Source organism: Mesorhizobium sp. LEGMi-168a (assembly GCF_058312955.1).
In genome coordinates this window covers 1-55,098 of record NZ_JBZEGV010000031.1, presented here as the reverse complement: position 1 = coordinate 55,098, position 55,098 = coordinate 1, and the positions used below count along the sequence as shown (strand labels likewise).

Annotated in this window: 54 protein-coding genes and 1 tRNA gene (1 of these 55 only partly in view); 20 read left to right on the top strand and 35 right to left on the bottom strand. The window is 64.6% G+C overall.

Annotated elements, in window-relative coordinates; translation table 11 throughout:
• Window positions 1–413: the 5' portion of a DUF4153 domain-containing protein gene (locus AC4FWB_RS28565; RefSeq protein ID WP_491029582.1), read on the bottom strand. Its footprint begins 1,123 nt before the window's first position; the window shows 413 of its 1,536 coding nt (coding positions 1–413); its start codon is at window positions 411–413; the stop codon falls past the left edge of the window.
• A 502-nt stretch (window positions 414–915) separates the two neighbouring features.
• Between AC4FWB_RS28565 and AC4FWB_RS28560 the strand changes: the two genes are divergently transcribed.
• Together AC4FWB_RS28560 and AC4FWB_RS28555 are read left to right on the top strand one after the other, a co-directional pair.
• Entirely contained in the window at window positions 916–1,797 is an 882-nt protein-coding gene (locus tag AC4FWB_RS28560) for an HpcH/HpaI aldolase/citrate lyase family protein (RefSeq protein ID WP_491029581.1), read from the top strand.
• Between the two features lie 214 nt (window positions 1,798–2,011).
• Window positions 2,012–2,218, top strand: coding sequence for a DUF1737 domain-containing protein (locus AC4FWB_RS28555; RefSeq protein WP_071101140.1), 207 nt, complete (start codon window positions 2,012–2,014; stop codon window positions 2,216–2,218).
• Between the two features lie 102 nt (window positions 2,219–2,320).
• Here the strand turns inward: AC4FWB_RS28555 and AC4FWB_RS28550 are convergent, their stop codons facing one another.
• Entirely contained in the window at window positions 2,321–3,424 is a 1,104-nt protein-coding gene (locus tag AC4FWB_RS28550; RefSeq protein WP_491029580.1) for a saccharopine dehydrogenase family protein, read from the bottom strand.
• A 122-nt stretch (window positions 3,425–3,546) separates the two neighbouring features.
• Here AC4FWB_RS28550 and AC4FWB_RS28545 point away from each other — a divergent pair, with 122 nt between their 5' ends.
• On the top strand, window positions 3,547–3,975 hold the full coding sequence (locus tag AC4FWB_RS28545; RefSeq protein ID WP_491029579.1) for an Lrp/AsnC family transcriptional regulator: 429 nt from the start codon (window positions 3,547–3,549) through the stop codon (window positions 3,973–3,975).
• A gap of 60 nt (window positions 3,976–4,035) precedes the next feature.
• Here AC4FWB_RS28545 and AC4FWB_RS28540 read toward each other — a convergent pair whose 3' ends face one another.
• The 6 genes from AC4FWB_RS28540 to AC4FWB_RS28515 all read right to left on the bottom strand — a co-directional run bounded on the left by AC4FWB_RS28540 (window position 4,036) and on the right by AC4FWB_RS28515 (window position 11,355).
• A complete protein-coding gene (locus AC4FWB_RS28540; RefSeq protein ID WP_491029578.1) occupies window positions 4,036–4,851 on the bottom strand; it encodes a class I SAM-dependent methyltransferase in 816 nt (271 codons plus the stop codon).
• Between the two features lie 89 nt (window positions 4,852–4,940).
• Entirely contained in the window at window positions 4,941–6,971 is a 2,031-nt protein-coding gene (locus AC4FWB_RS28535; protein ID WP_491029577.1) for an aldo/keto reductase, read from the bottom strand.
• 57 nt (window positions 6,972–7,028) lie between these two features.
• Window positions 7,029–8,114, bottom strand: coding sequence for an ABC transporter ATP-binding protein (locus AC4FWB_RS28530; protein ID WP_491029576.1), 1,086 nt, complete (start codon window positions 8,112–8,114; stop codon window positions 7,029–7,031).
• A gap of 12 nt (window positions 8,115–8,126) precedes the next feature.
• Window positions 8,127–8,963, bottom strand: coding sequence for a carbohydrate ABC transporter permease (locus tag AC4FWB_RS28525; RefSeq protein ID WP_491029575.1), 837 nt, complete (start codon window positions 8,961–8,963; stop codon window positions 8,127–8,129).
• A gap of 13 nt (window positions 8,964–8,976) precedes the next feature.
• Window positions 8,977–9,837, bottom strand: a complete 861-nt coding sequence (locus AC4FWB_RS28520; protein WP_292369453.1) for a carbohydrate ABC transporter permease — start codon at window positions 9,835–9,837, stop codon at window positions 8,977–8,979.
• A 249-nt stretch (window positions 9,838–10,086) separates the two neighbouring features.
• A complete protein-coding gene (locus tag AC4FWB_RS28515) occupies window positions 10,087–11,355 on the bottom strand; it encodes an ABC transporter substrate-binding protein (protein WP_491029574.1) in 1,269 nt (422 codons plus the stop codon).
• A 106-nt stretch (window positions 11,356–11,461) separates the two neighbouring features.
• On the opposite strand from AC4FWB_RS28515, the gene AC4FWB_RS28510 reads away from it, so the two are divergent.
• Entirely contained in the window at window positions 11,462–12,328 is an 867-nt protein-coding gene (locus AC4FWB_RS28510) for a helix-turn-helix domain-containing protein (protein ID WP_491029573.1), read from the top strand.
• A 122-nt stretch (window positions 12,329–12,450) separates the two neighbouring features.
• Here AC4FWB_RS28510 and AC4FWB_RS28505 read toward each other — a convergent pair whose 3' ends face one another.
• From AC4FWB_RS28505 to AC4FWB_RS28485, 5 genes are all read right to left on the bottom strand, one after another.
• Entirely contained in the window at window positions 12,451–13,830 is a 1,380-nt protein-coding gene (locus AC4FWB_RS28505; protein WP_491029572.1) for a sensor histidine kinase, read from the bottom strand.
• On the bottom strand, window positions 13,827–14,222 hold the full coding sequence (locus tag AC4FWB_RS28500; RefSeq protein ID WP_491029596.1) for a YkvA family protein: 396 nt from the start codon (window positions 14,220–14,222) through the stop codon (window positions 13,827–13,829). The genes AC4FWB_RS28505 and AC4FWB_RS28500 overlap by 4 nt, the downstream gene beginning before the upstream one ends.
• Window positions 14,223–14,267: 45 nt before the next feature.
• Window positions 14,268–14,945, bottom strand: a complete 678-nt coding sequence (locus AC4FWB_RS28495) for a winged helix-turn-helix domain-containing protein (protein ID WP_491029571.1) — start codon at window positions 14,943–14,945, stop codon at window positions 14,268–14,270.
• A gap of 156 nt (window positions 14,946–15,101) precedes the next feature.
• Window positions 15,102–15,896: a COG4705 family protein gene (locus tag AC4FWB_RS28490; protein ID WP_491029570.1), complete on the bottom strand. Its 795-nt coding sequence runs from the start codon at window positions 15,894–15,896 to the stop codon at window positions 15,102–15,104.
• 32 nt (window positions 15,897–15,928) lie between these two features.
• On the bottom strand, window positions 15,929–16,186 hold the full coding sequence (locus AC4FWB_RS28485; RefSeq protein ID WP_491029569.1) for a hypothetical protein: 258 nt from the start codon (window positions 16,184–16,186) through the stop codon (window positions 15,929–15,931).
• Window positions 16,187–16,410: 224 nt separating this feature from the next.
• Here AC4FWB_RS28485 and AC4FWB_RS28480 point away from each other — a divergent pair, with 224 nt between their 5' ends.
• Both AC4FWB_RS28480 and AC4FWB_RS28475 read left to right on the top strand, forming a co-directional pair.
• A complete protein-coding gene (locus AC4FWB_RS28480; protein WP_491029568.1) occupies window positions 16,411–17,043 on the top strand; it encodes a methyltransferase family protein in 633 nt (210 codons plus the stop codon).
• A gap of 133 nt (window positions 17,044–17,176) precedes the next feature.
• Window positions 17,177–17,362, top strand: coding sequence for a hypothetical protein (locus tag AC4FWB_RS28475; protein WP_491029567.1), 186 nt, complete (start codon window positions 17,177–17,179; stop codon window positions 17,360–17,362).
• Between the two features lie 18 nt (window positions 17,363–17,380).
• Here the strand turns inward: AC4FWB_RS28475 and AC4FWB_RS28470 are convergent, their stop codons facing one another.
• Window positions 17,381–17,599 carry a hypothetical protein gene (locus AC4FWB_RS28470; RefSeq protein WP_491029566.1) on the bottom strand — a complete coding sequence of 73 codons (219 nt, stop codon included), beginning with the start codon at window positions 17,597–17,599 and terminating at the stop codon, window positions 17,381–17,383.
• A complete protein-coding gene (locus tag AC4FWB_RS28465; RefSeq protein ID WP_491029565.1) occupies window positions 17,596–18,348 on the bottom strand; it encodes a COG4280 domain-containing protein in 753 nt (250 codons plus the stop codon). Before AC4FWB_RS28465 ends, AC4FWB_RS28470 begins: the two co-directional genes overlap by 4 nt.
• Before the next feature lie 215 nt (window positions 18,349–18,563).
• Between AC4FWB_RS28465 and AC4FWB_RS28460 the strand changes: the two genes are divergently transcribed.
• Together AC4FWB_RS28460 and AC4FWB_RS28455 are read left to right on the top strand one after the other, a co-directional pair.
• Window positions 18,564–20,057: an aldehyde dehydrogenase family protein gene (locus AC4FWB_RS28460; protein WP_491029564.1), complete on the top strand. Its 1,494-nt coding sequence runs from the start codon at window positions 18,564–18,566 to the stop codon at window positions 20,055–20,057.
• A gap of 154 nt (window positions 20,058–20,211) precedes the next feature.
• Window positions 20,212–21,231, top strand: coding sequence for an LLM class flavin-dependent oxidoreductase (locus AC4FWB_RS28455; protein ID WP_491029563.1), 1,020 nt, complete (start codon window positions 20,212–20,214; stop codon window positions 21,229–21,231).
• Between the two features lie 3 nt (window positions 21,232–21,234).
• Here the strand turns inward: AC4FWB_RS28455 and AC4FWB_RS28450 are convergent, their stop codons facing one another.
• The gene (locus tag AC4FWB_RS28450; protein ID WP_491029562.1) at window positions 21,235–21,561 is read right to left on the bottom strand and encodes a DMT family transporter; all 327 of its coding nucleotides are present in this window, start codon (window positions 21,559–21,561) and stop codon (window positions 21,235–21,237) included.
• Window positions 21,558–22,202, bottom strand: coding sequence for an FMN-dependent NADH-azoreductase (locus AC4FWB_RS28445; protein ID WP_491029561.1), 645 nt, complete (start codon window positions 22,200–22,202; stop codon window positions 21,558–21,560). The genes AC4FWB_RS28450 and AC4FWB_RS28445 overlap by 4 nt, the downstream gene beginning before the upstream one ends.
• 104 nt (window positions 22,203–22,306) lie before the next feature.
• Here AC4FWB_RS28445 and AC4FWB_RS28440 point away from each other — a divergent pair, with 104 nt between their 5' ends.
• From AC4FWB_RS28440 to AC4FWB_RS28420, 5 genes are all read left to right on the top strand, one after another.
• Window positions 22,307–23,173 (top strand): LysR family transcriptional regulator, encoded by an 867-nt coding sequence (locus AC4FWB_RS28440; RefSeq protein ID WP_491029560.1) that lies wholly within the window; start codon window positions 22,307–22,309, stop codon window positions 23,171–23,173.
• Window positions 23,174–23,300: 127 nt separating this feature from the next.
• Window positions 23,301–24,266 (top strand): sugar ABC transporter substrate-binding protein, encoded by a 966-nt coding sequence (locus AC4FWB_RS28435; protein WP_491029559.1) that lies wholly within the window; start codon window positions 23,301–23,303, stop codon window positions 24,264–24,266.
• A gap of 142 nt (window positions 24,267–24,408) precedes the next feature.
• Window positions 24,409–25,911, top strand: coding sequence for a sugar ABC transporter ATP-binding protein (locus AC4FWB_RS28430; protein WP_491029558.1), 1,503 nt, complete (start codon window positions 24,409–24,411; stop codon window positions 25,909–25,911).
• Complete coding sequence (locus AC4FWB_RS28425; protein WP_491029557.1) at window positions 25,908–26,924, top strand: ABC transporter permease; 1,017 nt, start codon at window positions 25,908–25,910, stop codon at window positions 26,922–26,924. The genes AC4FWB_RS28430 and AC4FWB_RS28425 overlap by 4 nt, the downstream gene beginning before the upstream one ends.
• A 22-nt stretch (window positions 26,925–26,946) precedes the next feature.
• The gene (locus AC4FWB_RS28420) at window positions 26,947–27,948 is read left to right on the top strand and encodes a LacI family DNA-binding transcriptional regulator (RefSeq protein WP_491029556.1); all 1,002 of its coding nucleotides are present in this window, start codon (window positions 26,947–26,949) and stop codon (window positions 27,946–27,948) included.
• Between the two features lie 85 nt (window positions 27,949–28,033).
• On the opposite strand, the gene ocd is transcribed toward AC4FWB_RS28420, so the two are convergent.
• Together ocd and rocF are read right to left on the bottom strand one after the other, a co-directional pair.
• A complete protein-coding gene (gene ocd / locus AC4FWB_RS28415; protein WP_491029555.1) occupies window positions 28,034–29,092 on the bottom strand; it encodes an ornithine cyclodeaminase in 1,059 nt (352 codons plus the stop codon).
• Between the two features lie 2 nt (window positions 29,093–29,094).
• Window positions 29,095–30,027, bottom strand: coding sequence for an arginase (gene rocF / locus AC4FWB_RS28410; protein ID WP_491029554.1), 933 nt, complete (start codon window positions 30,025–30,027; stop codon window positions 29,095–29,097).
• Between the two features lie 144 nt (window positions 30,028–30,171).
• Here rocF and AC4FWB_RS28405 point away from each other — a divergent pair, with 144 nt between their 5' ends.
• Window positions 30,172–30,612, top strand: a complete 441-nt coding sequence (locus AC4FWB_RS28405; protein ID WP_491029553.1) for an Lrp/AsnC family transcriptional regulator — start codon at window positions 30,172–30,174, stop codon at window positions 30,610–30,612.
• 70 nt (window positions 30,613–30,682) lie between these two features.
• Here the strand turns inward: AC4FWB_RS28405 and dcd are convergent, their stop codons facing one another.
• The 4 genes from dcd to AC4FWB_RS28385 all read right to left on the bottom strand — a co-directional run bounded on the left by dcd (window position 30,683) and on the right by AC4FWB_RS28385 (window position 32,888).
• Window positions 30,683–31,294 carry a dCTP deaminase gene (dcd, locus tag AC4FWB_RS28400; protein ID WP_491029552.1) on the bottom strand — a complete coding sequence of 204 codons (612 nt, stop codon included), beginning with the start codon at window positions 31,292–31,294 and terminating at the stop codon, window positions 30,683–30,685.
• Window positions 31,275–32,318: a M48 family metalloprotease gene (locus AC4FWB_RS28395; RefSeq protein ID WP_491029551.1), complete on the bottom strand. Its 1,044-nt coding sequence runs from the start codon at window positions 32,316–32,318 to the stop codon at window positions 31,275–31,277. Before AC4FWB_RS28395 ends, dcd begins: the two co-directional genes overlap by 20 nt.
• The gene (locus tag AC4FWB_RS28390) at window positions 32,302–32,619 is read right to left on the bottom strand and encodes a hypothetical protein (protein ID WP_491029550.1); all 318 of its coding nucleotides are present in this window, start codon (window positions 32,617–32,619) and stop codon (window positions 32,302–32,304) included. Before AC4FWB_RS28390 ends, AC4FWB_RS28395 begins: the two co-directional genes overlap by 17 nt.
• 194 nt (window positions 32,620–32,813) lie before the next feature.
• Window positions 32,814–32,888, bottom strand: a tRNA-Gly gene (locus AC4FWB_RS28385).
• A gap of 264 nt (window positions 32,889–33,152) precedes the next feature.
• Here AC4FWB_RS28385 and AC4FWB_RS28380 point away from each other — a divergent pair.
• The 4 genes from AC4FWB_RS28380 (at window position 33,153) to AC4FWB_RS28365 (ending at window position 35,923) form a co-directional block, all read left to right on the top strand.
• Window positions 33,153–33,650 (top strand): prolyl-tRNA synthetase associated domain-containing protein, encoded by a 498-nt coding sequence (locus AC4FWB_RS28380; protein WP_491029549.1) that lies wholly within the window; start codon window positions 33,153–33,155, stop codon window positions 33,648–33,650.
• An 85-nt stretch (window positions 33,651–33,735) separates the two neighbouring features.
• Entirely contained in the window at window positions 33,736–34,731 is a 996-nt protein-coding gene (trxA, locus tag AC4FWB_RS28375; protein WP_491029548.1) for a thioredoxin, read from the top strand.
• Window positions 34,732–34,937: 206 nt separating this feature from the next.
• A complete protein-coding gene (locus tag AC4FWB_RS28370) occupies window positions 34,938–35,609 on the top strand; it encodes an LON peptidase substrate-binding domain-containing protein (RefSeq protein WP_491029547.1) in 672 nt (223 codons plus the stop codon).
• 71 nt (window positions 35,610–35,680) lie between these two features.
• Entirely contained in the window at window positions 35,681–35,923 is a 243-nt protein-coding gene (locus tag AC4FWB_RS28365) for a Trm112 family protein (RefSeq protein ID WP_491029546.1), read from the top strand.
• 275 nt (window positions 35,924–36,198) lie between these two features.
• Here the strand turns inward: AC4FWB_RS28365 and AC4FWB_RS28360 are convergent, their stop codons facing one another.
• The 4 genes from AC4FWB_RS28360 to AC4FWB_RS28345 form a co-directional block, all read right to left on the bottom strand.
• Window positions 36,199–39,516 carry an error-prone DNA polymerase gene (locus AC4FWB_RS28360; protein ID WP_491029545.1) on the bottom strand — a complete coding sequence of 1,106 codons (3,318 nt, stop codon included), beginning with the start codon at window positions 39,514–39,516 and terminating at the stop codon, window positions 36,199–36,201.
• A complete protein-coding gene (locus AC4FWB_RS28355) occupies window positions 39,513–40,991 on the bottom strand; it encodes a DUF6504 family protein (protein ID WP_491029544.1) in 1,479 nt (492 codons plus the stop codon). Before AC4FWB_RS28355 ends, AC4FWB_RS28360 begins: the two co-directional genes overlap by 4 nt.
• Window positions 40,933–41,952 (bottom strand): ImuA family protein, encoded by a 1,020-nt coding sequence (locus AC4FWB_RS28350; RefSeq protein WP_491029543.1) that lies wholly within the window; start codon window positions 41,950–41,952, stop codon window positions 40,933–40,935. Before AC4FWB_RS28350 ends, AC4FWB_RS28355 begins: the two co-directional genes overlap by 59 nt.
• A 156-nt stretch (window positions 41,953–42,108) precedes the next feature.
• Window positions 42,109–42,906 carry a hypothetical protein gene (locus AC4FWB_RS28345; protein WP_491029542.1) on the bottom strand — a complete coding sequence of 266 codons (798 nt, stop codon included), beginning with the start codon at window positions 42,904–42,906 and terminating at the stop codon, window positions 42,109–42,111.
• On the opposite strand from AC4FWB_RS28345, the gene AC4FWB_RS28340 reads away from it, so the two are divergent.
• Window positions 42,905–43,342, top strand: a complete 438-nt coding sequence (locus AC4FWB_RS28340; RefSeq protein ID WP_320223674.1) for a metallopeptidase family protein — start codon at window positions 42,905–42,907, stop codon at window positions 43,340–43,342. The genes AC4FWB_RS28345 and AC4FWB_RS28340 overlap by 2 nt on opposite strands.
• A 119-nt stretch (window positions 43,343–43,461) precedes the next feature.
• Here the strand turns inward: AC4FWB_RS28340 and lpdA are convergent, their stop codons facing one another.
• The 4 genes from lpdA to AC4FWB_RS28320 form a co-directional block, all read right to left on the bottom strand.
• Window positions 43,462–44,874, bottom strand: coding sequence for a dihydrolipoyl dehydrogenase (gene lpdA, locus AC4FWB_RS28335; protein ID WP_491029541.1), 1,413 nt, complete (start codon window positions 44,872–44,874; stop codon window positions 43,462–43,464).
• A 234-nt stretch (window positions 44,875–45,108) separates the two neighbouring features.
• Window positions 45,109–46,425, bottom strand: a complete 1,317-nt coding sequence (locus tag AC4FWB_RS28330; RefSeq protein WP_491029540.1) for a dihydrolipoamide acetyltransferase family protein — start codon at window positions 46,423–46,425, stop codon at window positions 45,109–45,111.
• A gap of 13 nt (window positions 46,426–46,438) precedes the next feature.
• The gene (locus AC4FWB_RS28325; protein WP_491029539.1) at window positions 46,439–47,452 is read right to left on the bottom strand and encodes an alpha-ketoacid dehydrogenase subunit beta; all 1,014 of its coding nucleotides are present in this window, start codon (window positions 47,450–47,452) and stop codon (window positions 46,439–46,441) included.
• Window positions 47,453–47,454: 2 nt separating this feature from the next.
• Entirely contained in the window at window positions 47,455–48,687 is a 1,233-nt protein-coding gene (locus AC4FWB_RS28320) for a 3-methyl-2-oxobutanoate dehydrogenase (2-methylpropanoyl-transferring) subunit alpha (protein ID WP_491029538.1), read from the bottom strand.
• Between the two features lie 440 nt (window positions 48,688–49,127).
• Between AC4FWB_RS28320 and holA the strand changes: the two genes are divergently transcribed.
• Window positions 49,128–50,171 (top strand): DNA polymerase III subunit delta, encoded by a 1,044-nt coding sequence (gene holA / locus AC4FWB_RS28315; protein WP_491029537.1) that lies wholly within the window; start codon window positions 49,128–49,130, stop codon window positions 50,169–50,171.
• Between the two features lie 342 nt (window positions 50,172–50,513).
• Here holA and AC4FWB_RS28310 read toward each other — a convergent pair whose 3' ends face one another.
• From AC4FWB_RS28310 to mnmG, 4 genes are all read right to left on the bottom strand, one after another.
• Complete coding sequence (locus tag AC4FWB_RS28310; RefSeq protein ID WP_491029536.1) at window positions 50,514–51,404, bottom strand: ParB/RepB/Spo0J family partition protein; 891 nt, start codon at window positions 51,402–51,404, stop codon at window positions 50,514–50,516.
• 68 nt (window positions 51,405–51,472) lie between these two features.
• Window positions 51,473–52,270 (bottom strand): ParA family protein, encoded by a 798-nt coding sequence (locus AC4FWB_RS28305; RefSeq protein WP_491029535.1) that lies wholly within the window; start codon window positions 52,268–52,270, stop codon window positions 51,473–51,475.
• A 17-nt stretch (window positions 52,271–52,287) separates the two neighbouring features.
• Entirely contained in the window at window positions 52,288–52,923 is a 636-nt protein-coding gene (gene rsmG / locus AC4FWB_RS28300; RefSeq protein ID WP_491029534.1) for a 16S rRNA (guanine(527)-N(7))-methyltransferase RsmG, read from the bottom strand.
• Entirely contained in the window at window positions 52,920–54,794 is a 1,875-nt protein-coding gene (gene mnmG / locus AC4FWB_RS28295; RefSeq protein WP_491029533.1) for a tRNA uridine-5-carboxymethylaminomethyl(34) synthesis enzyme MnmG, read from the bottom strand. The genes rsmG and mnmG overlap by 4 nt, the downstream gene beginning before the upstream one ends.
• Window positions 54,795–55,098 lie beyond the last annotated feature (304 nt).

Sequence of the window (55,098 nt, the reverse complement as noted above, 5' to 3'; positions counted from 1 at the left end):
AGCCGGCGCGCCACCTTGCGCCAGCGCAAGAAGTCGCGCGCAAACCGGAAGGGTGCGGCGAGCAGGAACAGGCAAAGCTGGCCGGCGATGCGGGCAAGGCCCGCACGCAGCCGGCCGGCCAGCGAGAGTGCGAACATCGCCAGCGCCACGACCGCGACCAGGACCGACAGCGGGCTGACATTTTCGATGAGCGGCAGAAGCCCGGCGAAAAGGGCGAGAGGCCGGAGCCAGACGCGACTGTCGCTCAGGGCGGCGGGATGCATGGCGACGACCGCGCCGGCAAGCACCATGCCGTATATGAACACCGAGATGCCGGCCGGCTGGCCGTAGAAAAGGAAATCCGCCAGCACCACCAGCAGGATGCCGGCGCCGACGCGGCGGCAATAACTCGGTGTAACCGATATCGCTGTCATGCCCGGACCCTCCTCAAGCCAGCCTGTACGGCATGCCGCGATCTCGGGATAAAGGGCAGGATGCTCGCCGTGGGGCGCGGCCTATGCGGCTCGACGAGCCACCAGCCGTCGTTGCGGAGGCGCGGGGGCAGGGACCAGCGGGATTCGTGATGTGTTCTCATGCCGCCTGTCTCGCCGGCGGGCGCGAAAAGCTCGGGGCGGATTGGAGGAGGTTTTCCGCATTGATTTGCAGATTTCGTGCAGCGGCAAATGCTTGAGGCTGGCGCCGGCGTCTTCTCCCCCCTTGAGGGGGAGATGGCCGCGAAGCGGTCAGAGGGGGTCGTCTCGCGTAGATCTCCAGCGCCGTCTGGCGTCGCGGAAGACGCTGGCGCTCCACGCGCGGCGACCCCCTCTGTCGCCTTCGGCGACATCTCCCCCTCAAGGGGGGAGATTACGCGCAGCACCCCGCTCCGACGATCACCGCCGCCTTGCCTCACTCACCTCCAACCGGCATAGATCGCTCATGACCGTCGACACCTACCGCCCGCGCCGCTCGGTGCTTTACATGCCCGCCTCCAACGAGCGGGCGCTCGCCAAGATCGCCTCGCTCGCCTGCGACGCCGTCGTCATCGACCTCGAGGATGGCGTCGCGCCCGCCGACAAGGTTTCCGCGCGCGACAGGGTAGTGGATGTCCTGGCTGCGCGCCCCGAACAGCGCTGCGAGATGGTGGTGCGCATCAATCCGCTCGCCAGCGAATGGGGTATCGACGACCTGTTGGCCGTCGCCAAGGCCGAGCCTGACGGCATTCTTCTCCCCAAGATCGGTACGCCACGCGACATTCTCGAGGCCGGCGACCTGCTCGACGACAATTTCGCGCCGGACACGGTGAAGCTATGGGCGATGATCGAGACGCCCAAGGCCCTGCTCAACATCGGCGCCATCGCCGAGCTTGGCCGCGATCCGGCTTCCAGGCTCGCTTGTTTCGTTGCCGGAACGAACGATCTGGTGAAGGCAACGGGAATCCTGGCTACCCCTGACCGGCGCTATCTCATGCCATGGCTGCTGCAGCTGGTGCTTGCCGCCCGCGCCGGCGGCCTCGACGTGATCGACGGTGTCGCCAATGATTTCCGCGACATCGACGGCTTCGCCCGCGAATGCGCCGAGGCGGCCGCCATGGGCTTTGACGGCAAGTCGCTGATCCACCCCAACCAGATCGCGCCGGCGAACCGCGCCTTTGCGCCGTCGCCGGAGGCGCTGGCCCAAGCGCGGGCGATCCGGGAGGCGTTCGCGCGACCCGAAAATGCCGGCAAGAGCGTCATTGCGCTGGACGGCCGCATGGTCGAGCGGCTGCATCTGGCGGAAGCCGAGAAACTTCTGGCGAAGGCCGCAATCATCGGCGCATGATGCGCCAGAGCAATTCCAGGAAAAGTGCGCAGCGGTCGGGCTCGGCGACTTCGCCGTAGCCTTCCGTCCGGAATTGCGTCAAAACAAAGGGATAGAGCGGTTCGGCGTTTCCGTGAAGCGGTGAACCGCTCTATTGCATGTCGCCCAAAAGTGTGCAGCGGTTTTGGGAAAACGACATGCATAGACAGACATTGGTCACGACAAGGTCGAAAAAATGAAACTTTACCGCTTTCTGTCCGGTCCGGACGACGCCACCTTCTGCCACAAGGTGACGGCGGCCCTGAACAAGGGCTGGCACCTGTTCGGCTCGCCGACCTATGCCTATGACAAGACGACCAAGTCGATGCGCTGCGGCCAGGCCGTGGTGAAGGATATCGAGGGCCAGGAATACGGACCCGACACCAAGCTCAGCGATTGGTAGGAAAGAACTGGCGCGGACCGCCGGCCGTTCCGGCCCAATCCGCGCCGGCCCTCAAGCGCTTCAGCATGCGCGTCGCACTGAAGGCGCTTCTCGCCTCTGATCTCAGCTCGCCAGCCGGCTTGCCATCTCGTGCTGCGCGTAGGCGCGGCCGAAACGGTTGGCGAGGAAGGCGTCGAGCGCGATGTCTTCCTGGCGGACAAAGCCCTTCGCCGGCAGGCTGCCGTCGGCCAGCATGTCGAGCACGGCGCAGATGCCGGAGGCTGTGGTGATCTGGATGGCGCTGCGCACGACAGATCCGACGCGGTGCGAGTAAATCTTGTTGGCGTAGGTCTCCTGCAGCAGGCGGCCGTTCTTGCGCCCCGAAACGGTGACGAAGACGATGACCACGTCCTGCAGCGTCGCCGGCAGCGCGCTTTCAAAGATGTCCTTCAGCACGTCGCGGCGGTGGCGCAGTCCCAGATCGTTGAGCAGCGCCTTCATGATCGCGGCGTGGCCGGGATAGCGGATGGTTCGGTAATTCAGCGTGCGCACCTTGCCTTTCAGCGTCTCGGCCAAGGTGCCGAGCCCGCCGGAAGTGTTGAACGCCTCGTAGGTGACGCCGTCCAGCGAGAACTCCTCGCGCTCCTCCAGCGGCGGCACTTCGATCAGCTCGCCCTCGACGATCGCCTCGCAGGGTTCGCAATATTCGTTGATGACGCCGTCGGTGCTCCAGGTCAGGTTGTAGTTCAGCGCGTTGGACGGATATTGCGGCAGCGCGCCGACGCGCATGCGCACGCTCTCCAGCGTGTCGAAACGGCTGGCGAGATCATTGGCGACGATCGAGATGAAGCCCGGCGCCAGGCCGCATTGCGGAATGAAGGCGCTCTTGGCCTCGCGCGCCAGCTCCTTCACCCGGCGGGTCGAGACGACATCCTCGGTAAGGTCGAGATAATGCACGCCGGTGGCGGCCGCGGCCTCGGCGATGCGCGTGGTGAGATGGAAGGGCGCGGCGCTCAACACCGCGAACTTGCCGGCAAGGGTTTTCTCCAGCGCGCCGGGCGCGGCGATGTCCAGCTCCTGCGTCTCGACGCGGGCCGGCAATTCGGCCGCGGCGAGCTGCGCGGCCGAGCGGTCGACGAGGGTGACGCGATAGTCGCCCGTGGCGCTAAGCATTTCGGCGATGGTCGAGCCGATCTTGCCGGCGCCGACGACAACGATGTTTTTCATGATCAATACCCCTGCCAAATTCGAGTTGGTCGGAATCATCGCAGCTTGCCTGTCGAAAGGAAGCGTGGAACTGTACGAAGCGAAACCATATTCTGAACGATATGCCGAAAGGTTTCGTCGAAATGATCACTCAAGCCGAACAGGCCTTGCTTTCCTTGCTGCGCGCCAACGCGCGCGCCTCGACCGCGGAGCTGGCCAGGCAGCTCGGCGTGTCGCGCACGACGGTGCAGAGCCGGATCGAACGCTTGGAGCAGCGCGGCATAATCGCCGGCTATGGTGTGCGGCTGTCACCCGACTATGAGCAGGGGCTGGTCAAGGCGCATGTGCTGCTTACCGTTACGCCGAAACTCGCCGACAAGGTGGTGCGCAGCCTCGAGGCACTGCCGCCGGTCCGGACGCTGCATTCGGTGAGCGGCAATTTCGACATGATCGTCATCGTCGACGCGCCGTCGATCAGGGATCTGGATGCATTGCTTGATCAGATCGGGGCGATGGACGGGGTCGAGCGGACCTCGTCGTCGATCATCCTGTCGACGCGGATTGATCGCTGAACAGAACGGCTCAACTGTTTTCATGCAAACGGGAACTGTTGCCGTCTCTCTGCTGCCCTTCTATCGCTTGGCGGCCGAATAGACGATCGCTTGCAGTGGCATGCGTCCGGGATTGCTGCCGAATTCCCGGCAAAGCTCCTCCGCGACGGCCTGGACCACCTGCTCGGGTTCGCCGCCGCGCGCCCGGACCTGATCGGCCAACGGATTGCCATGGACGGCGCCGCGGGCGAACTGCTCGATGTCCGGTATCTCCCTTTCCTGCCTGATCACGGAAACGTCGATATCGGCAAAGCCTGCATCGATGATGCCCTCCTTCACCGGATCGATCTGGTGAAAGGAGAACGGCACCTTGTAGAACTGCGGCGGATCGACGGGAAAGAAACGCTCCACAACCTTGTCCGCGATCCGGGCGTAGGGATTATGGCGAGGCGAATCCCAGACGTTGAAAAGATAGCGGCCTCCGGGCGCCAGAACGCGATGGACCTCGCGGTAGGACTTGCCCTTGTCCGGGTAAAACATCACGCCGAACTGACAGACGACGGCATCGAAGCTGGCATCCTCGAAGGGCAGCTGCATGGCATCGGCGGGCTGAAATTCGATCTGCTCGCCAGGCCTGAATTTCTGGCGCGCGACCTCGAGCATGGGCGGGTTCAGATCGGTCGCAATCAGCGCCGCGCCGGCAGGCAAGGCATCGCGCAGCCGGCGGGTGACGATACCGGTTCCCGCCGCTGTCTCCAGCACCCGCGCCGGAGCGAAAGCCGACACCCGCCGCGCGATGTCCTCGGCATAGCCGGCGAAGATGACTGGTCCCAGGATCCGATCATAGTGTTCGGGGATGGAGCCGGTGAAACGCGCGGAGTCGCTGTCGCTGCTCATGATATCCTCCCTTTCGGCGGCAGGATATCATGATGCGCTGACCCGCGTTGTTCACACTTGTCGATAGGGTGGGCCCCGAGGGGGCCCGGCTACGCTCTCCGCCGCTCCGGCCTGTTGTCCAGCCACTCCAAATCCTCAGCCGACAGCGCGATATCCAGCGCCTTCAAGCTGTCCTCCAGCTCGTCCAGGGTGCGCGGGCCGATCAGCGGCACCGACGGGAAGGGCTGCGCCAGCACATAGGCGAGCGCGACATGGATCGGGCTCTTGCCCAGCCGGTTGGCAAGTTCGATCGCCCGGTCGCGGCGGCCGAAATTCTTCTCCGAATACCAGACCCTGACCAGCTCTTCATTGTCCGTCCGGTCGCGTCCGGCGCGGTCGGTGAAGAAGCCGCGGCCCTGGCTCGACCAGGCGAAATTCGGCATCTGCCGCGCCGCCAGCCAGGCTTTCCAATCGTCGGTGGAAGAGGTGATGCAGCCTGCCCAAATCGGCTCCAGCATTTCGGCCAGCGAGAAATTGTTGGAGAGCGCGCCGGGCTTCTGCTTGCCGGTGCGTTCGGCATAGGCGATCGCTTCGTCCATGCGCGCCATCGTCCAGTTGGAGCCGCCGAACAGGCCGCGAATGCGGCCGGCCTTGGCCTCCCGGTCCATGGCGTCGACGAACTCGCCGACCGGTACGTCCGGATTGTCGCGATGCATGAAATAGATGTCGACATGGTCGGTCTGCAGCCGGTCGAGCGACTGGGCGAGCTGCTTGCCGATCACATCGGGATAGCAGAGCGGCGAATGCGCGCCCTTGGCGATGATGACCGATTGCTCGCGCACGCCGCGATTCCTGAGCCACTGGCCGAGCAGCGCTTCGGTGTAGCCGGCGCCATAGACAAAGCCGGTGTCGAACAGATTGCCGCCGGCTTCGAAGAAAGCGTCGAGCAGGATCGAGCCCGAGGAGAAGGTGCGGAAATCCTCGAAGCCGAGCGCCAGCCGCGAGGCCTGCCGCGGCAAGCCCGGAATGGCGCGCTTGCCGATGGCTGTGCCATCGGTGCGCAACGGCCGGCCGGAGATGGTGTTGATGCGCTTGGCCGGCTTTTCGATCTCATATTCGAGCCCGACGGCGGCACGCCATCTGTCGAGCACCCGCAGCGTGCCGAGGCTGTCGGCCCAGCCCATGCCCGGCCAGGCGAATTCCTGGCGACCGGCCAGGATCGCCTCGCCGGCGGCATCGACCTCGAAGGAATAGAGGTGGCGGGTCTCGTTGACGCTGATCACCTCGCGCTCGCCGCCGGACCGGATCACCTCGATCCGCCCCGGTCCGACATCGCGGTTGCCACCGGCGAACCAGAAGTCAGGCACCTCGATATGACCCTTGGTGCCGAAGATGCGCAGCACATTGTCCTGGTTGAGCGAAATGCTGCAGGAAACCTCGGCGACGATGCCGCCGGGGAAGTGGAGCAAGGCAGACGCCCATTCGTCGACGCCGGACTGGCCGAGATGGGCGGCGCCCACCACTCTGTCCGGCTCGAGGAAGGGCTGGCCCGCCGCTGCGCCGGCGATCAGTCGCGCCATCGATACCGGATAGCCGCCGACATCGAGAATGCCGCCGCCGGCAAGCTCGTTGGCATAGAGCCGGTGCTCGGGCATGAAGCCCGGCATGGCGAAGCCGAAGCTAGACTTGATCATGCGCACCTCGCCGATGACGCCCGACTTGATCAGCTCGACGAGCTGCAGCGTCTGCGGGTGCAGCCGGTACATGAAGGCTTCGCCGAGAAAAGTGCCGGCCTTGCGCGCCGCATGCATCATCGCATCGGCCTCGAAGGCGGTCAGCGCCAGCGGCTTTTCGCACAGCACATGCTTGCCGGCCTCGGCGGCCTTGATCGTCCATTCGGCATGGCCGGGATGCGGTATCGAGATGTAGACGGCGTCGACCTCCCTGTCGGCAAGCAGCGCGTCATAACCGTCGAGGATGCGCGCGCCCGGAAAGGCTTGCGCCAGGCCCGGCTTGCCGGGATTGCGGGCGCCGAGCGCGACGAGCGTGCCGGTGCGCGACTGCGCCAGGCCGCCGGCAAAGGATTTGGCGATGCTGCCGGGTCCAAGAATGCCCCAGCGAATTTTCTGCTTAGATGTCATGTCGAATTCTCCATGCGATCGCCGCCACGCCTGGCATGCCGGCAAAGAAAACTGGGATCAGCGGATCCTCGCGCCTGTCTTGTCGAAGAGCAGCGAGCGTTCCGCCTTGATCGAGACCGTGAAATGATCGCTGCTGGCGCGCTGCCGCGCGGCTTCGCGCTCGATGATCAGCTCTTCGGGCCCGGCATCGGCGTAGACATAGCTGACGGAGCCGAGATGCTCGGCGACGTCGGCCTTGACCGGAATATCGCAGTCGCCCTCGCCGGCCTCGAAGAAATGCTCCGGCCTGACGCCGAGCACGACCTCGGCGCCTATCGCGGGGAAAGCCTCGCAGAGCGGCTTGCGCAACTTGGCGCCGCCATGATTGACCAGCTCGACGGTCGCGGCGCTGTTGGATATCTCGACGATTTTCGCGCTGATAAAATTCATCTTCGGCGAGCCGATGAAGCCGGCGACAAAACGGTTGGCCGGGTCGTCATAAAGGTCGAGCGGCGCGCCGATCTGCTCGACATTGCCTGCCTTGAGCACGACGATGCGGTCGGCCAGCGTCATCGCTTCGGTCTGGTCGTGCGTCACATAGACCATGGTGACGCCGAGCTCCTTATGCAGGCGCGCGATCTCGACCCGCATCTGGACTCTCAGCTCCGCGTCGAGGTTGCTCAGCGGCTCGTCGAACAAAAACACCTGCGGCTCGCGCACGATGGCGCGGCCGATGGCGACGCGCTGGCGCTGGCCGCCGGACAATTGCTTCGGCCGCCGCTGCATCAATTCGTCGATGCACAGGATCTCGGCGGCGCGTTTCACGCGCCGTTCGGTGTCGGTCTTCGGGTTGCCGTTCATCCGCAGCCCGAAGGAGAGGTTCTGTTCCACCGTCATGTGCGGATAGAGTGCGTAGGACTGGAACACCATGGCGATGCCGCGGTCGGCCGCCTCGACGTCGTTCACCACCTTGCCGCCGATGGCGATCTCGCCGCCGCTGATGTCCTCCAGGCCGGCGACCATGCGCAGAAGCGTTGACTTGCCGCAACCAGACGGGCCGACGAAAACGACGAACTCGCCGTCGGCGATGTCGATATTGGCGCCATGGACGACCTCGAGCGTGCCGAAGCGCTTGACGACATTGGTGAGCGTAACGGCGGCCATCTCGCTCCTATCCTACTTGACCGCGCCGGCGGCGATGCCGGCGATGAAATGGCGCTGCAAGAGCACGAAGACGATGAGCATCGGCACGGTCAGCATCACGGCACCTGCCATGATGCCGCCCCAGGACACCTTGGTCAGGCCGATCAGCGTGCCGAGCGCCACCGGCGCCGTCATCGCGCCGGGCTGGCTGTTGATCAGCAGCGGCCAGAGATAATTGTTCCACGAGGCGAGGAAGAGGATGATGGCCAACGCCGCCAGCATCGGCCGCGCCAGCGGCAGCGCGACGAACAGGAAGATGCGCCATTCCTTGACGCCTTCGACCCGCGCGGCGTCGAAAAGCTCGGCCGGCATCATCGAAAAAGCCTGGCGCATGAAGAGCACGCCGAGCGAATTGAACAGCGGCGGCACGATCAGCGCGACCCAGGTGTTGGCTAAAGCGAAGTCGCGCGCCACCATGATGAATTGCGGGATCAGCACCACCGCATAGGGAAGCGTGATGGTGCCGAGGATGATCGCCACGACCACGCCCTTGCCGAGGAATTCGTAGCGCGCCAGCGCCCAGCCGGCCATCGAGGTGAGCAGCACCGAGAGAAACGTGTAGGTCACCGCGACCGAAACGGAGATGCCGATGGCGCCGACGAAATTGGTGTCGCGCTGCAGATTGTTGAAATTGTCGAGGAAGCCGTCATGCGGCAAAAGCTCGATGCCGGGGCTGAAGATGCCGTTGTCGGGCATGGTGGAGAACACCACCATCATCCACAGCGGAAACAGCCAGACCAGCGCCAGCGGCGTAAGCACCAGATGCAGCAGGATGCTGCGGCCGAGCCGACGTTGAGAGCGCGAGGTCATTTCGGCTCCCCCCTCATTTCGGTTCCCTTGTCAGCCAGAGCTGCACCAAAGTGATGGCGATCGCCAGCCCCGCCATGGTGTAGGCGATGGCCGAGGCATAGCCGAAATTGAGCGAACGGAAGCCCTGGCGATAAAGCAGGAGGCCAAGCGTCTCTGTGCCGCCGCCCGGTCCGCCGCGCTCGGTGATCAGGAACGGCTCGGTGAAGAGCTGCATGGTACCGATGATCGACAGCACGGCGCAGAAGACGATGACCGGCTTCAACAGCGGCAGGGTGATGTGGAAGAACTGCTTGACCTTGCTGACGCGGTCGAGCGTCGCCGCCTCGTAGACGTCCTCCGGAATGGACTGCAGGCCGGCCAGGATGATGATGGCGTTGTAGCCGGCCCAGCGCCAGGTCACCGCGATCATGATCAGCGCCATCGCCGGCGTGACGTTGGAGAACCAGTCGATCTTCGGCAGGCCGACGCTGTTCAAGAGCTTGTTGATAATGCCGAAGTCGAGGCTGAACATCAGCCGGAACACCGCCGAATAGGCCACCTCGCCGACCACCACCGGGGCGAAGAAGGCGAAGCGGTAGAGGCCGCGCGCCTTCAGCAGCGGCGAATTCAAAAGCACCGCCATCACGATCGCCAGCGAGATCATCACCGGCACCTGGATGACGAGGATCAGCAGCGTGTTCTTCAGTGCGTTGAAGAAGGCGGGGTCGCCGATCAGGCGGCCCCAGTTGAAGGTTGGCGCGAAGCGCCAGGGCACGGTGCGGGTCGCCTGGAAGGAGATCAGGAATGAGCTGATGATCGGCCAGATCCAGAAGATGGCGAAGATCAGCAGATAGGGCGTGAGGAAGCGATACGCTGTGGCGTTGCGATAGCGCATCGTCTTCCTCCTTTCTTCCGGTTCTCAGCTTTGGCCTAGGTGCTGCGTTGTTCCGTCGGTAGCACTAACTGTCGATGCCGGCGCCGCCCGGTCTTGCCTTCTCCCCTTGTGGGAGAAGGTGGCCGCGAAGCGGCCGGATGAGGGGTGTTCCAGCTTGGCAACGACGGCAATCCGTCCAACACCCCTCATCCGTCTTGGCGCTGCGCGCCAATCCACCTTCTCCCACAAGGGGAGAAGGAAGATGGCTCGTCAATTGACCGGCAGGCCCGTCGCCGAGGCGATCTGGCTGGCGGCGTCGTCGAGCGCTGCCTTGGCGTCGGGATAGCCGCCGGCCAGATATTTGGTCTGCACGGCGCGCAGGATGATCTCGGCGTCGCTCTGGAACTGCGTGCCGCGGCTCGGCACGACCTTGGGCAAGGTGGCGAGAATGTCCTTCCACACGGCCTGGTCGCCCCAATAGGGCTGGCCCTTCGCGACATAAGGATCCTCGAGTGCCGAGATCAGCGAGGGCACCAGGCCGAAATCCTTCAGCATGGTGATCTGGCCTTCATTGGTCTCCAGCGTGTACTTCAGATACGCGTAGGCCGCTTCCTTGTTCTTCGAGGCTGACGTGATGGCCAGCGAGGAACCGCCGAGGTTGGCGGCGCGCGGGCCGTCGGCGGTCAAGCTCGGCATCAGATAGACGCCCCACTTGCCGATTTCCTTGGGCGATTCGGTGCGGATCGTGCCTTCGTACCAGCCACCATAGACCTGGGTGGCGACGGTGCCGGCCGTGTTGTTGGTGATCTTGGTCGACCAGTCGGCCGAAGACACGATGCCGGCATCCTTCATCTCCTTGACCTTGGTCATGGCGTCGACGCATTTCGGCTGGTTGACCGTGATCGACTGGCCGTCCTCGGCGAAATAGGCGCAGCCCTGCTCGTTGGAGATCATGCGGAAGAATTCGGTGTCGCCGTTGAAATCGGCGTTGGTCATGGTGACGCCCGGGTTCGCGGCCTGGATCTTCTTGCCCGCGGCGATGAAATCGTCCCAGGTCTTGATCGAGGTCGGATCGACGCCGGCCTTCTCGTAGAAGTCGCGGCGGTAGAAGACGGCGACCGGGCCGGAATCCCATGGCATCGCATAGGCCTTGTCGCCGACCTCGAGCTCGGTGCGCTTGAAGTCGGGGAATTTCTTCTGGTCCTCGGCGGTGTAGCCCAGCGTGTGCAGGTCGACGAAGCAGTCGGGGAACTGGCTCCAGTAGTTCTCGGCCTCGCCGTTCTCGATCGAGACGATGTCGGGCAGGCCGACGCCGCCGGCGGCGCAGCCGGCGATCGACTTGTCATAGGTCGGCTGGTTGCCGAGGTCCTGAACCGTGACCTTGATGTCGGGGTATTTCTTGTTGAAGCCCTCGACGGTCGACTTCAGCGACGAAGCGGCGATGTTCCAGCTCCAGATCGTGAGTTCGCCGGATTGCGCGAGGGCCGGGCCGGAGCCCAGGGCAAGCAAAAGCGTGGCGCAGGTCAGTGTGGTGCGCATTGAAATCCTCCCATTTCGTTTGCTCTCTCACCGTGAGCATGGCTAGATTATGCGGCGCGGAAGGCTTGTCCCCGACAAAGGGAATAAGAAGTTGGCGGAAAGTAAGATGCCCGGGCGTCCGTTCTACCAGCCAGGCGCGAGCAGCGTCGAAGGCCTGCCGCTGGCTTTGCAGATGTTCCACAATCACCCGCTGGTGATGCTGAAGCCGCACTGGCATGCCCAGGTCGAGGTGAATTTCATCGTGCGCGGCAGCGTGCATTACCGCATGGCCGAGCATGAAATCGCGCTTTCGGCCGGCGAGATGTGCCTGTTCTGGGGCGGCCTGCCGCACCAGATGGACGATCTCTCCGACGACGCCATCTATGCCGGCGCGCATCTGCCGCTGGTGCATTTCTTCAGGCTGCATCTGCCGGCCGATGTCAGGCACCGGCTGATGACCGGCGCGACCCTGGTGACGAACGCCACCGACCAGTCCGACAACGACAGTTTCAAACGCTGGAACGATTATGCGCGCTCGGGCGATCCGGCCAAGGCCGAACATGCCGTCAACGAGCTGCTCTTGCGGCTCGAGCGGGTGCGCTTCGAACCCTACCGGCTGGTGCCGGAAACCGCTGCCGGACAAGGGGCGGGCAGTCCCTTCGATCTGCAATCCTCGCGCAATGTCGGGCGCATGTGCGATTTCATCGCCGAGAATTTCCTCTACGACATCGACTGCGTGAACATAGCGGCGGCGGCCGATATCCATCCCAAATACGCCATGAGCCTGTTCAAGAAATCGACCGGCATGACGCTCAACGAATATGTCAACCTTTTGCGGCTGAGCTACGCGCAGGCGCTGCTGATGCATGAGGGCGCCAATGTGCTGAAGGTCGCCATGGACTCCGGCTTCGGCTCGCTCAGCGCCTTCAACAAGTCCTTCCGCAAGCTTGCCGGCATGTCGCCCTCCGATTTCCGCCGGGCGGGCGTGCGCTAGAGCAATTCCAGGAAAAGTGTGTAACGGTTAGGCTCGGCGCCTTCGCCGTAGCCTTCCGTTCGGAATTGCGTAAAAACAAAGAGATAGAGCGTTTCGCCGTTTCCGTGAAACGGTGAAACGCTCTAGCTTGCGGGCGGCCTCACCGCCGGAAAGCCAACGATCACGGCAAGCCCGGGATTGTTGTCCTCCAGCGCGATGGTAGCGCCATGCAGGTCGGCCACCGCCTTGACGAGGCTGAGGCCGAGACCGCTGCCGGGTGTTGTGCGGCTGGTATCCAGCCGGTAAAGCCGTTGGAAGACTTTTGCGCGCTCTTCGGCCGGGATGCCGGGGCCATTGTCGCGGACATGGACGAGGACGCGGTCGCTCTCCCCGGTTACCGACAGTTCGATCGCCGTGCCCGGCGGGCAATGCCGCAAGGCGTTCTCGACCAGATTGGCGAGCATCTGCATCAGCAGGTCGCGATCGCCGTGGATAATCCATTTCGTGTCCGGAACGAGCTTTGTGAACAGGGACTTCCCGTCATCCTCGGCGACATCGGCATAGACTTCGCCGATGGTGCCGACGACGACGCCGACGTCGAGATCGACGAAGCGCGCCTTGCGCGCGCCGGCCTCGATCTGGGCGATGCGCAGCAGCGCGTCGAAGGTCTCGTTGATCTGCCGGCTCTCGGCGCGCGCGTCGGCCAGATCGTCTGTGACATCCTCGCCCGAGGCGGCCTTGTCGGCGGCCTGCTCCAGGATCATCTGCAGGCGGTTGAGCGGTGTCTTCAGGTCATGCGCGATGTTGGCGCTGACTTCCCGCATTCCGTCGACCAGCGCCGACAGGCGGTCGAGCGCGGCGTTGACCTGGGTGGACACGGCGTCGATATCGTCGCCATTGCCGATCAGTGGGATGCGCGCGTCGAGCCGCCCGTGCGAGACGTCGACCATGGTGGCGGCAATGCCGTCGAGGCGGCGTTGGACGCGGGAGGCGAGCAAGGCGCCGCCGGCGATCGCGAGGCCGGTGATGAACAGCGTGCCCCAGCCGAAGCTCATCAGAACGATCGTCTCCAGCTCGTCGGTCTCGGCGAGCGAGAAGGCGACCGTCAGGTTGTTGTTGCCGACAGTGCCCGAATAGGCGCGGTACATGGTATTTGGCGGGATGCCAGGCAGATTGGCGGCGAACATCGAGAAACCGTCGGGCAGGCCGGAGGCGGTGAAGTCGCCGGCCAGGCGATTTCCCTGCGAATCCGTCAGCGAGAAAAGCTGGTCCTGGTCCGTGTCGAGCTGGGCATGGTCGTTGACCGTGGCGATAAGGTCTTCCTGATCGCTCTCCGCATAGGTCACCGCCACGACCGAATAGGTCTCCTTGATCGACTCATCCAGGCGTCTCGCGAGGTCGTGGCTCATCAGCTGGTAGACGATCGCGCCGGACAGGATGAAGGCGAGCACGAACAGGAAGGCAAAGGTTAGCGCCAGGCGGAACGGCGTGCTGCGCAGCAGGCTGGCGCGTGTCTCTTTCATGTCGAAGCAATGACTGCGGGCCTCGGCCAGAACAGCCACAACAGCGCCAGCGCCGCCACTATCCAGACCGCGATGATGAAGACCAGTCCGGCCTTGCTGACCGGCTTGGCGCGCCGCGCCGCCTCGTCGCGGAACTCCTCCATCAGGCCGGCCGGGACCAGCCTGACCGCAAGCATGATGCCGAGCGGGACGATCAAAAGGTCGTCCAGATAGCCGACGACCGGGATGAAATCCGGAATGAGATCGACGGGGCTGAGGGCGTAGGCCGCGACGGCTCCGGCGGCGGCCTTCGCATACCAGGGAACGCGAGGGTCGCGGGCGGCAAGCCACAGTGCCACCACGTCACGCTTGATGCCGCGCGCCCATTGCCTTGCAGTGTCCAGCATCGACATATCGCTCATATACGAACAGCCTGTCGGATGCGCGAGATGCGACCGTCAACCCGGCGCATGCAGGCTGTAGCCGGTGTTGCGCACGGTATGGATCAGCGGCACGTCGAACGGCCGGTCGACCTTGGCCCTGAGCCGGCTGATATGGGTTTCGACGACACTGGTCTTGGGATCGAAATGAAAATCCCAGACGCGCTCCAGAAGCATGGTGCGGGTAATCACGCGGCCCTCGCCGCGCATCAGCACCTCGAGCAGGCTGAATTCGCGGGGCTGCAGGTCGATCGCCTGGCCCTGCCGGGTGACGCGCCGCATGATCAGGTCCATTTCGAGGTCGGCGACGCGCAAGCTGGTCTTCTGCTCCTGCGCCGCCGGCCGGCGGCCGAGCGCGTTGATGCGCGCAAGCAGTTCGGAAAAGGCGAATGGCTTGACGAGATAATCGTCGCCGCCTGCCTCCAGCCCTTCGACCCGGTCGTCGACGCCGCCGATCGAGGTCAGGAAAATGGCCGGTGTCCTGACGCCGGCGGCGCGCGCCGCCTTGATCATCGACAGGCCATCGAGGCCAGGGATCATGCGGTCGGCCACGATGACGTCATAGGTTTCGCGGGTAGCGGCAAAAAGGGCGTCGTGGCCGTTGCGCAAGAGATCGCAGACATGGCCGGCCTCGGTCAGCCCCCTGACGACATAGTCGGCGGTCCTTGGATCGTCCTCGACCAGCAGAAGTCTCATCTTTGCTCGTACCCGGTTCTATCGATACGACATGCTAGCATTGGCGATGGCGTTCGCCCAGAAAACGCCTCTTGAGCCGAAGAACCCAGCGTAGGCTCCACCGATAGGCGGCGACATCTCTGGCTGCCGGCATCGTTGCCTGTTCTCGTGCGATAATTAGTCGGTTTCGAGCAGCATTGCGTCGGCCTCATCGCTGCTCTTCTTCATGGTCATGTAAAGAACCAGGGCGATGATGCAGCCAAGGAAAGCCAGGCTGGTGAAGGTGGTGCCGAAACCCAGACCGCCATATTCGACCGGCTGAGAGAGCAGGTCGCCGAAGGAGGCACCGAGCGGCCGGGTCAGGATATAGGTAAGCCAGAAGGCGAGAATGCTATTGAGGCCAAGGACGTAGTAGCCGAGCGTGATAAGCGCGATCACGCCGCCGAAGATGAGACCCGTAGTGAGGTAGCCGATCTCGAAGCGCTCGGCCACCAGGTCGCCGGCCGCCGTGCCCAGCGAGAAGGTGAAAAGGATCGCCAGCCAGTAGAAGATCTCGCGCCTGGTCGTGAAGATGGTATGGATCGACAGCGTCCTCTCGCTGGCATACCAGAGCATGAAAGCCAGGGCGAGCACGATCGAGAAGCCTATCGTCGTCGTCTCCAGCCGTACGCCGAAATTGTCGACGAGGTTGTCGGAGACCAGGGTGCCGACGACACTGATCAGCACCACCGCCAGCCAGTAGGCCCAGGGCACGTAGCGTTTTTGCACGAACTGCAGAACCAGCGCTATGACTAGAATACCGGTCATGATCAGCGAGGTGACGGTGAGGCCAAGGCCGAGATTGACGGCCAGATAATCGGCCGCCGTCTCGCCCATGGTGACCGCCATGAGCTTGATCAGCCAGAAGTCGATCGTGACCTCCGGAACCCGGTTGAGCGCGGGCGCGGCTGGTTTGATGACTGACGAGGTCATGGCGGTATCCTGTCGTTGATTTGGGGGGCGACTTACTTGCCGAGAACCTTCATGGCCTGGGCAAAGAAGTCATCGGCGCGCTTGTCGTCGTCGGCATTGCAGCGCTCAATGCCTTTCGTCTCCAGCTCGGAAACCTTGTTCTTGTCGGCGTCGCCGAGCTTGGCCGCGGCTTCGGCCGCGCGCAGATCCTTCAGCACGGTTTCGCAAGGGGTTGGCGCGGCTGATGCGGATGAAAGCGGGTTGGCGGTGGCCGTCGCGGCAAGCGCGAGGGCAAGAGCAAGTTTGTTCATGATGCAGTGTCCTGATTTTGGGCTGATCGTCGGCAGTTCGTAATCAAGCCGCCTCAAATCCGATGCGGCGGCGGCAATGACGATAGCCAGACGAATTCGCCTCAGCCTGTCCAGGTCCTTACAAATTCGTAAGAATGACCGAAAATACTGGTGAGGCCTCGCAATCGGGCAGGAGAAGGGCTAGAGCGTAGCATTCTCTGCCGGGCCGGAGTGGCTGGAACCGAATGGCTTACACATCCCTCAAGTCAGCGCCAAAAGCGTTCGACCAGCACAAGCGCCTGATCGTCGTCCAGGTCGCCGCGGTGCTGGCCATCGTGCTGCTGCTTTTTTCCAGGCCGTTTCTCAGCGAAGGCTCGAACGGGCACGAACTGGTGGAAATGATCGGCTTCGGCCTTGCGCTGATCTGCTTTCTCGGCCGGCTGTGGAGCATCCTCTATGTCGGCGGCAGGAAGAATGACGAGCTGGTGGTCTCGGGTCCGTTCTCGATGACCCGGAACCCGCTCTATTTCTTCTCGACCATCGGCGTCGTCGGCATCGGGTTGATGTTCGGATCGGTGCTGGCGGCAGCAGCGCTGGGTTTCGCAAGCTTCCTCGTCTTCCGCTTCACCGCCGGCCGGGAGGCCGAGTACCTCGCCGGCAAGTTCGGCGCCGCCTACACGGCCTATGCCGAGCGGACGCCGCGCTTCTGGCCGAATCCGCTCATCTACCGCGACCAGGACCATTGGGTCTTTTCCACCAGCGCGCTGAAAAGCACGTTCCGCGACGGGCTTTATTTTCTGGCCTTGTTTCCGCTCATCGAGACGGTCGAGTATTTTCGCGCGGCCGGCATGCTGCCGACCCTTTTCACCATCTACTGATAGCGATCGGGCATTCGCTGCCCATCCCGCAAACCCCACCGATTTGCACCCAAAAGAAGTCAGGGCCATCGCCTTGATGGGCCGTGCTGGCGAGGCATATACATCAGTATGACTTTGGCTGTCGGCTGGGGTGATGGACCTTCGCATATCGAAACACAATACGCTCGGGCGGATGTCCGTGTTTGAGCTCGATGCCCTGCGGGAAGCTTTCAGGCGATCTGTTCGCGAGAACAACGTCACGGAAGTCCAGTGGGCTGAACATGCCGAGCTTTTCGTCAAAGGCATGATCCGCAAAGAAAGCCGCGCCGTCCAAACTTAACTGGGGCCTGAAGTCGGCTCAGGTCCGGCCCTTGCCGCGCGCGCCGCGCCTCGTGCTTTCCAACAGGATCGCCAGGCAGCCGGCCAGGATCAGGACGCCGCCGGCGAGTGGCGGCAGCGCCAAGAACTTCACGGCACCGGAGACCAGGGCAATCAGGATCAGCGCCAGCAGCGCCAGGCTGCCGTCGTCGACGAACATGCCGACGAGCTCCTTCAGGACGAGGCGGAGAATTTTCATCGGGCAATTCCCCCGGCGGGCGCGTAGGTGTTGCGCAGCCAGCGCACGACGGCGAAAGACGCGGCGGCAATAACGGCGAAGATGCCGAGGAGAGCGAGATCCTCGCCCGGCCATTCGGCGCCGAGGCCCTCGCCGGTCCAGAAAATGCCGAAGCTGGTCAGCATCAGGCCGACGACGAATTTGAGCGCGTTTTCCGGCACGCGCGCCAATGGCCGGTGCACGGCGAGCCCGATCAGCATCACCAGCAGGAAGGCCGCCAGCGCGCCGAGGCTGGCGTAGAGCGTTTGGCCGTGCGCGGCGCCGACGGCAATGACGATGAACACCACCTCCACCCCTTCGAGCAGCACCGCCTTGAAGGCGGCGACGCCGGCCAGATAATCGGCGCGGCGGTCGTTGGCCTGGCTGGCGAGCGCATCGGTTTGCCTGGAGAAGGCGGCTTCCTCGTCGCGCAGCGCAATGACGCCGGCGCTGCGCAGGATTGCCTTGCGCAGCCAGCGCATGCCGAACAGGACGAGCAGAACGCCGACGACATATTGCAGCACGGTGATGGGGACGAGCGCCAGCAGCGGCCCGAAGGCCAGCACCAACGCGGCCAGCACCGCGAGCGCCAGGCCAGCACCCGTCAGTGCCGGGCGCCAGCTGCGCGTCACGCCGACGGCAAGCACGATGGTGAAGGCCTCGACCACTTCGACGAAGGACGCCAGGAAGGAGGCGGTCACGGTGGAGAGAACGGGTGTCAATTCGTGCATGAGGGTGCGCCGGTCTCCAGGCATTTCGCCGCCCGTCATCAGATAACGGCGAGCCTGGTCTTGTTCAATCGGTTATCAAGCCCAAACTATGGCGGACTGGATATGCGCCCGCCCGCCCCACATCCGGCCGTGAGCCGAACTTGCACCGGCGTACCGGCCGGTGCCATAACGCCACGGTTCATTAGGGCCAGGGTTCATCAGGGAATGTGTTCAAGATGACGATACGGTTGAAAGACCTTTCCCTGCGCACTCCCATCGACGGCCGGCATCGCCAGATGCTGATCGGCGGCGAATGGCGCGATGCGGTCGGCGGCCGGACGTTCGAGACGCGCAATCCCGCCACCGGCGCGGTGATCGGCACCGTGCCGCAATCGGACGCGAAGGACATCGACCTTGCGGTCGCTGCGGCGCGCCGCGCTTTCGAAGGACCATGGAGCCGTTTCAAGCCCTATGAGCGCCAGCTGCTGCTGCTCAAGATCGCCGATGTGATGGAGCGGCATTGGGAGGAGCTCGCGCTCTCCGACACCACCGACATGGGGATGCCGGTCACCCGCACCTTGGCCAACAAGAACCGCGTGCTCGGCATGCTGCGCTTCTATGCCGGCATGGCGACGTCGATCCATGGCCAGACTATCGGCAATTCGCTGCCCGGCGAGATCTTATCCTACACGCGCAAGGAGCCGGTCGGCGTGGTCGGCGCCATCATCCCGTGGAATGCGCCCACCGCCGCCTCGATCTGGAAGATCGGTCCGGCTTTGGCGACCGGCTGCACCATCGTGCTGAAGCCTTCGGAAGAAGCGCCGCTGACGCCGCTGCTCATTGCCGATCTGATGCAGGAGGCAGGCGTGCCGCCCGGCGTCGTCAATGTCGTGACCGGAACCGGCGCGGAAGCCGGCGCCCCTTTGGCCGCGCATATGGATGTCGACAAACTGGTCTTCACCGGCTCGACCGCCACCGGCCAGGCGATCCTGCGCGCCTCGGCCGCCAACATGAAGCGCGTGTCGCTGGAGCTCGGCGGCAAGTCGCCGGTGATCGTGCTCGCCGACGCCGACATCGAGCGCGCAGTGCCGGTGGCGGCGATGTCGGTCTTCGCCAATTCCGGGCAGATCTGCATCGCCGGCTCGCGGCTCTTCGTCGAGCGGCCGATCTATGAGGAGTTCGTCGAGCGCGTCGCGGCCTTTGCGGCAAAGCTTCGGATCGGCGACGGCGCCGATCCCGAGACGGAGATCGGGCCGCTGATCTCGCCAAAACAGCTCGAGCGTGTCAGCGGCTTCATCGCCGACGGCGCGCGCGAGGGTGCCAGGCTGGTGACGGGCGGTCAGCGCATCACCGAAGGCGTCTTGGCCGCCGGCAATTTCATGACGCCCGGCGTGTTTTCCAGCGTTACCGACAACATGCGCATCGCGCGCGAGGAGATTTTCGGGCCGATCATCTCGGCGCTGCCCTTCGACACGCTGGACGAGGCGGTGCGACGCGGCAACGACACGCCCTACGGCCTCGGCGCAGGCGTGTTCACGCGCGACGTCGGCAAGGCGCACCAGCTCGCCAACCGGCTGCGCGCCGGCTCGGTCTGGGTCAACACCTATCACGCGATCGACCCGGCCGTGCCCTTCGGCGGCTACAAGATGAGCGGTTACGGCCGCGAGGGCGGCAGTGAGCATCTCGAGGAATATCTCAACACCAAGGGGGTCTGGATCCGTACCGATTGACAGTCTGTATCAATTCCGCGTCCGTTGAATCCCTGCGCTGCCCTATTACCTGTTTCACGCAATTCCCAAGCGGAAAGCTGTTGGCCTTTCCTGCGCTGGAGCAACAAACGAATTTTGAGCGGCTCGGCGAGCCGCTCCGGCTGGAATGGAGCGCATGAAGAAGATCGGGTTTTTGTCCTTCGGGCATTGGTCGCCTGCGCCGCAATCGGGCACGCGCTCGGGCGCCGACGCGTTGCTGCAGTCGATCGACCTGGCGGTCGCGGCCGAGGAGCTCGGCGCCGACGGCGCCTATTTCCGCGTCCATCATTTTGCCCGGCAGCTCGGCTCGCCCTTCCCGCTGCTTGCCGCGGCTGGCGCGAAAACCAAGCGCATCGAGCTCGGCACCGCCGTCATCGACATGCGCTACGAGAACCCGCTCTATATGGCCGAAGATGCCGGCGCCGCCGACCTCATTGCCGGCGGCCGGCTGCAGCTCGGCATCAGCCGCGGCTCGCCCGAGCAGGTGATCGATGGCTGGCGCTATTTCGGCTACGTGCCGGAAGAGGGCAAGACAGACGCCGACATGGCGCGCCGCCATGCCGAGATCTTTCTCGACTTGCTGCGCGGCGAAGGTTTCGCGCAGCCCAATTCGCGGCCGATGTTCCCCAACCCGCCAGGGCTGCTGCGCCTTGAGCCGTTCTCGGAGGGCCTGCGCGACCGCATCTGGTGGGGGGCGGCCACCAACGCCACCGCCGAGTGGGCGGGCAAGCTCGGCATGAACCTGCAGAGCTCGACGCTGAAATTCGACGAGGGCGGCCAGCCGCTGCATATCCAGCAGGCCGAGCAAATAAGAGCCTTCCGCGCTGCCTGGAAGGAGGCCGGCCACGCCAGGGAGCCGCGCGTCTCGGTCAGCCGCAGCATCTTTGCTTTGGTCAACGACATGGACCGCGCCTATTTCGGCGGCAGCGAGGGCCAGGACCATTTCGGCTATATCGAGCCGGAGAAGCGCGCCGTCTTCGGCCGCACCTATGCCGCCGAGCCGGACGTGCTGGTCGAACAGCTCAGGGAGGATCAGGCGATCGCCGAGGCCGACACGCTGCTCCTCACCGTGCCTAATCAGTTGGGCGTCGCCTACAACGCCCATGTCATCGAGGCGATCCTCAAGCACGTCGCGCCGGCGCTGGGCTGGCGGTGAGATTCACGAACTCACCTTCAACCCGATGACGCCAAGAATGGTCACGGCAGCGAAAGTGAGCCGCACCGCGTCGGTGCTTTCGCCGAACAGCACGATGCCGGCGGCCAAAGAGCCGACGGCACCGATGCCGGTCCAGACCGCATAGGCGGTGCCGAGCGGCAGCACGGTCAGCGCCTTGGTCAACAGGCCGATGAAGACGACGAGCAGCACCAGGGAGACTGCCGACCAGACCGGCTCGGAGAATCCTGCCGACTTCTTGGTCGCCAGCGCCCAGGCGACGTCGGTGACGCCCGAGATGACGAGCAGCAGCCATGCGAGCGACTGGCTCATGCAAGCCTCCCCGCGAAGCTGGCGGCGAGCCCCCGAACCTCGCCTTCGGTCCGCCTGGCTCCGGCTTCCATCGCCTCCGGCAGGCCGATCGTGGGCGAGATATGCACGATGTCGGCATCCTTCAGGCCGATGAAGGCAAGCGCGGTGCGCAGATAAGGCGTCGCGAGATCCGGCCGGCCATAGCTCGGACCTTCGGTGAAGTCGCCGGAGGTTGCCATGAGAACGGCCGTCGGCCGCGCGCGCAGCAGAGGCGAATAGCCGGTCGCCCTGTCGAAGGAAAAGCTCAGGCCCGGCTGCGTCACCAGGTCGAACAGATGTTTCAGCCGGTATGGCACGCCAAGATTCCACATCGGCGTCGAGATCAGGATCGCGTCGGCCGCGTCGAGCCTGGCGACATAGTGGCCGATCAGCTCCCAGGCCCGGCTTTGCGCGTCAGTCAATGGCGTGTTGCCAAGCTTGGCATATTTGGCGTCGATCGCCGCGCCGTCGAAGGTCGGCAGGATGGCGGTCCAGATGTTGAAGTGATCGACCTCCGTCTTCGGCAGTTGCTCTTTAAGCTGCGCGAGGAAATTTCTCGCGGCCTTGCTCGACCAGGAGCGGTCGGCGCGCGGCGAAGCTTCGATGTGCAGGATGCGGCTCATGTCTTTCTCCGGTCAGGCTGGTTTGTTTCCGGACCGCGATATATGTTCGCGAAGATGCGAGCGCATTTAGCAATTTCACTATTCTTGTTCGCATGGATGCGAATATGATCGACTATGACGATGTGCGGCTGGTTGCGGCGATAGCAGTGGCGGGCGGCGTGCGCGGCGCGCAAGCCAGGCTCGGCACCCATATCGCAACCATCTACCGGCAGCTGAGGGATCTCGAGCAGCGAACCGGCGGCGCGCTGTTCGAGCGCCTCGGCGACACGCTCGTGCCGACCGGCAGGGCAGAGCCTTTCCTCGAAGCGGCCGAAGATTTGCGAGACCGGCTCGCGCAGGTCGAGCGACGCGTGGCGGCGCTGGACGACCACCTGGTCGGACCGCTCAATGTGACGACGGCCGATACGTTGCTCGAAACCGCCTCGGCCTGTCTCAAGGCGTTCAGCGCCGCGCATCCAGGCATTGCGCTATCGCTGGAAGTGAACAACAGCTTTGCCGATCTCGGCCGGCGAGAGGCCGATATCGCCATCCGGCCGACGCTGACGCCGCCGGAAACGCTTGTCGGCCGCCAGGTGGCGCGCTTTTCTTACGCCGTCTACGCGATCGATATGTCGCCTTCCGACGGCTGGATCGGCTTCGACGCCGCCTTGTCCGCCCTGCCGGCGGCGCAGTGGCTCAAGGCGAATGTCGCGGACGACGAGATCAGGTTAAGGGTCAACAGCCTGACCGCCGCAGCGGCGGCCGCCGAGGCCGGCTGGGGACAGGCGTTGCTGCCTGATTATCTGGGCTCGGCGCGCCGGCTGGCGCGCGTGGGCGACAGCATCGACGTGCTCGCTTCGGAGCTTTGGGTGCTCTACCACCCGGACCTCAAAGGGAATCCTCGCGTGCGGGCGTTCAGCGACTTTGCGGCGAAATGGTTGCGGACGCGGCTGAATGCCGGCGCTCAGGGGCCAAGACGGCCAGACAGTTGAACTTGCATAGCGGGCGACGCGCTCCAACGGCCTTACCGCCGATATTGACATCTGATAAAATTGCACCCTAGTCTGCCGCGTAATCGGTTACGTAACCGATTACGGCTCAATCAAAGTGGAGGAGAGCATGAGCAGGATTTCAAACACATTTGGGCTTGGCCCATTCTCGCGCCGCCAGTTCCTGAAGACCAGCGCGCTCGCGGCCGGCGCGCTCGCTTTGCCGCTCGGTCCGGTTCTCGCCGCCGACAAGCCGAAGGTCGGCCTGGTCATGAAGTCCCTGGCCAACGAGTTCTTCAAGCAGATGCAGGCCGGCGCCGAGGCGTATGCGGCCAAGAACAAGGACAAGTTCGATTTCGCCGCCGTCGGCATGAAGGACGAGCGCGATTTTGCCGCTCAGGTCGACGCCATCGAGAACTTCATCACCCAGAACTACAACATCATCGTCGTCGCTCCGGCCGATTCGAAGGCCATGGTGACGCCGATCGCCAAGGCGCTGAAGGCCGGCATCAAGGTCATCAACATCGACGTCGCGCTCGACGAGGACGCCAAGAAGAAGGCCGGCATCGACCTCGCCTTCTTCGGTCCGGACAACCGCGCCGGCGCCAAGCTCGCCGGCGACGCGCTCGGCAAGGCGCTGGGCAAGGGCGGCAAGGTCGTCATCCTCGAGGGCAATCCGGAGGCCGACAACGCCAAGCAGCGCAAGCTCGGCTTCGACGATGCGGTGAAGGAGCATGGGTTGGATCTGCTCGACTCCAAGACCGCGCATTGGGAGACCGAGGAAGCCAACACGCTGATGACCAACTTCCTCACCCAGCACCCCGACATCCAGGGCGTGATGGCAGCCAACGATTCGATGGCGCTCGGCGTCGTCAAGGCGATCGACGCCGCAGGCAAGTCGGGTCAGATCAAGGTGGTCGGCTTCGACAACATCCCGGCCGTCGGCCCATTGCTGAAGGAAGGCAAGATGCTCGCCACCGTCGAGCAATATGGCGCGCAGATGGCGGCGATGGGCATCGACTATGGCCTGCGCGAGCTCGCCGGCGAGAAATTCTCCGGCTGGGTCAAGACCGACGTCAAGCTGGTCACCGCCTGAGGTTTTCGGAGAGCGGCGCTGCTCCATCAGTCGCCGGCGCCACCCTCCAACGATCTTATCATCGCCGTCAGGCAAAACCCGGCGGCGATGATAGCGCGCTCGTGCCGTCTTCGCGGTAGAGTGCAGTTCAGGATTCTGCACCATGGACGACACGATTCTTTCCCTAGCAGGGGTCGGAAAGATCTTTCCCGGCGTCGTCGCGCTGGGCGATGTCTCGCTGTCGATCGCGCGCGGCGAAACCCATATCGTGCTCGGCGAGAACGGCGCCGGCAAGTCGACGCTGATCAAGCTTCTGGCCGGCATCCACCAGCCGGACAGCGGCGCGATCGTCTTCGGCGGCGCGCCTTACCAGCCGAAGACGCCGCACGACGCGCAGCAGAGCGGCATTCGCATCGTGCATCAGGAGCTCAACCTGCTGCCCTATCTCAGCATCGCCGAGAATTTGATGCTGGAAAGCCTGCCGCGCCGCGCCTTCGGCATCGTCGACCGCAAGGCGCTCAACCGTCGCGCCATGGCGCTGCTGAAAGAGGTCGGCCTCGACGTCGATCCGCGGACGCGCGTCGAGGCGCTCGGCGTCGCCCAGATGCAGCTGGTCGAGATCGCCAAGGCGCTGAGCTACGACAGCAAGCTGCTGGTGCTCGACGAGCCGACGGCGACGCTGACGCCGCCCGAGATCAAGCGCCTCTTCGCCATCATCAAGCGGCTGAAGGCCAAGGGCGTCACCATCATCTACATTTCGCACCGGCTGCACGAGGTGTTCGAGATCGGCGACCGGGTAACCATCTTACGCAACGGCAGGCTGGTCGCGACCCGCGATCTCCACGGTCTCAGCGTGCCGGATCTGGTGCGCATGATGATCGGCCGCGACATCGCCGACGAATTTGGCTTCGATGCCTCGATCGTGCCGGGCAAGGTCGCGCTCAGCGTCACCAATCTGAAGCGCAGCGCGGCAACGCCCGAAATATCCTTCGCGGTCCGGCACGGCGAAATCCTCGGTGTCGCCGGCCTGGTCGGCAGCGGCCGCACGGAAGCGATGCGGGCACTGTTCGGCGCCGATCCGAAACTCGACGGCGTCATAGAGATCGACGGCAGGCCGGTGGCGATCGCCGCGCCGAAGGATGCCGTGCGGCATGGGCTGAGCCTGCTCACCGAGGACCGCAAGGGTCAGGGCCTGCTGCTCGATCTGCCGGTCGACAAGAACATCACCATCACCGATCTCGGCAAGGTTTCGCGCCATGGGCTGGTCAACCGCAGGGCGGAGAGTGCGGCAGCAAACGATCTCGTCGGCCAGCTCCGCGTCAAGGCGAGCTCGATCGAGCAGGCGGTGCGCAATCTCTCCGGCGGCAACCAGCAGAAGGTGGTGCTGGCCAAGTGGCTGTTCAGGGGCACCTCGACGCTGATCCTAGACGAGCCGACGCGCGGCGTCGACATCGGCGCGCGGCGCGAGATCTACCAGCTCTTGTGGATGCTCGCGGCGGCTGAGAAGGGCATCATCATGGTGTCGTCCGACCTGCCCGAGCTGATGGGCATGTGCCACCGCATCATCGTCTTTTCCAGGAACAGGATCGTCGGTGAGGTGCCGCGCACCGAATTCGACCAGGAGCGCATCCTGTCGCTCGCCTATCAGGAGTATGTTCGACCATGAGCGAGACGTCCGAACCCCTGGTGGCGGCGCCTGTTTCCCCCGGCAGGGCGAAGTTCCTGCGCTTCCTCGTGCGCGACGCCGGCGTGCTCTTGGCGCTGGTGCTGATCACGCTGTTCTTCTCGGCGACCGCTCCCTACTTCGCCACGTCGGGCAATGCGCTAAAAATCTTCGTGCAGATCGCCATCAACACGGTGCTGGCGGCCGGCATGACCTTCGTCATCCTCACCGGCGGCATCGACCTTTCGGTCGGCTCGGTGCTGGCGCTCTGCACCGTCGTCGGCGCCACCGTCATGATCAATGAGAGCCTGTCGCCGGCCGTCGCGATCACGCTGGCGCTGCTCGCCTGCATGGCGACGGGTGCTGCCTGCGGCTTCCTCAACGGCTGGATCTCGACGCGCTGGAAGATCCCGTCCTTCATCGTCACGCTCGGCATGCTCAACATGGCCGCGGGCGCTGCCCGCGTCGTCAGCGACAATTCGACCATCACCGGCCTGCCGCAAAGCTTCGTCGATTTCGGCAATCTGATCATCGGCGGCTTCCTGCCGTCAATCTTCCTGGTCGCGGTGCTGGTGATCGCGGCCGGCTGGTTCGTGCTGCGCTTCACCGTCTTCGGCCGTATGATCTTCGCCGTCGGCACCAATGACGAGGCGGTGCGGCTCTCCGGCCACAATCCGGATTTCTACAAGGTCGCCGCCTTCACCATCAGCGGTCTCACGGCCGGCATCGCGGCGATGGTCTATCTTTTGCGCCTCAACATCGGCAGCCCGATCGCCGGCGTCGGCTACGAGCTCAACGCCATCGCCGCCGTCATCATCGGCGGCACCAGCCTCAGCGGCGGCAAGGGCTCGATCATCGGCACGCTGGTCGGCGCCTGCATCCTGCAGGTGTTGAGCACCGGGCTGCAGCTGCTCGGGGTCGGCGACAATTTCAAACCGATCGTGATTGGCCTTGTCATTGTGCTGGCCGTCATTCTAGACGCGTATCGGGAGAGGCTGTTGCGCAGAATCCGGTAAGGGAGCGCGGAGACCAGGGACCATGACGACGATTGCCGATGTCGCGCGCTATGCGGGGGTGTCCGTCGCAACGGTCTCGCATGTGATGAACCGCACGCGCCATGTCGAGCCGGAGACGGCCGAACGCGTGCGCGCGGCGATCACCGCCCTGCGCTACAGCCCGAATTCGCTGGCGCGGAGTCTGCGGCGCGGCGAGACCAAGACCATCGGCCTGCTGCTCCCCGACAATTCCAACCCGTTCTTCGCCAGCGTCGCGCGCCAGATCGAGGATGCCGGCTTCGTCGCCGGCTACACGGTGATCCTGTGCAATTCGGACGGCAGCGCCGAGAAGGAGGAGCGCTATCTGTCGGTGCTGATGGCCAAGCAGATCGACGGGCTGATCTTCGCCGGCTCGTCCGACCATGCGCGGGTGTTCGCGAGCCTTTCCGCCGCCGTGCCGGCGGTGCTGCTCGACCGCGAGATCCAATCCGTCAATGTCGATTCCGTGCTGGTCGACCACGACCATGGCGGCTATCTCGCCGGCCGCTATCTGGTCGGGCTCGGCCACAGAAAGATCGGCGCCATCGGCGGCCCGCGCGATTCGAGCTCCAGCCCCGCCCGCCTGCGCGGCTTTGCCCGCGCGCTCGAGGAAGCAGGCCTCGATCTGCCGGCTTCATCGGTGGTCGATTCCGACTATCATTTCGCCGGCGGCCGCCTGGCGATGGAGCGGCTGATGGGGCAGGCGCCGGAGATCACCGCGGTGTTCGCCTGCAACGATTTGATGGCGATGGGCGCAATCACCGCGCTGCGCACGCGCGGATTGCGGGTCCCCGACGACATGTCGCTGGTCGGTTTCGACGACATTCCCTATGCGGTCACCACCTGGCCGCCGCTGACCACGATCGCGCAGCCGGTCGAAAAGATCGGCACGCGGGCGGTGAGCCTGCTGCTCGAGCGCGTGGCTGATCCGGCGGCGCAGTCGCGCCGCGAAGTGCTGGCGCCGGTGCTTGTGGAACGGGAAAGCTGCGCGCGTTTGCATCAGTAGTGCTGGCAATTGTCGACGCTGGCGGAGAGGGGGCAGCGCCCTATGCGATTGTCCTGCCGTTTGAAACCGCCTAAGCGGCAGGCCTTCAAGCCGCCGGCTGCATGGCAGCCCTCAGCAGCATGCCGAACAGGTCGCGCGGCTCGTCGGGGTCGGCGAGCAGGTCGAGCTCCTCATAGAGGCCGGTGGCCTGGAGCTGGTCGCGGACATAGCGCAGCGCGGAAAAATCTTCGGTGGCGAAGCCGACGGAATCGAACAGCGTGATCTGCTCCGGCGTCTTGCGGCCTGGCGCCTTCCCGGTCATCACCTGCCACAGCTCGGTCACCGGATGGTCGGCGTCGAGCTGCTGGATCTCGCCCTCGATGCGTGTCTGCGGCGGGAACTCGACGAAGATGTCGGAGCGCAACAGGATGTCGCGATGCAGCTCCGTCTTGCCCGGGCAGTCGCCGCCGACCGCGTTGATGTGCACGCCGGAGCCGATCATGTTGTCGGTGAGGATGGTGGCGTACTGCTTGTCGGCGGTCACCGTGGTGATGATGTCGACGCCCTCGACCGCATCCTGCCCGGTCGAACAGATGGTGATGTCGAAGCCCTTACCGGCGAGGTTGCGGGCGCATTTTTCCGAAGCGGAGCGGTCGATGTCGTAGAGCCGCAGCCGGTCGATGCCGAGCAGGGCCTTGAAAGCAATGGCCTGGAACTCGGACTGGGCGCCGTTGCCGATGATGGCCATGGCGCGCGAGCCCTTGGGCGCCAGATATTTGGCCGCGACGGCGGAAGTGGCTGCGGTGCGCAGCGCCGTCAGGATCGTCATCTCGGTCAAGAGCATCGGATAGCCGGAGCCGACATCGGCGAGCACGCCGAAGGCGGTGACCGTCTGGCGGCCCTCGCGCATGTTCTTCGGGTGGCCGTTGACATATTTGAAGCCGTAAAGGCGGCCGTCGCTGGTCGGCATCAGCTCGATGACGCCGTCATGGCTGTGCGAGGCGATGCGCGGCGTCTTGTCGAACAGCTCCCAGCGGCGGAAATCCTCCTCGATATAGGCGGCGAGCTCGGTGAGGAACCGCTCGACGCCGATGGCGAGCACCAGCTTCATCATGCGGTCGACGCTGACAAAGGGGACGATGGCAAGACGGGAGGGCTGGGTCATGGTCAGAGGCTTCCGGAATGGCTGCGGGTCGGGCGGTCCATGATGCGGCGGCCCATCAGGCTGGCGGTCAGGTCGACCATCAGGGTCGCGGTGCGGCCGCGCTCGTCGAGGAACGGGTTGAGCTCGACCAGGTCGAGGCTGGAGACCAGGCCGCTATCGGACAGCATCTCCATCACCAGATGCGCTTCGCGAAAAGTGGCGCCGCCGGGCACGGTGGTGCCGACGGCCGGCGCGATCGACGGGTCGAGGAAATCGACATCGAGGCTGACATGCAGGAGCCCGTTCTCCTTCTCCACACGGCTCAGGAAGGCGCGCAGCAGCGGGGCGATGCCGTGCTCGTCGATGGCGCGCATGTCGTGCACGGTCACACCCGCCTCCTTCAGCGCGCGGCGCTCGGCCGGATCGACGCTGCGCAGGCCCATGGTGCAGACGCGGGCGGGGTCGACCGCCGTGGGCAGATCCGGGAAATAGCCCGAAAAACCCGGCCGGCCGCTGGCATAGGCAAGCGGCACGCCGTGCAGATTGCCGCTGGTGGTGGTGTCGAGCGTGTGGAAATCCGGATGCGCGTCGAGCCACAGCACGAAGAGCGGCCGGCCCCGCTCTGCGGCGCGGCGCGCCACACCGGAGACCGTGCCGGCGGAGATCGAGTGGTCGCCGCCGAGGAAGATCGGCATGGCCTCGCTCGAAGCCGTGTAGGCGGTTTCGGCGATCGCCGTCGTCCACGCGGAGATTTCGGGCAGGGCCTTCAGCGCGAGATTGCCGTGAGCGACAGCGCGCGCCTCAGCCTTCTCAACCGCGCCCCAGTCCTCGACCTCGTGGCCAAGCTCCGACAGCACCGAGACGAGCCCGGCGGTGCGCAAAGCGCTCGGCCCCATCTCGCATCCCATCCTGCCCGCGCCGTCCTGCACCGGCGCGCCGACGATCCTGCAGCGCATGATTCTTTCCGCCCTCTTGCAATTGATCTGGCGATTGATCGAAGGATTGAACCATCGCCGCCTGGCGGTTTGAACAGGAAAAATTGGCATTTCGCGAAGCCTGATCTATCATATCGGCAAATGATTTGATCGAAATGGAAAAGCATGGACGCGCTCGACGAAAGGCTGGTGACGCTGCTCAGGCACGATGCGCGGCGCAGCGTCTCCGATCTCGCGCTCGATCTCGGCGTCTCGCGCGCGACGGTCAGGGCGCGCATGGAGCGGCTGGAAAAATCCGGCGAGATCATCGGCTACACGGTGGTGCTGCGCGCCGACGCGGTCGATCAGAAGATACGCGGCGTCATGATGATCGAGATCGAGGGCCACGCCGCCGACCGCGTCATCCGGGCGCTCGGCGGCTTTCCAGAGGTCTCCACCATCCACACCACCAACGGCCGCTGGGACCTTGTGGTCGAGCTCGGCACCGCTTCGCTGACCGATTTCGACGCCGTGCTGCGGCGGATAAGGCTGATCCCTGGCATTACCGGGAGCGAGACCAGCCTGCTCTTGGCGACGCCGCGGACGACCAGGGCGAGGCTGGCGTAGGGTTTGCGGAAGCTGGCGTTGTTAGAACGCCGGTTCAAAATGCGAAAAAACCGCGGCGAACCGTGGCTGACTACATCTCTCTCAGCTTCGTCAGCGTATCCAGATCGGGATCATGCTGAGCCTTTGATACCATTGGGCGCACGTTGCCAAAATATTTTCGATTCGCCGATTTCGACTGATACCGGCTGGCGCCTGTCAGTTGGGTGAGCCTCGCTTGAATTAAGCGCACACCCACAACGAGTTCGACTGGCGTACTTCCATGGTTGGACAGTTCTAACGGGATGCAGCCTCGAAACCCCGGTTGTATCATGGTGTTGTGTTGGATCCCAAGGCGGCTGAAACTCGACCTTGAGATGATGTCGGCATAGACATCGTCAGGAAGTCCAACGTATTCTAACGTTGTCGCCAGCACTATCTGACTTGGATAGAGAACGAACTTGTCTCCGAGTTCTCTACGCGAACTGCGAAAGTAGGAAGCTATCCCTCGCGATTGCTCGGGGCGTTGGCCTGAATCGATCGACGGACGCCTCGTGACGACCGAAACCAGGAAGTCAGTCCCTAGTCTGAGATCGACTGTCACTTCGCCCAATTGGCTTTCGTCCAACAGGGGATCGATGTAGAGGCGTTTCCGGTTCTTGGCTTTTAGCCGGGCCGAAATGTCATCACGGCGCAGCAGCTTCATTCCAAGTGGCTCTCAGTGCGTAGTTTCGGATGGATTTCTCCGTGAGGTCGTTTACGATCGTTTCGATATCGGTCTCTCGAACCGAAGCGAGCTCCCAAGGGTTTCGCCCGTTGTCGATGGCGTTAAACATATAGCGCCAAGCCGATTCAAAAATTCCGAAGACCTCTCTGATATTTGAGCTGACAAACGTCCGCAGATCATCAAAATCGGCTGTCAAATCGGCCTTTGAGGAAACGATCTCAAGGCTTGGCAATCCTCGCGCGGATACCGCGTCAGTGAACATGTCGACGATTGGATTGCTCACTTGCGAGAGGAAGTCAGACACGACCTTAACTCGATCGATCGTCGAGGGGTGGGTGTACGACGCCGGATTGTTTGCGGCGATTGCCGTGAGAGCCTCTATTCCGGCATATCCTACAAAGCAGCTGGAAAACAGATCTGCAAAGAATTCGCGCCTGTGAGCGAGTTCGTCTGCGCCGGGCGGTGCAATCGCTGCCGAGTTGCGAAGGACCGTGAGATCGGAGATTTTGTGGGCGACGTCGACGAAGTGCCCCAGTTCATGAAAGAGCGGAAGGCAGAACACTGGTTTGTGTGAATACAGTCTGGGGACGCCAATCATCACCAACAGGATGTTGAACCCACCCGTATCGTAGCCAGTGATGGCAGTGCGAATGAAATTCCAGGGGTCTACGGGGAGCAAATGGAAGTTGTGTCCCTCGGTGAGACTGGTCACGATGATCGTTTCGCGATTAACCCAGGGAGCCAGGGCGTTATTCAGACAGTAGACAACCTCGTACGGTATTTCGTTCGTGGTGCTGCCAGCCAAGTAAGACTGTACGCGGCGCATCAGACCAGCGAACTGCGTTACGATCGCACTGTCGTATTGAGAGGCCCTCGCTAAGACGTGATCGATCGCCCCGATAAGGTGCTCGGTAAAGTCGTGCAGCCTGCGGTCAAAAAATGTGGAATCGTTGAGAAGGCGAAGGCTCTGTCGGATAAGGCTGAGATCAATGCGAGGCCGCACGGCTTTGCTCTAGCGCGAGCAGTGTCCGGGCCGCTACTGCTGTGAATCCACTGAGATCCGGAGGGAAAGCCCTTCTCAATTGTTCAGATGAGCGCAATTGCAGCGCAAGCTGAATCGCCTCTGGCAGTGTATTTGCGGAAACGGCCGTTGGATTCATTAGAACGTCCATCGCTTGGCGAGAGACCAGTTCCATATGTTTGGAGAGTGGCTCAGGAAGATCCTTTCCTGCGCTAACAAGTTCCAGCGCCAGATGGAAAAGATACGGAAACTTTTCGCGTTCGGGCGAAGCGGCGGCCAGCATGAAAGTCTCCTAAAGCCGTGAATCTAATCTATGAATCTGCCCAGGACAGCAGTCAAGAGTCGACGCGAGCAAATTTTGTGGTCATGGATAAAGTTATCTGGATTGAAGGCGCCGCGCGCGTGCTGCCGCCAGAAATGAAAAAGGCCGGATCGATCCGGCCCATTTCATAAGTGCTTAATTTCCTTAAGGGAAACTGGAGCGGGTGAGGCGATTCGAACGCCCGACCCCAACCTTGGCAAGGTTGTGCTCTACCCCTGAGCTACACCCGCTCGCGCGGCCTTGGGCCGCAAGCCGCGCCTATATGGCCGAAGAGCGCGGCGATTGCAACAGGGAAATGACGGTCTTTTTGGAGCTAGCTCTTCGTGCGCTGAAGGTTGCGTCCGAACAGGCGGATTTCGTTGGCCCACACTAAGCGTCTTGCGCAATTCCGGACGGAAAACCGCTACGCACGTTTCCTGGAATTGCTCTGGCGCCTTGCCCCGAGGGCATCGTTGGCCGTAAACGGCATGACCTTCAAGACGAAGTGAGGACCGATGCCGAAGACCGAAGCCGAGCTTTACGCCTTTCTTGCCGACCTCGGCATCTCCGTCTCGACGGTGCGCCACCCGCCTTTGTTCACGGTCGCCGATTCGCAGGCGCTGCGCGGCGAAATCCCCGGCGGGCACACCAAGAACCTCTTCCTCAAGGACAAGAAGGACAATTTCTTTCTCGTCACCGTCGGCGAGGAGGCGGAGGTCGATCTGAAGCAGATCCATCATCTGATCGGCGCCGCCAGCCGCGTCTCCTTCGGCAAGCCGGAAATGCTGATGGAGCTGCTCGGCGTCATTCCGGGCGCGGTCACCGTCTTCGGCCTGATCAACGACACCGCCGGCCGGGTGAAGGTGGTTCTCGACCAGGAATTGATGAGCCACGAGGTCATCAACGGCCATCCGCTGACCAATGAGGCGACGACGACCATCGCCGCCGCCGATCTCGTCAGATTCGTCGAGGCAACCGGCCACGATGCTGTTATCTTGAAAGTCTCGGCTTGATCGCCACATGGAGGGCGAAACCGAAATCCGACAATGACGCGCCGCGCCTTCATGCCGGCGGCGGCGCGACCGAAAGGGCGACGACATGAGTGACAACAACCCGTTCAGCGGCTCATTTGGCGGCAATGCCGGCCAGTACGCCCAATCCGTCCAGTATGGCGGCGGCGACCGCGCCAAGGTGTCGCTCGGCGAGGCGCCCTCGGCCGCGGATCTCATCAAGGACACCACGACCGCGACATTCGCGGCCGACGTCATCCAGGAATCGCGCCGCCAGCCGGTTCTGGTCGACTTCTGGGCGCCCTGGTGCGGTCCCTGCAAGCAGCTGACGCCGCAGCTCGAAAAGGCGGTCCAGGCCGCCGGCGGCAAGGTCAAGCTGGTCAAGATGAACATCGACGACCATCCCTCGGTCGCCGGCCAGCTCGGCATCCAGTCTATCCCCGCGGTCATCGTCTTCAAGGACGGCCAGCCGGTCGACGGCTTCATGGGCGCGATTCCGGAAAGCCAGATCACCCAATTCATCCAGAAGGTCGGCGGCAAGGGAGGCGGCGGCGCGCCGCAGATCACCGACGCGTTGGCCGCGGCCGCCGAGGCGCGCGGGGCCGGCGACGTCCAGGCCGCGGCCGACATCTATGACGCGATCCTCGAGCAGGCGCCCGAAACCGTCGAAGCGATCGCGGGCCTGGGCGAGATCCTGTTCGAGGCCGGCGACAGCGAAGGCGCCGAGGCGGTGCTGGCGAAGGCGCCCGAGGACAAGAAGGACGCGCCGGCGATCGCCGCGCTGCGCGCCAGGATGACGCTGGCCGCGGAAGCGGCGGCGCTCGGCAACCCGGCCGAGTTCGAGCGCCGGCTCGCCGCCGATCCGAACGATCATCAGGCGCGCTTCGACCTGGCGATGGTCCAGAACGCGCGCGGCGAGAAGACGCAGGCCGCCGACAACCTCTTGGCGATCGTCAAGGCCGACCGGACATGGAACGACGACGGCGCCAGGGCGCAACTCTTGAAGTTCTTCGAGGCGTGGGGGATGGCCGACGAGGCGACGCTTGCGGCGCGGCGCAAGCTCTCGTCGTTGCTGTTCTCGTGAGCGCTTTGCCGGCTTTGTCGCCGGCCCCTTTTGGTAAGGGGCTTGCGCGAAGCGGCGGCTGCGCCAGATAGGGGGCAGTGGCTTGCCCTGCCGACAAATGGTTGAATAGGCAAGCCGCGCCAGAGGAGGCAGGTTTGGGGAGATCGCAGGTTTGACACGCTGGCCGGCGACGCTCTTGAGGGTTGAAGCGCAGGCGGAGGGTTGAAGTGCAGGTCGGAAACGCCCGCTATCGGCTCGCGAGGGATCTGCCGTCGACGATCCCGGTGTTTCCGCTCGCCGGAGCGCTGCTCTTGCCGGGCGGCCGCATGCCGCTCAATATTTTCGAGCCGCGCTACCTGCAGATGATCGACCAGGCGATGGCCGGGACCCGGCTGATCGGCATGATCCAGCCCAGCCTCGACGGCGCGCTGCGCGGCGACGGCGAGCCGGAGCTGTGCAGCGTCGGCTGCGCCGGGCGCATCATCTCGCTCGCCGAAACCGGCGACGGGCGCTACCTGATTTCGCTGCAAGGCGTCTGCCGCTTCCGCGTGACGCAGGAACTGGCGGCGAAGACACCGTTCCGGCAGTGCCGGATCGCGCCGTTCCTGACAGATCTCGAGGAGGACCAGGCCGCCGCCGAGGTCGACCGACCGGCTCTGCTCAAGGCGTTCCGCGCCTATCTGCAAGCCAATGACCTCGAAGCCGATTGGGAAAGCGTCAGCCGCGCCGAGAATGGAATGCTGGTCAATGCGTTGTCGATGATGGCGCCCTACGGGCCGGCCGAGAAGCAGGCGCTGCTCGAAGCGGCGGACCTGAAGACGCGCGCCGAGACGCTGATCGCCATCACCGAAATAACGCTGGCGCGCGAGGATGAGGATTTTGGCTCGAGCCTGCAGTAAGTGCGCTGATATTCAGGTGATGCCGGCCTGACCTGGATCTCAACACACTTAAGCCTATGGAGTTGGGTGCGATGGCGGCGGATGGGCGTGACGGACGGAAAGCCACGGTCGACCCAAGACTGCTGGAATTGCTCGCTTGCCCGCTGACCAAGGGACCGCTGACCTGGGACGAGGAACGCAGCGAGCTGATCTCGCGCGTGGCGAAGCTCGCCTATCCGGTGCGCGACGGCATCCCGATCATGCTGCCTTCGGAAGCGCGCACGATCTCGGCCGATGATATGCCGACGCCGCCGCGGCTGAGCGGGCCGTCGTGAGTGGCGGTGTCCTCATAGGTGCAACGACGTAGGTCGGCGATCCTTCGCGCCCCCCTCTGTCCTGCCGGACATCTCCCCCACAAGGGGGGAGATTGGATTTCGCGCCGGCTTTCGCCAATCTCCAACATTGCAAAATGGGCGGGGCGCCGAAGCCGCCGATCTCCCCCCTTGTGGGGGAGATGGCCGGCAGGCCAGAGGGGGGCGCTGTCCCGCCGACATCAAAGTTCTGCATCGCGGCGACACCGCAGTTGGGCTCCCGCTTCCTCGTACCGCCTTCACTGAAAATTCCGCCCCTTCGGCATGACCTGCTGCGCGGCACCCGACAGGGTCTCGATGTCCTGACGAACCGATAGCCCGCGGTTCGCGGGAGCGGTGTCCCCAGCTGGCTGATGCTCGATGATGGGCGGCCGCAGAAGCACGCTCAGCCAGGGGGTCAAATCCTCGATCCTGTCGGCGACGATGTGGATGACGTCGGATTCCTGCTGCAGCTTGCCGGTGACGCGGATGAAGCGCGCGCCCATGACGACCGAGCGGAAGCGGTCGAAGACGCGCGGCCAGATGATGACGTTGGCGATCGCCTTTTCATCCTCGAGCGTGAGGAAGATCGCGTTGCCCTTGCCGGGGCGCTGGCGCACCAGCACCAGGCCGGCGACGGTGACGCGACGGCCGTCGCGCACCGACGGCAGGCGGGCATTGGGCGTGATGCCGGCGCGGGTGAGCCGTTCGCGCAGGAAGGCGACGGGGTGCTCCTTCAGCGACAGGCCGAGCGAGCGGTAGTCGTGGACGACATGCTCGCCGAGCGGCATTTTTGGCAGCTTCGTTTCGGGTTCCAATTCGCGTAGGCCGAGAGCGGGCCGGTCGAACAGCGGCAGCTTTTCGGCGGCGCTCCTGCCGTCGAGCGCGCGCACTTCCCAGAGCGCGGCGCGGCGGTCGAGGCCGAGCGAGCGGAAGGCGTCGGCCTCGGCCAGCCTTTCGATCTCGCCGACATCGAGGCCTGAGCGCAGCCAGACATCCCTGACCGACACGTAACCGTCGCCGCGCCGGGCGACGGCGGCCTCCATGCGCTCCTCGGACAACCCCTTGACCTGGCGGAAGCCGAGCCGCACGGCATGCGCCGTCTCGATGACGGCGCGCATCGAGGCATGGCGTTCGAGGATGCGCGAGGGATCGAAGGCGGCTTCCTCCAGCGTGCAGTCCCAGACGGAGTGGTTGATGTCGACCTCGCGCACCTCGACGCCATGGTCGCGCGCATCGCGGACGAGCTGCGCCGGCTGGTAAAAACCCATCGGCTGCGCGTTCAGGATCGCGGCGCAGAAGACGTCGGGAAAGAAGGTCTTGAACCAGCAGGAGGCGTAGACCAGCAGCGCGAAGGAGGCGGCGTGGCTTTCCGGGAAGCCGTATTCGCCAAAACCTTCGATCTGCTTGAAGCAGCGCTCGGCAAACTCCTTCTCATAGCCATTGCCGACCATGCCGTCGATCATGCGCTGGCGGTAGTTGCCGATCGTGCCGGTGCGCTTGAAGGTCGCCATGGCGCGGCGTAGCTCGTCGGCCTCGCCAGGCCGGAAGCCGCCGGCGACGATGGCGATCTTCATCGCCTGTTCCTGGAACAGCGGCACGCCGAGCGTTTTGCCAAGGATCTTCTTCAGCTCGGAGCTGGGGTAATTGACGTCCTCCTTGCCCTGCCGTCGACGCAGATAGGGATGCACCATGTCGCCCTGGATCGGGCCGGGCCGCACGATCGCCACCTCGATGACGAGGTCGTAGAAATTTTCCGGCCTGAGCCGCGGCAGCATCGACATCTGCGCGCGCGACTCGATCTGGAAGACGCCGAGCGTGTCGGCCCGCTTGATCATGGCGTAGACGCGCCTGTCCTCTTCCGGGAGAGTGGCGAGCACGTAGGGTCGTCCAAACAGATCCCGCGCTTCCGGATAATGATTGGTGAGCAGGGTCAAGGCGCGCTTCAGGCAGGTCAGCATGCCGAGCGCCAGCACGTCCACCTTGAGGATCTTCACCGCGTCGAGATCGTCCTTGTCCCACTCGACCATCTTGCGTTCCTCCATCGCCGTCTTGACGATGGGCACGACCTCGTCGAGCCGGTCGCGGGTTATGACGAAGCCGCCGACATGCTGGGAGAGGTGGCGAGGAAAGCCCATGATCTCGTTGGCGCGCTCCAGCACCTGCCGCGACAGCGGATCGGTACGGTCGAGGCCGCCGGCATTGGCCTCCCTTTCGCCGAGCTCGGAGGTCGACCAGCCCCAGATGGTGCTCGACAGCGCGCTCCGGACATCTTCCGAGAGACCCATGGCCTTCGCCACCTCGCGCAGCGCCGAACGGCCGCGATAGCTGATGACGGCGGCGGCAAGCGCGGTGCGCTTGGCGCTGTATTTGTCGTAGATATAGGCGATGACCTCGTCGCGCCGCTCATGCTCGAAATCGACGTCGATGTCGGGCGGCTCGTTGCGCTCCTCGGAGATGAAGCGCTCGAACAGCGCGTCGATCCGGTCGGGCCCGACTTCGGTGATGCCGATGCAGAAGCAGATGACCGAATTGGCCGCCGAACCGCGCCCCTGGCAAAGGATGTTCTGGCTGCGGGCGAATTTCACGATGTCGTAGACGGTCAGGAAATAGCGCGCATAGTTCAGCCGCTCGATGAGGGCGAGTTCTTCATCGATGCGCTGCGTGACATGGTCAGGAACACCTGCGGGATAGCGCCTTGCCGCCCCTTCCCGCGCCAGGCGTTCGAGCTCGGCCTGCGGCCCGAGACCGGATTCGGTCGGCTCGTCCGGATAGTTGTATTCGAGGTCGCTGAACGAGAAGGTCAATTCATCGGCGAAGCGCAGCGTTTCCGTCAGCGCTTGCGGGTAGCGGCGGAAAAGGCGCGCCATCTCCAGCGGCGGCTTCAGATGGCGCTCGGCATTCGCCATCAGCTCAAGCCCGACCTCGGAAACCGGCGTGTTGAGGCGGATCGCGGTGAGCACGTCCTGCAGCGGCCGGCGCTCGGCGGCATGATAGAGCACGTCGTTGGTCGCCATCAGCGGGACGCGCGCCTGTTCGGACATCGCCGCCGCCTGCTCGATGCGGAAGCGGTCGCTGCCGCCATAATCCGGCGCCACAGCCAGCCGGAGCGCCGCGCCGAAACGATCTTTGAGCCGGCTAATGAGCGTCAGATTGCCTTCCGCGCTGCCCGACAGATTGGGCAGGACCGCCAGCGACATCCGATCGCCCCATTCGAGCAGATCGCTGAGCTCAAGCAGCGTCGCGCCCTTCTCGTTCTCGTCACGCAGATTGGCTTGGGTCAGCATGCGGCAGAGATGCCCCCAGCCCTTGCGGTCCTGCGGGTAGGCAAGAATGTCCGGCGTGCCGTCGCGGAACACCAGGCGGCAGCCGGGGTGATAGGCCTGCTTCTCGACCTTCGCCTGCTGCCAGGCGCGCACGACGCCGGCGACCGTGTTCCTGTCGGCAAGCCCGATCGAGGCAAAGCCGTAGAATTTTGCCGTCACCACCAGCTCTTCCGGCTTCGAGGCGCCGCGCAGGAAGGAAAAGTTCGACTGGATGCCGAACTCGGCATAGGGGATGACGGTCAGCGCGTTCATGCGAAGACCCCATGCATGAACCAGCGCGGCGCGGCCTGCGCGGCGCTGCTGTAGAGGCCCTGGCGGTAGAGCCAGTAACGGCGACCCTCGCTGTCCTCGATGCGGTAATAGTCGCGGGTCGGCGCCGCCTCCTCGCCGGGCAGTTGCCGCCACCATTCGGCGGCGATGCGCTCCGGCCCTTCGGCGCGGGCGACGCGGTAGAGCGCGCGCCGCCAGCGGAAATTCATCGGCGGGCCCTCGGGGATCTCGGTCGCCGGCACCTCGATCGGCTCCGGCAAGCGGAACAGCCGCACCGGTCGCTCCGGCGTGTAGATGGTCATCGGCGGCGCCGAGCGGTCGGACCGGTTCGGCGGCATGCGCCTTTGCGGCGCTTCCGCGAAAGGCACTGTGGTCACGGCGCGCTCCGGCAGATGGCTTTCGACGACGACCGGCTTCAGCACGGCGGCCTCGCCAAGGCGGGCGCGGATGCGGTCGGCGAAAAGGGCGATGTCGGCGTCATCGTCGTCCGCTTCGCCGGCAAGGTCACCCTGCAGCATGTCGAAAGCGGCGACTGAAAGCACCGACAGCCGCACGAGGTCGAAGCCGAAGCCGGCATCGATGTTTTGTTCCAGCGCGGTCAGCCGCTCATGGAACAATCTTTTGATCAGCATCGGCTCGCGCATCGGACGCGAGGTGCCGACGGCGATGCGGCTGACGGCGCCGTCGACGCGGAAGAGGAGAAGCGCCAGCGCCCTTGCGCCCTCGCCGCGGCGCTCGAGATCGGCCTTCAAGGCGATCGCCAGCCGGCTCACCAGCCGCTCGATATCGTCGGTGAGCATGACCGGTTCGGCAAGATGGCGCTCGACCGAGAGCGGCGCCACGGGAAGGCGCGGCGACACGGCCTCGTCGAGGCGGCCGAGCGCCTGGTCGAGCCGCAGCAGCAAGCTGGCGCCGAAGCGGCGGGCGAGCGGCGCGCGGGGCGCCGCCATCACCGCGCCCGCCGTGCGCAGGCCGACGCTCTCCAGGCTGACGCGGGTTTCCGGCGCGATGCGCAGCGCCGAAAGCGGCAGGGGCGAAAGCAGCGCCTCCTCCTCGCCGAGGGCTACGATGCGGTCGCCGTGGAAGCGCGCCGCCGCCCAGGCCGCCCCCGGCGTCGAGGCCAGTCCGGCGCGGACATCGAAACCCTGCTGGAAGAAGCGAGAAAGAATCTCGTCCTGCATGGCGCGCTCGCCGCCGAACAGATGCGTGCAGCCGGTGACGTCGAGGAACAGCCCGTCCTCGCCGTCGATCGCCACCAGCGGCGTGTAGCGGTCGCACCAGTCGGCAAGGCCTTCGAGCAGGCGGCGGTCGGCTTCCGCGTCGGCTTCCACCACGTCGATCGAGGGATGCATGGCGCGCGCATCGGCAATGCCCATGCCGCGCTTCAGCTTCAGCGCCTCAGCCCGCTCGTCGAGGGCTGCGATGCGCTGGGCGTTGCTGTCGCGATGGCTGATCACAAGCGGTGGATGAGGCGGGGGCAGGTGATGCGAGGGCCGCGAACGCCAGGACCGCCCCAGACGCTGGCGCAGGATCCGCTCCGCGCAGAGGTACGGGAACCACAGCGACAGAATTCTCTGTTCTTTCTGCAAAAGCGTGCTCATCGGGGTTCCACTCCAGTGTGAATTGTCCGGGCAGGGCCGTGCGGCTCTTGCCGATATCGACGGTGAAGGCGGGGCGGCCGATCGAGCCGGCGAGCGGGCCGGCGACCGTCTCGCGGCTGGCTGAGGGGGCGGCCGAAACGATGAGGCGCACGGGCGCGGCCGTGGGTTCGGCCTCGCCGGCCTGGCGCAGCAAAAGCACCGGGCGGCCGGCGCTTTGGGCGCGGGCGTGCAGCCGCCGCGTGGCGGTAAGGTCGAGAAGCCGCTGGCTGCCGCGGATCTCGAGGATGACGGCGGCGAAGGCCGTCATGCGCGCGGCCTCCTCGGCGATCCAGAGCGCGTCGAGCAGCTTCGGCGCCTCGGAAAACAGCAATTGCTCCGGCGCGATGCCGAACAGGGCCTGGAGCCCGCTCGCATAGGGAAAGCCGGCCTCGCGAAAGATCTCCGCCGTGCGGATCCCGCGGAGCGGCCGGCCCGGCTTGTCCCTGAGGAGCAGGCTGATGAGCGACAGCGCGAAGCCGGCGACGGCGCCGGCATCACGGGTCTCCAGCCCATGGATTTCGCTGAGCGCCGCCTTGGGCAGGCCGCCGCCAAGGGCGGTATCGAGGCGCTCGATGCCGGTGTGCAGGAAAGCATCCGGCGAGGCCACCGCGAGGCCGCGCCGGATGATGTTGGTCTCGGGGGTGATGCCCGACCGGGCGACATAGACAGGCCCGCCGCGTGCCGGCGCCTCAAGGCGCTCGGGCAGCGTTCCCTCGATTTTCGCGATCTGGCGGCGCAGGGCAAAAACAGTTTCCCGCGCCACGGCGCTCATCGCCATGACGTTCACTTCCGGCAGCAATTGTTCCTGTTATGTTCTTATAGATTCCAGAGGACCCCGGAAGAGTCAAGCGGAGTCGCAAGGAATTTATTCCTTGAAATCGATAGGGTATCCATCACGCCTTGGAGAGGTGCTCCGCGCTGGCAACCGCCAGCGCTACAATAGGCAAGTGTTTTCCGGTACCACTTGCAGAACCCGGATGCCAACCTCGATCACTAGATGGACCTCGTTGACGAACTCGGTTTTTGGGAAAAGCAAGCGCTCCGTATTGACTTTCAATCCCGTCACAAGAGCATCGCTCTCCATCAGCACATGCAAAGTTACTCCATCAACGCCGGCTGCGTGCTGCTCGTCCATCGTAGGCATGCGCAGTGCGTCAAGCAGGGTTTTAATCCGTCCGTCGATGTCACCAGCTTGCGTAATGAGATTGCCAGGATCTTCTTGACGCAAGAAGAGAACGCTTAGGTCGCAGGCCAAATGGAGTGACTTTCTAACCAGCGGAACATATTGACTTTGGCCGACTGGAAGTTCTCCGAATAGTGGAACGTAAGCCCCGGGGTAAAATTCGTTAGCTTTCCTCGGGGACAATATGCCGCTTTCGTCCACCGCTAAGCCAATCTGCGGTCCATTCGGGTTCGGCGCCCATCCGACATTCTGTAATACATTTAGCGCTCTGCTAGTTTCCCATAAGGTCTTCAGTTGAGGACTAATGGCCTCGCGAATTTTGAAGACCTCTTTGGTCTTGGATTTGTTGCCGCTCGCCGAGAGCTGCCCCTGGTAGACGAGAGTGAATTTCATAACGCCCACAATAGGCGCAGACAGGTTGCGAAGCCAAATGTCTTGGCGTGACCATTGGCGAGCCTTTATTCCATCGCCCCAGAAGCAGCCAGCCCGCCGGCTCATTTGCCTCAATCGGCGCGAAAGCCTATATGCCGGGATCAAAGGAAATTTCATGGCCCGCATCTACAAGACCCGTACCTGGCACGACCAACTCTCGCCGTCGATGGAGGAAATGGAGCTTCTGGCTCTGGAGGCCTACGCCCATCTGCCGGAAGAGTTCCGCAAGCTCACCGGCGAGATCGTCATCCAGATCGCCGACTTCCCGACCGACGAGATCATGGACGACCTGTCGCTGGAGACGCCCTTCGACCTGCTCGGCCTGTTCGAGGGACGCGGCATCGCCGAGCGCTGGAACCCGCAGACCGGCGAAGGGCCGAACCGCATCACGCTCTACCGCCGCGCCATCCTCGACTACTGGGCCGAGAACGAGGAGACGCTGGGCGACATCGTCACCCATGTGCTGATCCACGAGATCGGCCACCATTTCGGGCTCTCGGACGACGATATGGAGCGGATCGAGGAAGCGGCGGAGCAGGCTGCGGCAGGCTAAAGCAATTCCAGGAAAAGTGTGTAACGGTTTTCCGTCCGGAATTGCGCCAAAGCAAAGGGATAGAGCAGTTCTGCGTTTCCGAGAAACGCTGAACCGCTCTAGACGCCCGCCCTACGCGCTCAAATATGCAGCGCGTGCCCCAGCGCCTTCAGCGCCGCTTCCTGGAAGCCTTCGCCTTGCGTCGGGTGCGCGTGGATGGTGCCGGCGATGTCCTCCAGCCGCGCGCCCATTTCGAGCGCCAGGCCGAAGGCCGCCGACAGTTCCGACACGCCCTGCCCGACCGCCTGGATGCCGAGCACCAGATGGTTGTCGGCGCGGGCGACGACACGGACGAAGCCGTCCTCGCCCTGCTTGGTCATGGCGCGGCCGTTGGCGGCGAAGGGAAACTGCCCGACCTTGATCTCCCCGGCGAGCGCCTTCGCCTCTTCCGGTGACAGGCCGGCCGTGACCAGCTCGGGATCGGTGAAGCAGATTGCCGGGATCGCCCGCTTGTCCCAGCTTCGTTTGTGGCCGGCGACGATCTCCGCCACCATCTCGCCCTGCGCCATGGCGCGATGCGCCAGCATCGGCTCGCCGGTGACGTCGCCGATGGCGTAGATGCCGCGCATCGAGGTCCGGCACTGGTCGTCGATGCGGATGAATTTTCCCGCCCTGTCGAGATCGATCTGCTCCAGCCCCCAGCCATCGGTCAGCGGCTTGCGGCCGACCGTGACTAAAATCTTGTCGGCGGCGAGCTTGGCGTTCTTGCCGTCGGCCGTCTCCACCAGCAGCGCGTCGCCCTTGCCCGCCTGTCCCTGGGTCGACAGCCCCTTGGCCTTTGCCTCCGTCATCACCTCGATGCCAAGCTCGCCCAGACGTTTGAGCACCGGCCTGGTCAATTCCGCATCGTACTGCGCCAGCACGCGCGGCAGCGCTTCGACCACGGTGACATGAGAGCCCATCTTGGCGAAGGCCATGCCGAGTTCCAGCCCGATATAGCCGCCGCCGACGACGGCGAGCGTCTTCGGCATTTCGTTGAGCGCCAGCGCCTCGGTCGACGAGATGACCGCACCGCCGAAAGGCAGGAACGGCAATTCGACCGCGGCCGAGCCGGTGGCGATCACGACCGTCTCGGCGCGGATCACCTGCGTCCCGGTCTCGGTCTCGACCTCGACGGTCTTGCCGTCGCGAAACGTCGCCCAGCCATGCACGGTCTTGACCCTGGCCTTCTTGAGCAGACCGGCGACGCCGCTGTTGAGCCGGCTAACGATGCCGTCCTTCCAGGCGACGGTCTTGACCAGATCGAGCGCCGGCGCCGCAACCTTGATCCCGAGCGGATCCTTGCCGCCGGCCATATGCGCGATCTTCTCGAACTCCTCCGCCGCGTGGATGAGCGCCTTGGAGGGAATGCAGCCGACATTGAGGCAAGTGCCGCCCGGCTTGCCGACTTCGACGATCACCGTATCGACGCCGAGCTGGCCGGCGCGGATGGCGCAGACATAACCGCCGGGACCGGCGCCGATGACGAGCAGCTTGCAGGAGATCTCTTTCATGTCGACTGCTTCCTCTTGGCGAAGGCCGCGGCGCATCTTTTCCTTCTCCCCTTGTGGGAGAAGGTGGATCGGCGCGACAGCGCCGAGACGGATGAGGGGTGTTCCAGCGGAGTGAGACGTCGGCGTTCCCTGGAGCACCCCGCATCCGTCGCCTGGGGCGACACCGTCTCCCACAAGGGGCGCAGGGGGAGCCCCCCTCCCGGCGCCGCAACGTTCGCGATCGATCCCATCGCGTCAATCCACGAAAATCAGCGCCGGCGTCTCGAGCAGCGCCTTGATGCGCTGCACGAACACCGCGGCGTCCCAGCCGTCGATGACGCGATGGTCGAAGCTGGACGACAGGTTCATCATCTTGCGCGGCATGAATTGCGTGCCGTCCCACACCGGCCGTACCATCATCTTGTTGACGCCGACGATCGCCACCTCCGGATAGTTGATGACCGGTGTCGTCGCCACGCCGCCCATCGCGCCGAGCGAGGTGATGGTGATGGTCGAGCCGGAAAGCTCGTCCCGCGTCGCCGTACCGGACTTGGCCGCCTCGGCCAGCCGGTTGACCTCGGCGGCGCAGTCCCACAGGTCGCGCGCCTCGGCATGCTTGACCACCGGCACCACCAGCCCGCTGGGCGTCTGCGCGGCGATGCCGATATGGATGCCTTCATGCTGGTGGATGATGCCCGCATCGTCGTCGAACAACGCGTTGAGGTTCGGCTGGTCGGCGATCGCCTTGACCATCGCCCGCATCAGGAACGGCAGCAGCGTCAGCTTGGGACGGTCCTGCCGCTTCTCCTTGTTGAGCGTGGCGCGCAGCTCTTCCAGCGCCGTGACGTCGATCTCCTCGACATAGGTGATATGAGGGATGCGCGATTTGGCGAGCGACATTTTCTCGGCGATCTTGCGCCGCAGGCCGACGACCTTGATGTCCTCGACGCCGTCCTTCTGGGCAAGGCCGGTGGCGCGGGCAAGCTGCGGACCGCGCGCCAGGAAGGCCTCGATATCCTCATGGCTGATGCGCCCGGCCGGCCCGCTGCCGGCAACCTGGCGAAGGTCGATGCCGGCTTCCTTGGCGCGCAGCCGCACAGCCGGCGAGGCCAGCGGCTTTTCGCCTTCGGCGCGCGGCGCGCCGGTGACGGACGCCGGGCGCGTGCCTTTCGGCGTCGCGACCGGAGTCGACACTTTCGCCGCCGGCTCCGCCGGCTTCGGCGCCGCTTTTGGAGCGCTCATGGCCGGTTCGGCCTTCGCCTCATCCGGCTTGGGCGCCGCCCCTGCCTTCGGCGCGGCCTCGGCGGTGGCGCCCTTCATATTGCCTTCGCCGGCCACTTTCAGCCGCACGATCGGCGAGCCGATCGCCACCGTATCGCCGATCTCGGCGCCGAGCCACAGGATCTCGCCGTCGACCGGCGACGGGATCTCGACCGTCGCCTTGTCGGTCATGACGGCGGCCAAGACGGCGTCCTCGCGCACCAGGTCGCCGATCTTGACATGCCATTCGACGAGCTCGGCCTCGGCGACGCCTTCGCCGACATCGGGAAGCTTGATCACATATTCGCCCATCGTCCGACCTCCCTCAGGCTTCCATGGTCTCGACGAGCGCGCGCCCGACCCGCGCCGGGCCGGGGAAATACTCCCATTCCTGCGCATGCGGATACGGCGTGTCCCAGCCGGCGACCCGCGCCACCGGGGCTTCCAGATGGTAGAAGCAGTTCTCCTGCACCAGCGCGACCAGCTCGGCGCCGAAGCCGGAGGTGAGCGTCGCCTCATGCACGACGACGCAGCGCCCGGTCTTCTTCACCGAGGCGACGATCGCGTCGAGGTCGAGCGGCAGAAGCGTCCTGAGATCGATGATCTCGGCATCGATGCCGGTCTCTTCGGCTGCGGCCTCAGCGACATAGACCATGGTGCCGTAGGCTAGAACCGTGACCGCCGCGCCTTGCCGGCGGATCGCCGCCTTGCCGAGCGGGATCGTGTAATGGCCGTCGGCGACCTCGCCGAGCTCATGCTTCGACCACGGCGTGACCGGCCGGTCGTGATGGCCGTCGAAGGGGCCGTTGTAGAGCCGCTTCGGCTCGAGGAAGATGACCGGATCCGGGTCCTCGATCGCCGCGATCAGCAGCCCCTTGGCGTCGTGCGGATTGGACGGCACCACCGTCTTCAGCCCGGAGACATGCGTGAACAGCGCTTCCGGGCTCTGGCTGTGCGTCTGGCCGCCGAAAATGCCGCCGCCGGTCGGCATGCGCACCACGATCGGGCAGGTGAAGTCGCCGTTCGAACGATAGCGCAGCCGCGCCGCCTCCGAGACGATCTGGTCATAGGCCGGATAGACATAGTCGGCAAACTGCACCTCGACGCAGGGCTTCAGCCCGTATGCGGCCATGCCGATGGCCGAGCCGACGATGCCGGATTCGCTGATCGGCGCGTCGAAGCAGCGGCTCTTGCCGTATTTGGCCTGCAGGCCTTGCGTGCAGCGGAAGACGCCGCCGAAGAAGCCGACATCCTCGCCATAGACGATGACGCGCTCGTCGCGCGCCATCGACACGTCCATGGCGTCGCGAATCGCCTCGATCATGGTGCGTCTCGGCATGGTCAGACCCCCGCCTGCTGGCGCTGGCGCCTGAGATGCGGCGGCATCTCGGCGTAGACGCCTTCGAACATGTCGCGCGTCGACGGCTTGCCGCCCGCATGCAGCGTGCCGTGGCTTTCGGCCTCTTTCTGCGCCGCGATCACGGCCTCGAGAATCTCGGCCTCCGCCTGGGTGTGGCGCTCCTCCGACCACACGCCCTTGTGGATGAGATGGTTCTTCAGCCGGATGACCGGGTCGCCGAGCGGCCAGGCGTCGGACTCGGCCTTCGGCCGGTAGGCGGAGGGATCGTCCGAGCTCGAATGCGCGCCGACCCGGTAGGTGACAAATTCGACCAGCGTCGGCCCGAGATTGCGCCGCGCCCGCTCGATCGCCCATTTGGCCACGGCATGGACTGCGAGATAATCGTTGCCGTCGACGCGCAGCGACGGGATGCCGAAGCCGAGGCCACGCGCGGCGAAGGTGCCGGAACCGCCGCGCGCGATGCCTTGGAATGTCGAGATCGCCCACTGGTTATTGACCACGTTGAGCACGACCGGCGCCTTGTAGGTCGAGGCGAAAACCAGCGCCGCATGGAAATCGGATTCCGCCGTCGAGCCGTCGCCGATCCAGGCGGCGGCGATGCGCGAATCGTTGGAGATCGCCGAGGCCATCGCCCAGCCGACCGCCTGGATGTACTGCGTCGCCAGATTGCCGGAGATCGAGAAGAAGCCATGCTCCTTCGACGAATACATGATCGGCAGCTGCCGGCCCTTCAGTGGATCGGCCTCGTTGGAATAGATCTGGTTCATCATCGTGACCATCGGGTAGCCGTCGGCGATGAGCAGGCCGGCTTGCCGATAGGTCGGGAAATTCATGTCACCGGGCTGCAGCGCCTTGCGGAAAGCGCAGCTCACCGCCTCTTCGCCGAGATGCTGCATGTAGAAGGAGGTCTTGCCCTGGCGCTGCGCCATCTGCATGCGCGCGTCGAAGGTCCTCAGCGTCATCATGTGACGCAGGCCTTCGAGCAGTTCCTCGTCGCTGAGCAGCCCCGCCCACGGGCCGACGGCCTCGCCGACGCGGTTGAGCACGCGGATGATGGAGAAGGCCATGTCGCGGATGGTGCGCGGATCGACGTCGATCTCCGGCCGCGGCACCGAGCCGGCCTTGGGAATGGTCACATTCGAGAAATCGGGCGTGCCGCCGGGCCGAACCTCTGGCTCGGGCACATGAAAGCGCAACATTCCAGCATCGGCCATCAGCTCACGTCCTCCAATGTTGCCGGTGCGATATTTGCACATCCGCGCCGCCATTTCATCGGGCGAGATTGCGGCCGTCCTCCCGGCCACCGGCCTTTGAAGACTGGCGCGGCGCGCGGCGACAAGATGCAGATATGGCGGCGAAATTTCTTGTCGATGTTTTCAGGCGCCGCGCAATTTGGGACAAGATTGCGCAGGGTTTCCCGCCAGATAAGCAATTAGCGGGTGGCGAGGGCTTGGCGCGGTCTTCCCTTCTCCCCTTGTGGGAGAAGGTGGATCGGCGCGATAGCGCCGAGACGGATGAGGGGTGTTCCAGCGGGGTGAGACGCCGGCTTTCCCTGGAGCACCCCTCATCCGTCGCCTTCGGCGACACCTTCTCCCACAAGGGGAGAAGGAGAGGCCGCTGGTTCGCTCACCCGCCCCATGCTAACTCACCCCGCATGGCACAGAAGAAAGGATACGAGGTCGATTCGTGGCTCGCGAAGCCGGACCCGGCCATGGGGATCGTCCTGCTTTACGGTCCCGACCGCGGCCTGGTCGCGGAGCGGGCGAAGACCTTTGCCACGAAGACCGGCCTGCCGCTCGACGATCCGTTCTCGGTGGTCAAGCTGGACGGCGCGGAGGTCGACCGCGACGAAGGCCGGCTGCTCGACGAGGCGCGCACCGTGCCGATGTTTTCCGACCGGCGGCTGCTCTGGGTGCGCAATGCCAGCGGCCAGAAGGCGCTGGCCGACGACATCAAGGCGCTGACGACCGAGCCAGCGCGGGACGCGATCATTCTCATCGAAGCCGGCGACCTGAAGAAGGGCACGGGCTTGCGGGCCATCGTCGAGGCTGCCGGCAACGCCATTGCCTTGCCCTGCTATGCCGATGAGGCCCGCGACCTCGATACCGTGATCGACGACGAATTGCGCAAGGCCGGCATGTCGATGGCGCTCGACGCCCGCCAGGCGCTGCGCCGCAATCTCGGCGGCGACCGGCTGGCCTCGCGCGGCGAGATCGAGAAGCTGGTGCTTTACGCCCACGGCAAGAAAGAGATCGATGTCGATGACGTCAACGCCTTGTCGGGCGACGTCTCCGGCGCCTCATTCGATGATGCCGTCGACGCCATGCTCGACGGCAAGGTCGGCGATTTCGACGTTGCGTTTACCCGGCATTGCCAGTCGGGCGGCCACCCTTTCCTGGTGCTGTCCTCGGCAATGCGGCAATTGCAGGCGATGCAAGTCATGCGCAGCCAAATGGAGACCGGCGGCCGCAACGCCGCCTCGGTCATCGCAGGCGCCCGCCCGCCCGTTTTCTTCTCGCGCCGCAAGCTGGTCGAAAAGACGCTCGAGCGTTGGAACAGCGAAGCGCTCGGCCGCGCGCTGAACCGGTTGCAGACGGCGGTGCTGCAAACGCGCAAGCGCCCGGATTTGTCGGAAGCGCTGGCAAGGCAGGCGCTGCTTGGGGTTGCGGTGGAGAGCGCGCGGCTGGGGCAGCGGTAGGCGATTGGCCAATCTCCCCCCTTGTGGGGGAGATGGCTGGCAAGCCAGAGGGGGGCGCTGTCCCGCCAGCGTCTCAGCTAACCAACGCAACGGCTCACTGCGTTTCAAAATTTGGACCAAGTACGGGTTAGGTCAGCATTCCTTCGCGCCCCCCTCTGCCCTGCCGGGCATCTCCCCCACAAGGGGGGAGATCAGCTGTCACCACCGCTTTCGCCAATCGCCCCCGCCGAGAAGGGCCGCCCCAACGGCCAGCCCTGTCTCAGCTATCACCAATATATCAGGCGTATCCGTCCTTAACCCAAAACTTCATTAGCCGGCAAAATACCGTTGCACCTCAACGACCTACCGCTCGTCCTTCAGACGCCGGCAGAGTTCGTCGAGCTGATCCAGCGTGCGATAGTTGACCCGCAGCGTGCCGCCCTTGCTCTTGTGCTCGATGCTCACGATCATGCCGATCGTATCGGTCATCAGCTTTTCCAGCGCCAGCGTGTCGGGATCCTTCTCCGGCGTGCTCGCCGCCGACTTCGTCTTGGCCGGCGTCGGTCCGGCGGGCATCTGCGCCAGCGCCTCGGCCTGGCGTACCGAAAGCCCTTCCTTGACGATGCGCCTGGCGAGGCCGGCCGGATCCTCGGCGGTGACCAGCGTGCGGGCATGACCGGCCGACAGATCGCCGTCGACCAGCATGTCATGGATGACATTGGGCAGTTTCAGCAGCCGCAGCGTGTTGGCGACATGGCTGCGGCTCTTGCCGATCACCTGGCCGAGATCGGCCTGGGTGTAGCCATGCTCGTCGATCAGTTGTTGGTAGCCTTGCGCCTCCTCGACCGGGTTGAGGTCGGCGCGCTGCACGTTCTCGATGATCGCCAGCTCCAGCGCCGTGCGGTCGTTGACGTCGCGCACAATGAGCGGGATCTCCGTGAGGCCGGCGCGCTGCGCCGCCCGCCAACGCCGCTCGCCGGCGATGATCTCGTAGCGGCCGGGTTGCGACGGCGACGGCCGCGCCACCACCGGCTGCACCACGCCATGTTCGCGGATCGACTGGGCGAGGTCGGTGAGCTCGACGTCGCCGAAATGCCGGCGCGGGTTTTTCGGGTTCGGGCTGACGAATTCGATCGGGACCTTGCCGTCCGCCACGACCGCGGTCGGCTTTTCCGGCGCCGCCGGGCGGTCGATCTCGCCGATCAGCGCAGCGAGGCCGCGGCCCAGTCTTTTTCTCGATTGGTCTTCGCTCATTGTTCTGTCCAGATCGTTTCGGAATCGAATCGGCTATTCGTTAATGGAATTCGGCCAGGCCACGCGGCTCAGGCCGCGCGCAGCTTGCGCTCGCGGCGGATCACTTCGGAGGCGAGCTGCAGATAGGCCTGGCTGCCGGAGCATTTGAGATCGTAAAGGATCGCCGGCTTGCCGTAGGAGGGCGCTTCGGAAACGCGCACATTGCGTGGGATGATGGTCTCATAGACCTTGTCGCCCATATGGGTGCGCACGTCCTGGACCACCTGGTTGGCGAGGTTGTTGCGGCCGTCATACATGGTGAGCACGATGCCCTGGATGGTGAGATCCTGATTGATCGTGCGCCGCACCTGCTCGACCGTTTCCAGCAATTGGCTGAGACCTTCGAGCGCGAAGAACTCGCATTGCAGCGGCACGAGAACCGAATCGGCCGCCGCCATTGAGTTCAAGGTCAAAAGGTTGAGCGACGGCGGGCAGTCGATCAACACATAGCCGAAAGGCGCCGCTCGCTCGGCGGCGGCGCGCAGTGCGTTGCGCAGGCGCAGCACCCGGTCGGGGGCCGAGGCAATCTCCATCTCGATGCCGAGCAGGTCGAGCGTCGAGGGAACAATGGACAAGCCCGGCACCGCGGTCGGCACCGCGGCCGCTTCCAGCTCCAGCTCGCCGGTCAGCACGTCGTAAGACGAGACGGTGCGATCCTTGCGGTCGATGCCGAGGCCGGTGCTGGCGTTGCCCTGCGGGTCGAGGTCGACGATCAGCACGCGCTCGCCGATCGCGGCCAGCGCCGTCGCCAGGTTGATGGCCGTGGTGGTCTTGCCGACGCCGCCCTTCTGGTTGGCGACGGTGATGATACGCGGTCCAGTTTTCATGGGTTTATGCCAGTAATTCATTGCGGGGTCGCCGGACGCAGATCGGTGATTTCCAGGATGATGCCGTGAGGATCGGTCGTGCTTGGATGTTCTACCAGATCGAAGGCCCAGCGGTGAGCGCTTTCTTCCACTTCGGCCCGATAATCCCGGCCTTTGTGGAAAAGCGCGCGCGCCCCTTTCGTCAGCCAGGGTGCCGCAAGATCCAGCAGGTCCGGAAGCGCGGCCAGGGCGCGAGCGGTGACAATTTCAGGTTCGGAAACAAAGGCATAGCTGTCATCGATACGCCGGGCCAGCACACGCGCCGGCAGGCCGAATTGGCCAATGACCGATTGCAGGAACGACGCCTTCTTGCGGTTGCTTTCGACCAGATCGATCGAGGCGCCCGGCCGCTCCGCCAGCAGGAAACCCAGCACCAATCCGGGAAAACCGCCACCCGAGCCGAGGTCCACCCAGCGCTTGGCCGCCGGCGCGATTCGCCCGAGCTGGGCGCTGTCCAGGATGTGACGGCGCCAGACGTCGTCCAGTGTCGACGGCGCCGCCAGATTGATGCTGCGGTTCCATTTCAGGAAGAGCTGCTCGAAGGCTTGCAGCCGCTCGAATGTTTCACGTGAAACTGGGCCTGCCGCTTTCTGCAGGTCTTCCCAGCCGCTCACGCCACGTCCCTTCGCGCGGCGAGCTCGGCGTTGCGGACATGGGCGACAATCACGGCAAGCGCGGCCGGCGTCATGCCTTCCATCCGCTGCGCATCGGCGATCGAGCGCGGCTGGCGCGACTTCATCTTCTGCTTCAGCTCGTTGGACAGGCCCGGCACATCGGAGAAGTCGATGGTCTCCGGAATGAGCCGCGACTCCTCATGCCTGATCTGCGCGACGTCGGCTTGCTGGCGTTCGAGGTAGACGGAGTATTTCGCTTCCGTCTCAAGCCGCTCTCTGGTCTTGCCGTCAAGCTCAGCAAAGCGCGGTTCGACGCGGGTCAGCCAGGCCATGTCGACGCCGGGATGAGCGAGCAGCTCATAGGCCGAGCGCCGCACGCCGTCCTTGTTGATCTCCAGCCCATGCCGCGCCGCTTCGTTCGGCGTGAAGGTAATCGACTTGGCCAAGGCGCGGGCGTGGTCGAGCTTTCCGGCAATCTCGCCAAAGCGCTGCAGGCGCTCCGACGATGCAATCCCGAGTTTTGCCGCCAGCGGCGTCAGTCGCTCGTCGGCATTGTCGGCCCGCAGCGAAAGCCGGAACTCGGCCCGCGAGGTGAACATACGATAAGGCTCGGCGATGCCGCGGCTGGTGAGGTCATCGACCATCACGCCGATATAGGCCTCGGTACGGCTGAGCACGACCGGATCGCCACCCGACGCCTTGCGCGTGGCATTGATGCCGGCAAGCAAGCCTTGCGCGCCGGCCTCTTCATAACCGGTGGTGCCGTTGATCTGCCCGGCCAGAAACAGACCACTGACGCGCTTCGTCTCCAGCGTTGTCTTGAGCTCGCGCGGATCGACATGGTCGTACTCGATCGCGTAGCCGGGCTGCAGCATCGTTGCCTTCTCCAGCCCTGGGATCGTCTTCAGGATATCGAGCTGAACGTCTTCCGGCAGCGACGTCGAGATGCCGTTCGGATAGACGGTGTCGTCGTCGAGGCCTTCCGGCTCGAGAAAAATCTGGTGGCCTTCGCGGTCGCCGAACTTGACGATCTTGTCTTCGATCGACGGGCAGTAGCGCGGCCCAACGCCTTCGATCGAGCCGGAATACATCGCCGAGCGGGTCAGATTGAGGCGAATCAACTCATGCGTCGCCGGCATGGTGCGGGTGATGCCGCAATGGATCTGCGGATTAACGATCCGGTCGGTCATCAGTGAGAACGGCACCGGATCCTCGTCCGCCGCTTGGCTTTCCAGCGAAGTCCAGTCGATGGTGCGACCGTCGAGGCGAGGGGGCGTCCCGGTCTTCAGCCGCCCGAGCTTGAAGCCGGCACGAGCCATCGTCGCGGAAAGCCCGTGGCTTGCCTGCTCGTTCATGCGGCCGGCGACGATCTTCTTCTCGCCGATATGGATCAGACCGCGCAGGAACGTGCCCGTCGTCAGCACCACGGCGCCGCAGGCGAGGCGCCGATCGCCGGAAACCAGCACGGCCGCGACCCGCCCGTCTTCAATCTCGAGATCCAGCACCTCGCCCTCGACCACGTCGAGATTGGCCTGATCGCCAATCGCGGCCTGCATGGCGAGGCGATAGAGCTTGCGGTCGGCCTGCGTGCGCGGGCCGCGCACGGCGGGGCCCTTGCGGCGGTTGAGCAAGCGGAACTGGATGCCGGCGGCGTCGGCGACGCGACCCATCAATCCGTCCATGGCGTCGATCTCGCGCACGAGATGGCCCTTGCCCAGGCCGCCGATGGCCGGGTTGCAGGACATGATGCCGATCGTGTCGAAACGCAGCGTCACCAGCGCGGTCCTGGCGCCGGCGCGCGCGGCGGCACTGGCCGCTTCGCATCCGGCATGGCCGCCGCCCACCACCACCACATCATAGTGATTGGTCATTTCAAGAATCCAGTTTCAGAGATTTGTCCCGACACATGTCCCCGACGGCCTTCGCTGTCAAGGATACAGTGGCGGGAAGCGCATCAGCGCGAAGCGTCGGCGCCGCCCCTCATCCGCCTGCCCGTCCCCCGCAGCAGCTGCGCTGCAGCTGCGGAGGGTGGACCGGCACCTTCTCCCCGGTAGAACCAGGGCAATCGCATATTGCGGCGCCAGCCCCCACTCCGGCCGCTGCGCGGCCACCTCTCCCCCATGTTCATGGGGGAGAGGAAACCCCAGCTTTTCAAGGACGCGACCTTGGCGGTTG

Bases quoted from the DNA above. Each gene is read 5' to 3' on its own strand.
- AC4FWB_RS28560 (WP_491029581.1), top strand. From the start codon at position 916: ATGACCGTCGACACCTACCGCCCGCGCCGCTCGGTGCTTTACATGCCC.
- AC4FWB_RS28555 (WP_071101140.1), top strand. From the start codon at position 2,012: ATGAAACTTTACCGCTTTCTGTCCGGTCCGGACGACGCCACCTTCTGC.
- AC4FWB_RS28550 (WP_491029580.1), bottom strand. From the start codon at position 3,424: ATGAAAAACATCGTTGTCGTCGGCGCCGGCAAGATCGGCTCGACCATC.
- AC4FWB_RS28545 (WP_491029579.1), top strand. From the start codon at position 3,547: ATGATCACTCAAGCCGAACAGGCCTTGCTTTCCTTGCTGCGCGCCAAC.
- AC4FWB_RS28540 (WP_491029578.1), bottom strand. From the start codon at position 4,851: ATGAGCAGCGACAGCGACTCCGCGCGTTTCACCGGCTCCATCCCCGAA.
- AC4FWB_RS28535 (WP_491029577.1), bottom strand. From the start codon at position 6,971: ATGACATCTAAGCAGAAAATTCGCTGGGGCATTCTTGGACCCGGCAGC.
- AC4FWB_RS28530 (WP_491029576.1), bottom strand. From the start codon at position 8,114: ATGGCCGCCGTTACGCTCACCAATGTCGTCAAGCGCTTCGGCACGCTC.
- AC4FWB_RS28525 (WP_491029575.1), bottom strand. From the start codon at position 8,963: ATGACCTCGCGCTCTCAACGTCGGCTCGGCCGCAGCATCCTGCTGCAT.
- AC4FWB_RS28520 (WP_292369453.1), bottom strand. From the start codon at position 9,837: ATGCGCTATCGCAACGCCACAGCGTATCGCTTCCTCACGCCCTATCTG.
- AC4FWB_RS28515 (WP_491029574.1), bottom strand. From the start codon at position 11,355: ATGCGCACCACACTGACCTGCGCCACGCTTTTGCTTGCCCTGGGCTCC.
- AC4FWB_RS28510 (WP_491029573.1), top strand. From the start codon at position 11,462: ATGCCCGGGCGTCCGTTCTACCAGCCAGGCGCGAGCAGCGTCGAAGGC.
- AC4FWB_RS28505 (WP_491029572.1), bottom strand. From the start codon at position 13,830: ATGAAAGAGACACGCGCCAGCCTGCTGCGCAGCACGCCGTTCCGCCTG.
- AC4FWB_RS28500 (WP_491029596.1), bottom strand. From the start codon at position 14,222: ATGTCGATGCTGGACACTGCAAGGCAATGGGCGCGCGGCATCAAGCGT.
- AC4FWB_RS28495 (WP_491029571.1), bottom strand. From the start codon at position 14,945: ATGAGACTTCTGCTGGTCGAGGACGATCCAAGGACCGCCGACTATGTC.
- AC4FWB_RS28490 (WP_491029570.1), bottom strand. From the start codon at position 15,896: ATGACCTCGTCAGTCATCAAACCAGCCGCGCCCGCGCTCAACCGGGTT.
- AC4FWB_RS28485 (WP_491029569.1), bottom strand. From the start codon at position 16,186: ATGAACAAACTTGCTCTTGCCCTCGCGCTTGCCGCGACGGCCACCGCC.
- AC4FWB_RS28480 (WP_491029568.1), top strand. From the start codon at position 16,411: ATGGCTTACACATCCCTCAAGTCAGCGCCAAAAGCGTTCGACCAGCAC.
- AC4FWB_RS28475 (WP_491029567.1), top strand. From the start codon at position 17,177: ATGGACCTTCGCATATCGAAACACAATACGCTCGGGCGGATGTCCGTG.
- AC4FWB_RS28470 (WP_491029566.1), bottom strand. From the start codon at position 17,599: ATGAAAATTCTCCGCCTCGTCCTGAAGGAGCTCGTCGGCATGTTCGTC.
- AC4FWB_RS28465 (WP_491029565.1), bottom strand. From the start codon at position 18,348: ATGCACGAATTGACACCCGTTCTCTCCACCGTGACCGCCTCCTTCCTG.
- AC4FWB_RS28460 (WP_491029564.1), top strand. From the start codon at position 18,564: ATGACGATACGGTTGAAAGACCTTTCCCTGCGCACTCCCATCGACGGC.
- AC4FWB_RS28455 (WP_491029563.1), top strand. From the start codon at position 20,212: ATGAAGAAGATCGGGTTTTTGTCCTTCGGGCATTGGTCGCCTGCGCCG.
- AC4FWB_RS28450 (WP_491029562.1), bottom strand. From the start codon at position 21,561: ATGAGCCAGTCGCTCGCATGGCTGCTGCTCGTCATCTCGGGCGTCACC.
- AC4FWB_RS28445 (WP_491029561.1), bottom strand. From the start codon at position 22,202: ATGAGCCGCATCCTGCACATCGAAGCTTCGCCGCGCGCCGACCGCTCC.
- AC4FWB_RS28440 (WP_491029560.1), top strand. From the start codon at position 22,307: ATGATCGACTATGACGATGTGCGGCTGGTTGCGGCGATAGCAGTGGCG.
- AC4FWB_RS28435 (WP_491029559.1), top strand. From the start codon at position 23,301: ATGAGCAGGATTTCAAACACATTTGGGCTTGGCCCATTCTCGCGCCGC.
- AC4FWB_RS28430 (WP_491029558.1), top strand. From the start codon at position 24,409: ATGGACGACACGATTCTTTCCCTAGCAGGGGTCGGAAAGATCTTTCCC.
- AC4FWB_RS28425 (WP_491029557.1), top strand. From the start codon at position 25,908: ATGAGCGAGACGTCCGAACCCCTGGTGGCGGCGCCTGTTTCCCCCGGC.
- AC4FWB_RS28420 (WP_491029556.1), top strand. From the start codon at position 26,947: ATGACGACGATTGCCGATGTCGCGCGCTATGCGGGGGTGTCCGTCGCA.
- ocd (WP_491029555.1), bottom strand. From the start codon at position 29,092: ATGACCCAGCCCTCCCGTCTTGCCATCGTCCCCTTTGTCAGCGTCGAC.
- rocF (WP_491029554.1), bottom strand. From the start codon at position 30,027: ATGCGCTGCAGGATCGTCGGCGCGCCGGTGCAGGACGGCGCGGGCAGG.
- AC4FWB_RS28405 (WP_491029553.1), top strand. From the start codon at position 30,172: ATGGACGCGCTCGACGAAAGGCTGGTGACGCTGCTCAGGCACGATGCG.
- dcd (WP_491029552.1), bottom strand. From the start codon at position 31,294: ATGAAGCTGCTGCGCCGTGATGACATTTCGGCCCGGCTAAAAGCCAAG.
- AC4FWB_RS28390 (WP_491029550.1), bottom strand. From the start codon at position 32,619: ATGCTGGCCGCCGCTTCGCCCGAACGCGAAAAGTTTCCGTATCTTTTC.
- AC4FWB_RS28380 (WP_491029549.1), top strand. From the start codon at position 33,153: ATGCCGAAGACCGAAGCCGAGCTTTACGCCTTTCTTGCCGACCTCGGC.
- trxA (WP_491029548.1), top strand. From the start codon at position 33,736: ATGAGTGACAACAACCCGTTCAGCGGCTCATTTGGCGGCAATGCCGGC.
- AC4FWB_RS28365 (WP_491029546.1), top strand. From the start codon at position 35,681: ATGGCGGCGGATGGGCGTGACGGACGGAAAGCCACGGTCGACCCAAGA.
- AC4FWB_RS28360 (WP_491029545.1), bottom strand. From the start codon at position 39,516: ATGAACGCGCTGACCGTCATCCCCTATGCCGAGTTCGGCATCCAGTCG.
- AC4FWB_RS28350 (WP_491029543.1), bottom strand. From the start codon at position 41,952: ATGGCGATGAGCGCCGTGGCGCGGGAAACTGTTTTTGCCCTGCGCCGC.
- AC4FWB_RS28340 (WP_320223674.1), top strand. From the start codon at position 42,905: ATGGCCCGCATCTACAAGACCCGTACCTGGCACGACCAACTCTCGCCG.
- AC4FWB_RS28345 (WP_491029542.1), bottom strand. From the start codon at position 42,906: ATGAAATTTCCTTTGATCCCGGCATATAGGCTTTCGCGCCGATTGAGG.
- lpdA (WP_491029541.1), bottom strand. From the start codon at position 44,874: ATGAAAGAGATCTCCTGCAAGCTGCTCGTCATCGGCGCCGGTCCCGGC.
- AC4FWB_RS28330 (WP_491029540.1), bottom strand. From the start codon at position 46,425: ATGGGCGAATATGTGATCAAGCTTCCCGATGTCGGCGAAGGCGTCGCC.
- AC4FWB_RS28325 (WP_491029539.1), bottom strand. From the start codon at position 47,452: ATGCCGAGACGCACCATGATCGAGGCGATTCGCGACGCCATGGACGTG.
- AC4FWB_RS28320 (WP_491029538.1), bottom strand. From the start codon at position 48,687: ATGGCCGATGCTGGAATGTTGCGCTTTCATGTGCCCGAGCCAGAGGTT.
- holA (WP_491029537.1), top strand. From the start codon at position 49,128: ATGGCACAGAAGAAAGGATACGAGGTCGATTCGTGGCTCGCGAAGCCG.
- AC4FWB_RS28310 (WP_491029536.1), bottom strand. From the start codon at position 51,404: ATGAGCGAAGACCAATCGAGAAAAAGACTGGGCCGCGGCCTCGCTGCG.
- AC4FWB_RS28305 (WP_491029535.1), bottom strand. From the start codon at position 52,270: ATGAAAACTGGACCGCGTATCATCACCGTCGCCAACCAGAAGGGCGGC.
- mnmG (WP_491029533.1), bottom strand. From the start codon at position 54,794: ATGACCAATCACTATGATGTGGTGGTGGTGGGCGGCGGCCATGCCGGA.